The following is a 40,989-nucleotide window of genomic DNA, read 5'->3' as shown; positions in this document are numbered from 1 at the left end:
GACCGTTCGTCACTCCCACGCATCGCGCCCCCCTAGTTAAATCCTGATCCTAGAGAATCACGACACGAAACGCTTCGCTACCGACTTCTTCAACAGCCTGCTAGAGCGTTTTCAAGCGAAGTGGATACCGGTTCGCGTAAAGAAAACGCGTTAAAACAAAAGTCTAGAGCCCCGTCCCGATTCCATCGGGACGGAAATGGCTCTGGTACACGCCCTAGCAGCGGGCGCCGCCGCCGACCGTAGCGCGGGCGAGCGAAGCCGCACATTGATCCTGCTTTGCTGCGGCGGGCACATTGCTCTCTTTCCCAGATTCTTGTTGCGGCCGGCGCGCTCTGGCGATGAACTGGATGGCCATGCCGTGGCCCAACCACTGAGAAGAGCAAGAACCATGTTCCTGATCGGCCAATACGACTCCCCCTTCGTCCGCCGCGTCGCGATTGCGCTCCGACTCTACGGTCTCGCCTTCGAGCACAGGCCGTGGTCGACCTTCGGCGATGCCGACAAGATCGCCCCCTACAATCCGCTGCGCCGCGTGCCGACGCTGGTGCTCGACGATGGCGAGGCGCTGATCGAGAGCACGATCATTCTGGACTATCTCGACGAGCTCGCAGGATCAGAGAGGGCGATGTTGCCGCGCGGCGGCGCCGAGCGGCGGCGCCACCTGCGCGTCTGCGCGCTCGCCACCGGCCTTGGCGACAAGGCGGTCAGCCTGCTCTATGAGCGAGTGCTGCGCAAGGAACAGCTTGCGCTGTGGGTCGAGCGCTGCCAGGCGCAGATTGCGGACGTGCTCGGCGTGCTCGAGGCCGAGCGTGGCAGGGTGACGACGCCGTACTGGCTGGGTGACCGCATCGGCCACGCCGACGTCGCGGTTGCCTGCGTCGTCCGCTTCACCCGCGAGGCGCATCCGCAATTGTTCGAACCTTCGCGCTACCCGGTGCTGTCAGCGCATGCCGAGCGCTGCGAGGCGCTGGCACCGTTCAAGGAGATCGTGCAGCCGCTGGCGCCGCCGAAGGGGTGAGGCCCCGCCTCAGTCATTCCGGGGCGCGCGTAGCGCGAGCCCGGAATCCATCGTGCAGCGGGTGATGTGGACAAATGGATTCCGGGCTCACGCCAAGGAGCGCGCCCCGGAATGACGGGATCGGCGAGGCGGTGAGTGCCAGACGGGCGCGGTGGGCGATCATGGATTGATACAGGTGTTTTGCCCGACGCAGCAAGTCGTTTCGGTAGGACCGAAATTCATCAAGACTTTCAACCCCATCTCTACTGTGCATGGGGTTGTTTTTCACTTTTTGGTTTTGGAGCGGAGGCGGGCTATCCCGCCCCCCGCGCGCTTCTTCTGCCAGACCAGGTGCACCGCGCAGGTACAGCCCGGCGGATGCGAGGCGAGGTCCTTCGACGTCTCGTCGTTCGCGGGCGTTGCCGCAAAAGCCTTGTCGGTCCCCTCTCGCGACGGGATGTAGTTCAGGATCGGCGCGAGCCAGCGCTCGGTCTCGGCGACACTCATGCCCTTGCGCTCGGCATAGTCCTCGACCTGGTCGCGCTCGATCTTGCCGACGCCGAAATAATAGCTCTCGGGGCTGGCGAAATAGAGCCCGGACACGCTGGAGCCCGGCCACATCGCAAAGCTCTCGGTCAGCTTCACGCCGGCGGTCGCTTCCGCGTCGAGCAGTTCGAACAGCGTCGCCTTCTCGGTGTGATCGGGCTGCGCGGGATAGCCGGGCGCGGGACGAATGCCCCGATATTTTTCGAGGATCAGGTCCTCGTTCGAGAGCCCTTCATCCGGTGCATAGGCCCAGAACTCGCGGCGCACGCGGGCATGCATGCGCTCGGCAAAAGCCTCGGCGAGGCGGTCGGCCAGCGCCTTGCACAGGATCGAGGAGTAGTCGTCATTGGCCATCTTGAAGCGGTCGGCGACCGCATCCTCGCCGATACCCGCCGTGACGACGAAGCCGCCGACATAGTCGGGCACGCCGGTGCTAACGGGGGCGACGAAGTCGGAGAGCGCCGCGTTGAAACGGCCCTCGCGCTTCTCGAGCTGCTGGCGCAACGTGTGCAGGGTCGTGATGCTCTTCGTCCGACTCTCATCGGCATAGAGCACGATGTCGTCGCCTTCAGCATTCGCCGGCCAGAAGCCGATCGTCGCACGCGCCCGGAACCATTTTTCCTTGACGATGGTGTCGAGCATCTTTCGCGCGTCGTCATAGAGCGAGCGCGCCACCTCGCCGACGGTCTTGTCATCGAGGATGGCAGGGAAGCGGCCGGCGAGCTCCCAGGTCTGGAAGAACGGCGTCCAGTCGATGTAGTCGACGAGCTCCGCGAGGTCGTAGTCGTCGAACGTCTTGATGCCGAGGAAGGTCGGCTTCACAGGCTTGCTCACGGCAAAGTCGACCGGCACGCGGTTGGCGCGGGCAGCGGCCAGCTTCAGGCGCTTCTTGTCGGCCTGTGCGCGCAAATGGGCTGCGGAGATCTTGGCATATTCGGCGCGCACCTCGGCGGCGTAAGCGTTTCGCCTCTCCGGCGACAGCAGCGCGGAGGCGACGCCGACCGCGCGGCTGGCGTCGTTCACATGCACCACAGGGCCCGCCTGATAGCTCGGGTCGATCTTGACGGCCGTGTGCACGCGGCTCGTCGTCGCGCCGCCGATCAGCAGCGGCAGCTTCAGGCCTTCGCGCTGCAGTTCGCCGGCGAAGAACGCCATCTCGTCGAGCGAGGGCGTGATCAGGCCGGAGAGGCCGACGATATCAGCCTGTTCGGTTTTCACGGTCTCGACAATCTTGGCCGCCGGCACCATCACGCCGAGGTCGATGACCTCGAAATTGTTGCACTGGAGCACGATGCCGACGATGTTCTTGCCGATGTCGTGGACGTCGCCCTTCACGGTCGCGAGCACGATCTTGCCGGCGGAAGAGGAGCCTTCCGTGCCAATCCCGTTGACGAGGTTGCGGGCCTTCTCCTCTTCCATGAACGGCATCAGCCAGGCGACCGCCTGCTTCATGACGCGCGCGGATTTCACCACCTGCGGCAGGAACATCTTGCCGTCGCCGAAGAGGTCGCCGACCACGTTCATGCCGGCCATCAGCGGCCCCTCGATCACGTCGAGCGGGCGCGTCGCGGACTTGCGGGCTTCCTCGGTGTCCACGTCGATGAACTCGGTGATGCCGTGGACGAGCGCGTGCGACAGCCGCTTCTCCACCGGCCATTCACGCCAGGCCAGATCAGCTTCCTTGGCTTCGGTCTTCTTGCCGCGGAATTTCTCGGCAAGCGCCAGCAGGCGTTCGGAGGCGCTCGCGTCGCGGTTGAGGACGACGTCCTCGCACACCTCGCGCAGCTCGGGATCGATGTCGTCATAGACGACCATCTGCCCGGCATTGACGATGCCCATATCCATGCCTGCCTTGATGGCGTGATACAGGAACACCGAGTGCATGGCCTCGCGCACCGGCTCGTTGCCGCGGAACGAGAACGACAGGTTCGAGACGCCGCCGGAGATGTGCGCGCCGGGCAGGTTCTGGCGGATCCAGCGCGTTGCCTCGATGAAGTCGACGCCGTAATTGTTGTGCTCCTCGATGCCGGTCGCGATCGCGAAGATATTCGGATCGAAGATGATGTCTTCCGGCGGGAAGCCGACGCGGTTCACCAGGATGTCGTAGGCGCGCTTGCAGATCTCGGTCTTGCGCGCGAACGTATCGGCCTGGCCGGCTTCGTCGAACGCCATCACCACGACAGCCGCGCCGTGACGGCGGGCGATCTGCGCCTCGTGGATGAACTTCTCCTCGCCTTCCTTCATCGAGATCGAGTTGACGATCGGCTTGCCCTGCACGCATTCCAGGCCGGCCTCGATCACCGAGAATTTCGAGGAGTCGACCATGACAGGGACGCGTGCGATGTCGGGCTCGGCGGCGACGAGGTTGAGGAAGGTCACCATCGCGGCTTCGGAATCGAGCAGGCCCTCGTCCATGTTGACGTCGATAACTACCGCCCCGTTCTCGACCTGGTCGCGCGCGACCTGCAGCGCGGCGGTGTAGTCGCCGGCGGTGATCAGCTTGCGGAAGCGGGCCGAGCCGGTGACGTTGGTACGCTCGCCGACATTCACGAAGGGAATCGCATCCGTCAGCACGAACGGCTCGAGGCCGGAGAGCCGCAACCGCGGCTCGATCTCCGGCACGATGCGCGGCTTGTGCGGGGCCACCGCGGCGGCAATCGCGGCGATATGGTCCGGTGTGGTGCCGCAGCAGCCGCCGACGATGTTGACGAGGCCGTCGCGGGCGAATTCGCCGACCAGGCGCGCCATGTACTCGGGCGTCTCGTCATACTGGCCGAACTCGTTGGGCAGTCCGGCATTGGGATAGGCGCAGACCAGCGTGTCGGCGACGCGGCCGATATCGGCGATATGTGCACGCAGATCTTCGGCGCCGAGCGCGCAGTTGAAGCCGATAGTGATCGGCTTGGCATGCCGCACCGAATTCCAGAACGCTTCCGGCATCTGCCCGGAGAGCAAGCGGCCGGATTTGTCGGTGATGGTGCCTGATACCATCACGGGCACGTCGATGCCGCGCTGCTCCGTGATTTCGGCGATCGCATAGAGCGCGGCCTTGGCGTTCAGCGTATCAAAAATGGTCTCGACCAGCAGCAGGTCGACGCCGCCGTCGAGCATGCCGTTGACCTGTTCGCCATAAGCTTTGCGCAGATCATCGAAGGTGACGGCGCGGTAGCCGGGATTGGCCACATCAGGCGAGATCGAGGCGGTGCGGTTGGTGGGGCCGATGGCACCGGCGACGAAACGCGGCTTGCCGTCCTCGGCTTCGACGCGTCTTGCAGCGTTGCCGGCGAGGCGGGCGCCTTCGCACGCCATTTCGTAGACGATGTCGGTGAGGTCGTAATCGGCCTGCGCGATTGACGTCGTGGAGAAGGTGTTGGTCGCGACGATGTCGGCGCCGGCACGCAAATAGGCGGCGTGGATGTCCTCGATCGCCTTCGGTTGGGTCAGGATCAGGAGATCGTTGTTGCCGCGCAGGTCGCGATGGAAATTCTTGAAGCGCTCGCCGCGGAAGGCGGCCTCGTCGAACTGGAGCGCCTGGATCATGGTGCCCATGGCGCCGTCGAGCACCAGGATGCGCTCACGCGCGGCGTTCAGAAGGGCAGTTCGCTTGGGAGAGGGAGATACGGTCATTTTTGTCTTAGGCCGCCTTCTGCGCGCTCTTGGCGCGAATGCCGAGCAAATGGCTGATCGCGAACACGAGATCGGCGCGGTTCATGGTGTAGAAATGGAAGGTGTCGACGCCGTGCTTTGCCAGCTTCTGCACCTGGCCGGCCGCGACAGCCGCGGCCACCAGCTTGCGGGTCTCGGCGTCGTCATCGAGGCCCTCGAATTTCGCCGCGAACCAGTCGGGCACCGTGGTGCCGGCGCGGGTGACGAAATTGCGGGCCTGCTTGAAATTGTGCATGGGCATGATGCCCGGCACGATCGGGATGTTGATGCCGCGGGCGCGGACGCGGTCGAGGTAGCGGAAGTAGAGGTCGTTATCGAAGAAGACCTGGGTGATCGCGCGCGTTGCGCCCGCATCGACCTTGGCCTGCAGCGTATCGATGTCGGCGTCGAAGTCGCGCGCTTCAGGGTGTTTCTCTGGGTACGCCGAGACCGAGACCTCGATGTCGGCATGCCGCTTCTTGATCCCCGCGACGAGCTCGGCGGAGCTCTGGTAGCCGTCGGGATGGCTGGAATAGGGCGTGCCGATGCCGCCGGGCGGATCACCGCGCAGGCCGACGATGTGGCGGACGCCGACCTCGTGATAGCGATCAACGATCTCGTCGATCTCGCCGCGCGAAGCGCCGACACAGGTCAGATGCGCGGCCGGCAGCAGCGCGGTCTCCTTCAGGATGCGGGCGATGGTCGAATGGGTACGCTCACGGGTCGAGCCGCCGGCGCCGTAGGTCACCGAGACGAATTTCGGTTCGAGCGGAGCCAGCCGGTTGATGGTCTCCCAGAGATTGCGCTCCATCTCCTCGGTCTTGGGCGGGAAGAACTCAAAGGAGATCGCAGGCCGCTTCACGGCATGGTGCCCGTCTTGCCCGTCGGCTTGGGCAGGCGTCGTCAAATCGGTCATGGCACCACTCACTCCAGGGTCTTCGTGGCCGGCGGTCAGGTCTAGATTGGCAGAGGCTAAGATAAGCCAAAGCCGCCGCGCTCGACAGCCCATCGATGATGGGAAATGGCCCACTTTCGCAAAAATGGAACAAATATTTGGTTATATGGAGCGGATGGGTGGGAAGTCTGTTCCGTTGATAATAATTACGATAAATCAATGTGATGGCGGAATTTTAGCGGCAAGATGACGCAATCTGTCTCTGTGGGCAGTATGAAATTCCTGCAGCCAGGAGGATGTGTGTCCCACAAAGGCCCCGGCACGTGGCCTCTCGGCTTGCGCGCCAGACCTGCGCGGTCTGCCCATTGCCGCCGGGCTGGCCTCCACTACGTTAGCGCGCCATGATTCCGCTCTCAGTCCTCGACCTCTCCGTCGTCACCACGGGCACAAAACCCGCCGTCGCGCTGCGCAACAGCATCGACCTGGCGCGGCATGTCGACGGGCTCGGCTATGTCCGCTACTGGCTCGCCGAGCACCACAACCTCGCCTCGGTCGCGAGCCCCGCCCCCGACGTGATGATCGGGCAGATCGCGGCGGTGACGAAGCACATCCGTGTTGGCTCCGGCGGCGTCATGCTGCCGAACCACGCCCCGCTGGTCGTAGCCGAGCGCTTCAAGATGCTGGAGGCGCTGTTTCCCGGCCGCATTGACCTCGGCCTCGGGCGCGCGCCCGGCACGGATGGCGCCACGGCCTATGCGCTCCGCAGCCGGCTTGACCGGCGCGAGGGCGACGACTTCCTGGAGCGGCTGCACGAATTGATCCTGTGGGAGACGCGCGAATTTCCCTCAGGCCACCCCTACAACAACGTCGTCGCGATGCCTGACGACACGCCACTGCCGCCGGTCTGGCTGCTCGGTTCCAGTGATTATTCGTCGGAATTGGCCGCTCAGGTCGGCATGGGCTTCGCCTTCGCCCATCATTTCGCATCCCACGATGCGATCGACGCGATGGTGCATTACCGCAACCGTTTCCAGCCTTCGGCCTGGCGCGCGAGCCCGCACGCGATCCTCGCGGTCGCGGTCATAGCGGCCGACACGGATGAAGAGGCCGAAAAACTCGCCACCTCCTTCGATCTCAATCGTCTCCGCCGCGACCGCGGTCAATATCTTCCGCTGCCGAGCGTCGAGGAGGCGGTGGCCTATCCCTATACGGATGCCGAGCGCATCTCGATCGCCCGCAACCGCTCGCGCCTGTTCGTCGGCAGCCCCGCGACGGTGCAGAAGAAGCTTCAGCCGCTGATCGATGCGAGCAGGCCGGACGAATTGATGGTGATCACGGCCGTGTATGATCACGAGGCGCGCAAGAAGTCGTATTCCCTGCTCGCGCAGGCGTTCGGGCTGGTGAAAAGCGCGGCCGCGTAAACGCTATCGTGCCCCGGACGCAGCGCAGAATGAAATGATGCGCTGCTGAGCTGGGGCCCATCGTGCCCCCCGGGTATCGCGGCCCCTGGGTCCCGGCTCGCGCTTCGCGCGTCCGGGACACGAGACTAATCCTGCGTCTCGCTGAACGTTGCCCGGAACGGGTGCCCCGGATACACGCCGACAATGCGGAATTCGCGCGAGAAGAATTTCAGCTCCTCGATCGCGAAGGCGAGGCCCTTGTCCTCGGGGTGGCCGTCGACGTCAGCATAGAACTGCGTGGCGAAGAAATTGCCGTCGACCATGTAGCTCTCGAGCTTGGTCATGTTGACGCCGTTGGTGGCAAAGCCGCCCAGCGCCTTGTAGAGCGCGGCCGGCAGGTTGCGCACCCGGAATACAAAAGTCGTGACCAGCGGGCCGGAGCCTTGCGCCGCCCATTTCGGCTCGCGCGCCAGCACCACGAAGCGCGTCGTGTTGTGCGACTCGTCCTCGATGTCCTCGGCGAGGACGTCGAGGCCGTAGATCTGCGCGGCAAGCCGCGAGGCGATCGCGGCGACAGTCTTGTCCTTGCGCTCGGAGATGTCGCGGGCACTGCCGGCGGTGTCGGCGTGCACGATCGGCTTGATGCCGAGCTTGCGGATGATGCGCCGGCACTGGCCGAGCGCATGCACGTGGCTCTCGACGCTCTTGATATCGGCGAGCTTGGTCCCCTTCACAGCCATCAGTTGATGCCGGATCGGCAGAAACCATTCGCCGACGATGAAGAGGCCGGAGGCCGGCAGGAGGTGATGGATGTCGGCGACGCGGCCCGCGACCGAATTCTCGATCGGGATCATGCCGAGATCGGCCTCGCCCGAGGAGATCGCCGACAGCGCATCCTCGAATGTCGAGCAGGGCATCGGCTCGGCGTCAGGATAGGCCTCAACGATGGCGATGTGGGAATTGGCCCCAGGCTCGCCCTGGAATGCGATTTTCAGCTTGCTCATGATCAGTAATAGCTCCTGGTCGGCCTTGTAACAGCGGCTCAGGATTTGGAAAGTATGCTGCGAGCGGTCTCCAGATCCGCCGGCGTGTCGACCCCGCGGGGCACGGTGTCGACGATGGTGAAGTCGATGCGCATTCCGGCCTCCAGCGCCCGGAGCTGCTCGAGCTTCTCCTGCAATTCCAGCGGCGAGGGCGGCAGCGAGACGTAGCGCTCCAGCGCGGCGCGGCGGTAGGCGTAGAGGCCGATATGGTGGTATCGGGGTCCGTCGCCGGTCGGCGCCGTGGCGCGGGTGAAATAAAGTGCGCGCATGCGCCTGCCCCCGAGCGAGGTTCCGACCGCCTTCACAACGCTCGGCGCCAGGTCCTCCTCTTCGGTATGGATTTGCGAGGCCAGCGTGGCGATGTCCACGGCCGGGTCTTCCAGCGGCGGCAGCACCTCGCGGATATTGTCGATCGTGATCGTCGGGAAATCGCCCTGGAGATTGACCACGATCTCGGCCTTGCCGTCCGGATCGAGCTTCTGCATGGCCTCGTGGATACGGTCGGAGCCGGAGGGGTGCTCGGGGCGGGTCATTACGGCCTCGCCGCCATGGGTGGTCACGACGGCCGCGATCTCCGGCGTGTCGGTTGCCACCGCGACCCGCCCGATTCCGGCGGCCTCGGCGCGGCGCAACACATGCACGATCATCGGCAGGCCTGCGATATCGGCGAGCGGCTTGCCGGGCAGGCGGGTGGCGGCCATGCGGGCCGGGATCAGCACCAGGATGCGGGGATCGATCATCGGTTCAAGGGCCTGGAAACGGGACGTTTTCCGCGTCGAGAAATGGAATGGGGATGGCCCGAAAGCCGGGTCGCTTATACGGGTTGCCAGACCCCGGGCAAACCGATATCTCAATGGCAAAACTCGGGGGAAAGACAAGGAACGTGTGATTCTCCCGAGGCTCGTCCTGGCGGCCGCCCGGCCGCTTATTCCTTCTTGCGGTGTGGGGCCTAGCCGGAAATGGACTCTTTCGAACTCAATAAGATTCTCGGTGCCGTGCTCGGTACCTGTCTCGTTCTGCTGGTCACGAGCTTCACCGCCCAGGCGCTGTTCTCGCCCAAGATGCCGGAAAAGCCGGGCTTCGAGATCGCCGTGAAGGAAGAGGCTGGCGACAAGGGCGGTGCGGGCGCTGCCCCCGCGGCCTCCGAGCCGATCGAAAAGCTGCTCCAGACCGCCTCCGTCGAGAAGGGCGCTGCCGCCGCCAAGAAGTGCGGCGCCTGCCACACCTTCGAGAAGGGCGGCCCGAACCGTGTCGGTCCGAACCTCTACGGCGTCGTCGGCGAGGCAAGGGGCGAGGGCCGTAACGGCTTCAACTTCTCGGCCGCCATGAAGGCCAAGGGCGGCACCTGGACGTTCGACGATCTCAACAAGTTCATTGCCAATCCGAAGGGCTTCATCCCGGGTACCGCGATGGGCTTCGCCGGTATTCCGAAGGATTCCGAGCGCGCCGACGTCATTGCCTATCTGAATTCGCTGTCCGAGCATCCCCAGCCGCTGCCGACGGCGTCGAAGTAAGGCCTCAAGAACCCATCTTGGAATACGCGGCCAGGCTGAAAAGCCTGGCCGTTTCCTTATGTGGCCCCCGCGGGACCGTTATCGGGGCGTTTGGCCGCAGCGAACCGCCGTCCCGGGCTTCCAAGATGAGCAAAAAGCAACATATTCGGATCGAAACCTCGCCTATATTGAGCACTTAAAGGGGTAACCTCCTTCAAGACAGGGATATTGATTTGGCCATTACCCGACGCGATCTTTTGCTCACCGGTGCTGCAGCCGCCGCGCTTCCTGCCGTCGGTTCCGCGGCGGGCGTTCCCGTCATCGGCGCAGCCGCGGCGCAATCGGCGGGTGAGCTGTCTTCAAGTGAGCTGCCCTGGCGCCACGCATTGTCGCTGTTCGGCGACATCAAGTACCCCGCCGACTTCAAGCGCTTCGACTACGTCAATCCGGGCGCGCCGAAGGGCGGCGTTGCCCGCCTGATCTCGCTCGGGACCTTCGACAATTTCAACCTCGCAGTCGCCGGCATCAAGGGCTCGCTCGCCCCGGCCGCGGCGATGATCTACGAAACGCTGATGACCCGCGCGCTGGACGAGGTCGCCACCGAATATGGCGAGCTCGCCGAGTCCGCGCAGCATCCAGACGATTTTTCCTGGGTGACTTATCGCCTGCGCAAGGAAGCGCGCTGGCACGACGGCAAGCCGGTGACGCCGGAGGACGTGATCTTCTCGCTGGAGTCTCTGAAGAAGCTGAGCCCGATGTACGCCTCTTACTACCGTCATGTGGCGAAGGTGGAGAAGAGCGGCGAGCGCGACGTGAAATTCACTTTCGACGCGCCCGGCAATCGCGAATTGCCGACCATCGTGGGGGGAGCTCATCGTGCTGCCGAAGCACTGGTGGGAGGGCACTGATGCGCAGGGACGCAAGCGCGACATCAGTGCGACCACGCTGGAGCCGCCGCTCGGCTCCGGCCCCTATAAGATCAAGGAATTCGTCCCCGGGCGCTCGATCAAGCTCGAGCGTGTGAAGGATTATTGGGGCGCCAACGTTCCGAGCCAGATCGGGACCAACAATTTCGACGAGCTGCGCTACGAGTTCTTCCGCGACAACCTGGTCGCGCTGGAGGCGTTTAAGGCCGACCAGGCCGACTGGATCGCGGAAAACTCCGCCAAGCAGTGGGCCACGGCCTACGACTTCCCCGCGGTCGCAGACAAGCGTGTGGTCAAGGAAGAATTCCCGATCAACGATTCCGGCCGCATGCAGGCCTTCGCCTTCAACGTCCGGCGCGATCAATTCAAGGACGTGCGCCTGCGCCGGGCCTTCAACTATGCCTTCGACTTCGAGGAGATGAACAAGCAGCTCTTCTTCGGCCAGTACAAGCGCATCAACAGCTATTTCGAGGGGACCGAACTTGCCTCCTCCGGGCTGCCCGAGGGGCAGGAGCTGCAGATCCTTGAGACCGTAAAGGACAAGGTGCCGCCGGAGGTTTTCACCACGGCCTACCAGAATCCCGTCGGCGGTAATCCGGAGGCGGTGCGCGCCAATCTGCGTGAGGCGGCGAAGCTCCTGAAGGAGGCCGGCTTCGAGGTGCGCGACCACAAGCTCGTCGACGCCTCCGGCAAGCCGCTCTCGGTCGAGATCCTGGTGCAGGATCCGTCATCCGAGCGCATTGCGCTGTTCTTCAAGCCGTCGCTGGAGCGGATCGGCATCAGCACCTCGATCCGGGTCGTCGACGACGCGCAATACCAGAACCGGCTGCGCAGCTTCGACTTTGACATGATCATCGATCAATGGGGCCAGTCGCTCTCGCCCGGTAACGAGCAGCGCGAGTTCTGGGGCTCGCAGGCAGCCGACATGCCGGGGGCGCGCAATACCATCGGCATCAAGAATCCCGCGGTCGACGCACTGATCGAGAAGGTGATCTACGCCAAGAACCGCGGCGAGCTGGTCGCCGCTACTCACGCGCTCGATCGCGTGCTGCTGTGGAATTTCTATCTCGTGCCGCAATTCACTTACGGCTTCTCGCGCTACGCCCGCTGGGATCGCTTTAGTCATGGCGAGCCGCTGCCGAAATACGGCCGGTCCGGCCTGCCGACGCTGTGGTGGTATGATGCCGAAAAGGCGGCGCGCATCGGAAAACGCTCTTGAGGAAGCAATTGCGCATGGCGCAGCTTTCACGCCGGCATGTGTTGGCCCTGGGTGTCGGCGGCGTGTTCAGCGCCGCCGCGCTGCGTGGCGCGGCGGCGTCCGAGATGCCGGCCGAAGCCCACGGCATCTCCGCCTTCGGCGATCTCAAATATGCCGCCGATTTCCGCCAGTTCGACTATGTCAATGTCGACGCGCCGAAGGGAGGCACGTTCTCCCTCATTCCGTCGGTGCGCGCCTACAATCAGTCCTATTTCACGTTCAACTCGCTCAACGCCTACATCCTGAAGGGTGACGGCGCGCAAGGTATGGACATGACTTTCGTGCCGCTGATGGTGCGCGCGAACGACGAGCCTGATGCGATGTACGGGCTTGCCGCCAAGTCCGTGCAGATATCACCGGACAAGCTGGTCTATCGCTTCACCATGCGGCCCGAAGCGAAATTCCACGACGGCACCAGGCTCACCGCCCACGACGCGGCGTTTTCGCTGACGGCGCTGAAGACCAAGGGACATCCGCTGATCATCGTGCAGATGCGTGACATGGTCAGCGCGGAGGCGATCGACGATACGACGCTCGTCGTCACCTTTGCCAAGGGGCGGGCGCGCGATGTGCCGCTCTATGTCGCGAGCCTGCCGATCTTTTCGAAGGCATTCTATGCGTCTCGCCCGTTCGACGAAACGTCTCTGGAGACCCCGTTGGGCTCGGGGCCGTACAAGGTCGGCAAGTTCGAGGTCAACCGCTACATCGAGTTCGAGCGGGTGAAGGACTGGTGGGCTGCCGATCTGCCGGTTTGCCGCGGCAGCTACAATTTCGACGTCGTGCGCTATGAGTTCTATCGCGACCGCGATGTCGCCTTCGAAGGTTTTACCGGCAAGAATTATCTCTACCGCGAAGAGTTCACCTCACGTATCTGGGCGACACGCTATGACTTTCCTGCCGCGAAGGATGGTCGCGTCAAGCTTGAAATCGTACCCGACGACACGCCGTCCGGTGCGCAGGGCTGGTTCATCAACACGCGGCGCGAGAAATTCAGAGATCCGCGCGTGCGCGAGGCTCTGATCAACGCCTTCGACTTCGAGTGGACGAACAAGACCATCATGTACGGCGCTTATGCTCGTACGGTGTCGCCGTTCCAGAACTCCGATCTCATGGCAAGCGATGGGCCTCCTTCGCCGGAGGAACTGAAGCTGCTTGAGCCGTTTCGCGGCCAGGTTCCCGACGAAGTGTTCGCCGCACCGTTCACGCCTCCGGTCTCGGACCGCTCCGGTCAAGACCGCAGCCTGTTGCGCAAGGCGCAGCAATTGCTGAACGAGGCCGGCGTGCCCATCAAGGACGGCAAACGGGTGCTGCCGAACGGCGAGGTGTTCAGGATCGAGTTCCTGTTGGACGAGCCCTCGTTCCAGCCGCACCATGCGCCCTACATCAAGAATCTGGCGACGCTCGGCATCGAAGCGAGTGTGCGCCTCGTCGATGCCGTGCAACACAAGGCGCGCCAGGAAGATTTCGACTTCGACATGACGATCCAGCGTTTCAGCATGTCGGCCACGCCGGGCGATGCCATGCGCGCGTTCTTCTCGTCTCAGGTCGCGGCGACCAAGGGCTCCTACAATCTCGCGGGCGTCTCCAGCCCGGCCATTGACGCCATGATCGAGAAAATCATCGCGGCCGACAACCGGGAGGAATTGACCGTCGCCTGCCGCGCCTTCGATCGCCTGTTTCGCGCCGGCCGCTATTGGGTGCCGCAGTGGTATAACAAGACGCACCGGCTTGCTTATTGGGATCAGTTCGCTCATCCGCAGAAGCTGCCGCGTTACGCCAACGGCGTCGGCGCCCCCGACATCTGGTGGCATGATGGCGCCAAGGCGGCCAAGCTCGAGCAGGCGAAATAATCATGAGCGCCTATATCGCCCGCCGCATCCTCCTGATGATCCCGACCCTGCTTGGGATCCTCTTCGTCTCCTTCGTCGTCGTGCAGTTCGCGCCGGGCGGTCCGGTCGAGCGCGTGATCGCGCAACTGTCCGGGGCCGACACCGGTGGCAGCTCCCGCATTTCAGGTGGGGGTGACTTCGCGCAACGTGCGCCGGGGCAAGTCGGTGCCGGAGGCGATGCCATCAACTCGAAATACCGCGGCGCGCAGGGACTTGACCCCGACTTCATCAAGAAGCTGGAGGCGCAGTTCGGTTTCGACAAGCCGGCGCCGGAACGCTTCGCGCTGATGGTGTGGAATTTCGCCCGATTCGATTTCGGCAAGAGCTATTTCCGCGACGTCAGCGTGATCCAACTGATCAAGGAGAAGCTGCCGGTCTCCATCTCGCTCGGCATCTGGCTGACGCTGATCACCTATCTGATCTCGATCCCGCTCGGCATCCGCAAAGCGGTCAAGGACGGCACGCGCTTCGACACCTGGACCTCGGCCGTGATCATCATCGGCTTTGCGATCCCTGGCTTCCTGTTCGCGATCCTGCTGATCATCCTGTTCGCTGGCGGCTCCTTCTTCAACCTGTTCCCGCTGCGCGGGCTGACCTCGGACGGCTGGTGGCAGTTTCCCTGGTACTGGAAGATCATCGACTATTTCTGGCATCTGACCCTACCGCTGCTCTCGATGGGCCTGAGTGCATTCGCGACCATGACGCTGCTCACCAAGAATTCGTTCCTGGACGAGATCCGCAAGCAGTATGTCATGACCGCGCGGGCCAAGGGCTGTAGCGAAGGGCAGGTGCTCTACGGCCACATCTTCCGCAACGCGATGCTGATCGTGATCGCGGGCTTCCCGGGCGCCTTCATCCACGCCTTCTTCTCGGGCTCTCTTTTGATCGAGACCATCTTCTCGCTCGACGGGCTCGGGCTGCTCAGTTTCGAGAGCGTGCTCAACCGCGACTATCCCGTGGTGTTCGGCACGCTCTACATCTTTTCGCTCGTCGGCCTCGTGGTCAATCTGATCTCCGATCTGACCTATATGTGGATCGACCCGCGGATCGACTTCGAGGCGAGGGAGGTCTGATGACACTGACCGCCCCCACCCCGATCGAGACCACGACGACGTCGCCGCTCGGCGAAGCTGTGCCGGCCACGCGCAAGCCGTTCGCGCCGTCGCCGCTCAACAAGCGGCGCTGGGAGAATTTCAAGGCGAACCGGCGCGGCTACTGGTCGTTCTGGATCTTCATGGTCCTGTTCGTGGTGTCGCTGTTCGCCGAGCTGATCGCCAACGACCGGCCGTTCCTGATCAAGTATGACGGCCACCTCTACTGGCCGGCCTTCGTCACTTATTCGGAAACGACCTTCGGCGGCGATTTCGAAACCGCGGCCGACTACCGCGATCCCTATTTGCAGAAGCTGATCAAGGAGAAAGGCGGCAGCATCGTCTGGCCGCTGATCCGCTACTCCTACGACACCCACAATCTCGATCTGCCGACGCCGGCGCCGTCGCCGCCGACCTGGATGCTGACGGAAGCGCAATGCAAGCCGGTCGTCGAGAAGAAGGGCCTGAAGAGCTGCCGCGACCTCGAATACAACTGGCTCGGCACCGACGACCAGGGCCGCGACGTCGTGGCGCGGCTGATCTACGGCTTCCGCATCTCGGTGCTGTTCGGCCTTTGCCTGACCATCGTCTCCTCGATCGTCGGCGTCGCCGCCGGTGGGATCCAGGGCTATTTCGGCGGCTGGATCGATCTCACCTTTCAGCGCTTCATCGAGATATGGACCGCGATCCCCTCGCTCTATCTGCTGCTGATCCTGTCGTCGGTGCTGGTGCCCGGCTTCTTCGTGCTGCTCGGCATCCTGCTGCTGTTCTCATGGGTGTCGCTGGTCGGCCTCGTGCGCGCCGAATTCCTGCGCGGCCGCAACTTCGAATACATCCAGGCAGCACGTGCGCTCGGCGTGTCGAATGCCGTGATCATGTTCCGGCACCTGTTGCCGAACGCGATGGTGGCGACCATGACGTTCCTGCCGTTCATCGTCTCCAGTTCGGTTATGACGCTGACGGCGCTCGACTTCCTTGGCTTCGGCCTGCCGCCCGGCTCGCCCTCGCTCGGTGAGCTCCTGTCGCAGGGCAAGTCGAATGTGCAGGCGCCGTGGCTCGGCTTCACCGGCTTCTTCTCGGTGGCGATCATGCTGTCGCTGCTGATCTTCATCGGCGAAGCCGTGCGCGACGCCTTCGATCCGCGCAAGACGTTCAAGTGAGGACGTGATGGACGCGATCAACCAGCCCCTGCTTGCCGTACGCGACCTCTCGGTGGCCTTCCGCCAGGGCGGCGCCACCACGCTCGCGGTCGACAAGGTCTCGTTCCAGATCAAGCGCGGCGAATGCGTGGCGCTGGTCGGCGAATCCGGCTCCGGCAAGTCGGTCAGCGCGCTCTCGATCCTGAAGCTGCTGCCCTATCCGAACGCCTCGCATCCCTCGGGGAGCATCCGCTTCAAGGGGCGCGAGCTGATCGAGCAGTCCGAGCCGGAGATGCGGGAGATCCGCGGCAGCGACATCTCCATCATCTTCCAGGAGCCGATGACCTCGCTCAATCCGCTGCACACGATCGAGGCGCAGATCGGCGAGATCATCCAGCTGCACAATCCGACCAGTAACGCCGAGGCGCGCAAGCGCACGCTGGAGCTGCTGACGCAGGTCGGCATTCCCGAGCCGGAAACACGGCTGAAGAGCTATCCGCACCAGCTCTCCGGTGGCCAGCGCCAGCGTGTGATGATCGCAATGGCGCTCGCCAACGAGCCGGACCTCTTGATCGCGGACGAGCCGACCACCGCACTCGATGTCACCGTGCAGGCGCAGATCCTGGCGTTGCTCGCCGAGATCCGTTCTCGGCTCGGCATGAGCCTGCTCTTCATCACCCACGATCTCGGCATCGTGCGCCGCATCGCCGACACCGTCTGCGTCATGAAGGGCGGCAAGATTGTCGAGCAGGGGCCGGTCGAGCAGGTCTTCAAGACCCCGAAGCATCCCTATACGCGCGACCTGCTCGCGGCGGAGCCGAAGCCCGATCCGGCGCCGCCGCAGCCTGGTGCGCCGGTGGTGATGTCGGCTGATGACCTGAAGGTGTGGTTTCCGATCAAGCGCGGCTTCATGCGCAAGACGGTCGGCCACATCAAGGCGGTCGACGGCGTCAGCGTTGCCGTGCGCAAGGGCGAGACGCTCGGTGTCGTCGGTGAATCCGGCTCGGGCAAGACCACGCTGGGCCTCGCCCTGCTGCGGCTGATTTCCTCGAACGGACGGATAGTGTTCCTGGGGAGAGACATCCAGGGCCTGCGTTTCAAGGACATGCGGCCCTACCGGCGCGACATGCAGATCGTGTTCCAGGATCCGTTCGGCTCGCTCAGCCCACGTATGTCGGTCGCCGACATCATCGCCGAAGGCCTCTCGGTGCATCAGCCGAAGCTGTCGCGCGAGGAACGCGAGGCGCGGGTCGTCAAGGCGCTGGAGGATGTCGGGCTGAAGGCGGACACCCGCTATCGCTACCCGCACGAGTTCTCCGGCGGCCAGCGCCAGCGCATCAGCATCGCACGCGCCGTGGTGCTGGAGCCGGATTTCGTCGTGCTGGACGAGCCGACCAGCGCGCTCGACATGCTGCTCCAGGCGCAGATGGTGGATCTGTTGCGCGAGCTGCAGCGCAAGCGCGAGCTCACCTACATGTTCATCTCGCACGACTTACGCGTCGTCGCCTCGCTCGCCAGCCATCTCATCGTGATGCGCGGCGGCAAGGTGGTCGAGGAAGGGCAGGCGGCGGAGCTGTTCAAGAATCCGAAGACGGATTACACGCGCGCGCTGTTCGCGGCCGCATTCCGGCTGGAAACGGCCGGGAACGGATCGGTGGCGACATAACCTGCATTCCCGGGCGCGCGCTGGCGCGCCTTCGGGATATCAATCACATCAGGCCGAGATTGCGGACCAGCATATAGATCGCTACCGCGAATATGAGCGCCGCGAACACGGTGTTCAATGCGCCCTTGCGCGCGGCGAGCGAGCCGGCGGAACGGGCGCCGAGCAGCCCGCCGAGAACTCCGCCGAAGATAAACAACGCGGCAAGATACCAATCCACCAGGCCGGACAGTGCGTAGTTGGCCGCCGTCGTCAGCCCAAAGGCGGTCACCGCCACAAGAGAGGAGCCGACCGCATAGAGGATCGGCATGCCGGTGGCAGCGATCAGCGCCGGCACGATCAGAAAGCCGCCGCCGATCCCGAAGAAGCCGGACAAAGCTCCCGTGCCGAGTCCCAAGGCGAGGAGCTTCGGCAGATTCTCCCGGTTGAGCCGGACCGATGGCTGGCCCGCGTCGGAGCGGCCCTTCAGCATCAACGCGCCGACCACCATCATGATAATCGCGAACAACGCCAGCAACTTCTGGCCCTCGACGAGCTTGCCGAGCGTGGAGCCGAGGAAGGCGCCGACGACGCCTGCGAGTGCGAATACGGAAGCGCAGCGCCACTTCACGTTGCCGGCGCGGGCGTGGTTGACGAGGTTCGCAGCAGCGTTCGCCGCGACGGCGATGGCGCTGGTCCCGATCGCCACGTGAGGATCCGACACCCCGACCAGATAGACGAGGAGCGGCACGGCCAAAATCGAGCCGCCGCCTCCAACCAGCCCGAGCGAAAAGCCGACGAGCGAGCCAGAAGCGAGGCCGAGCGCGCCTTGGGTCAGCGTGAACATGATGGGCGGCTCCTCATTTCAAGCCACTGTCAGGCGGTTCGTGTGCGCGCGCCGTAGACGCTGCGGTTCCAGGGTGCGCGCATGAGAATTCGGGCCATGCCGCAAAAGCCGGTGACGCCGGCCGTGATCAACCCTGCGCCGACGAAGGCCGGCACAGCGAAAAACCACGACGACACGAAGAGACCGAGCAGAGTGCCGACGAAGGCAAGACTTCCGGCTCCAATCTGCACCTGGCGCTGAAGTTCAAGCGGTTGGCGCCGATCGCTCACAACCGGCAGGCCCGCCTTGCGCCAGGCGTCGAGGCCGCCTTCGACGATATAAGCCTCGCAGGTCTCGCCGAGCTTCGCAGCGAACCGTGGCGCGTTCGCCAGGGTACGCATGCCGCTCTTGCAATGAAAGATGACCGGCTTGCCCCGATGCACGGCGAGGTCTGCCTCGTCCAGCTTGGACAAGGGCAGGTGATGCGCGCCGGGGATTTTTTCTCGGGCGTGCTCGTCGGCTTCGCGGATATCAATGAGGAGGGCGCCGTTGTCGAGAAGACGGCGCGCCTCGGATGGCTTGATTGTGGGTAGTGACATGACTAGCTCCTCTACTTTCCTGAATTAGTTCTTCGCCTTGGCGGGCTTGCAAAACAGCCTGTGCAGCGTGGCAAAGAGTTGCTCGATGCGCGGATCGGCGATGCGGTACCAGAGCGTCTGGCTTTCGCGCCGAAAGGCGACAATGCCCTCCTCGCGCATCTTTGCGAGATGCTGCGACAGGGCAGATTGCGACAGACCCACGGCTTCCGCGAGGGAACTCACGTTGCTCTCGCCGCATTCGACGAGTTGACACAGGATCATCAGCCGACGCTCGTTGGCGAGCGCGCGCAGAGTTCCGGCGACCTCAACCGCCTGCTTCTCGAAATTCTCTAGATCCAAGGTTCGGGAGGCCATTGGCCACTCCTTTATTTTAGCTATTGCTTATTTAGTGTATTCTAATATATATGTCAAGACCAACCGAACCCGTGGCATCAGGAGGTTCAAGCCATGTCAGGACAACCCGTCATCAGAGCGTTCTTCGACGAGCCCACCAACACGGTGAGCTATCTGGTCGCCGATCCAGCGACGAAGAAGGCCGCCATCATCGACCCGGTGTTTGACTACGACCACAATTCGGGCGAGGTGGACACGCGCTCGGTTGAGGCCATGCTGAACGCCGCCGAAAAGGCGGGCTACACGATCGAATGGGTGCTCGAGACGCATGCCCATGCCGACCACCTCTCGGGCGCCCCCTTCATCAAGGCAAAGACCGGCGCGCAGATCGGCATCGGTGAACACATCAAGGACGTGCAGCGCATCTTCCGGCCGATATTCAACGCCACCGACCTGAAGACGGACGGCGGCGACTTCGATTGTCTCTTTCGGGACGGCGAGCGCTTCAAGATCGGCGAACTCGACGTGGAGGTGATCTACACGCCCGGGCACACGCCCGCCGACGTTTCCTACAAGATCGAGGAAACCGTGTTCGTCGGCGACACCCTGTTCATGCCGGACTACGGCACTGCGCGGGCCGACTTCCCTGGCGGCGACGCGCACAAGCTCTACCGGTCGATCAAGCGCCTCCTGGCGCTGCCGCCCGAGACGCGGCTATTCATGTGTCACGACTATAAGGCTCCCGGTCGCGACACCTACGCCTGGGAGACCACGGTGCGCGAACAGCGCGAGAAGAACATCCAGGTCAAGGAGGGCGTCACGGAGGATGAGTTCGTGGCCATGCGCCAGGCGCGCGATGCCAAGCTCTCGGCGCCCAGGCTGCTGCTGCCTTCTATCCAGGTCAACATCCGCGCCGGCAAATTCCCGCCGGCCGAAGCCAACGGGGTACGCTATCTCACCATTCCCGTGACGCTGAAGGGCGGAGCGCAGACCTGCGTTTAAGCGCAGGCCAGCCGCTATCGTCTGCGACTTTGCGGCCGCGTTCCGGCTGGAAACGGCCGTGAACGGATCGGTGGCGACGTAGCCTCGGTCAGAGCCGCTTGATCGCAGCGACTTCGCTGCCGGCCCGCCTGATCCGCGCGATGGCCTGCTCGGTGTTCTCGATCGCCGTCGCCATGTGATACGCATTGGCGTGAACCATGGTGCTGCCGTCGCGCACGATCGCGACATGGCCTTTCCAGAAGATCAGGTCACCGCGTTGCAGTTTCCCGTGCTCATGCCGCTCCAGCGCGCGGCCGAGACCCGCCTGCTGCATGTCGCTGTCGCGCGGGCAGCCGATGCCTGCTGATGTCAGCGAGACCTGCACGAGACCCGAGCAGTCGATCCCGAGGCTGCTCTTGCCGCCCCAGAGGTAGGGCGTGCCGACGAAGCGCTCGGCCACCGCGACAAAATCCGGCTCGCGATGGTCGAGCGATACAAGATGTGTCTTCGGCACATACGTCCCGTCGCGCGTCACCGCGAAGCTGCCGTCCTCGCGCGCTATCGCGAGTTTCGATCCCAGCACGAGCGTGTCGCCCGGCGGAAGCTTGATCGAGGGACCGGGAAAAGCGAAGGTTCGGAGCGCACTCACTTTGTGCGTCGGCGCGGCTGCGGGTCGCATCAACTCCGCGTCGGGCAGCCAGCCGACATAGCCGTCGCCCGCGAGCTGGCCCCAGGCCCAGCCTTCGCCGTTGCGATCGTAGATCGTCACCCGTTCGCCGCGCAGCGCCTCCGTCATCAGCATCGCGTCCGATGACGGGCGTTCGCGCATCGGTGCGATCGCCGCGATCACCTCGAATTCATCGCCAGTGGAGAAGCGATCCGCCTGCACCTTGCCTTCGAGATATTTGGCGGCGAGGTCGACCCGCGCCGGTGTCAGCCGCGGATCATGCATAGCGCTCGCTCAGCAATGTATAGATGGCGCGTGCAGCCTGGCATTCGCCGCCCTCGGGACGAGCCGGCTTCGCCGACGGTGTCCAGCCATAGATGTCGACATGCAGCCAGCTCCTGGCCTGCTCGACGAAGCGTTGCAGAAACAGCGCGCAGGTGATCGAGCCGGCAAAGCCACCCGACGGCGCGTTGGTGATGGTAGCCGTCTTGGAGTCCAGCCACGCATCGTAAGGCGGCCACAGCGGCATGCGCCACAACGGATCGTTCTCCTTCACCGCGCAACGCGCGACGTCGGCAGCAAGCGTCTCATCATTGGTGTAAAAGGGCGGTAAATCCGGCCCCAGCGCGACGCGCGCGGCGCCGGTCAGGGTGCCCAGGTCGATCAGCAGGTCCGGATTTTCCTCGTCGGCGAGCGCCAGCGCATCGGCGAGCACCAGGCGGCCCTCCGCATCCGTATTGCCGATCTCGACCGTGATGCCCTTGCGCGAGGTGAAGATGTCGAGCGGGCGGAAGGCGTTGCCGGAGACCGCGTTTTCAACGGCCGGAATCAGCACGCGCAGCCGCACCTTCAGCTTCGCATCCATCACCATGCGCGCGAGCGCCAGCACGTTGGCGGCGCCGCCCATGTCCTTCTTCATGATCAGCATGCCGCTCGATGGCTTCAGGTCGAGCCCGCCGGTGTCGAAGCAGACACCCTTGCCGACCAGCGTCACCTTCGGATGGGCGGGATCGCCCCAGCCGATATCGATCAGCCGCGGCGCCCGGTCCGAAGCCATGCCGACCGCATGGATCAGTGGAAAATTCGTCTTCAGGTCCTCGCCGATAGTGCAGGCAAAGCTTGCGCCGAACTCAGCGGCGAGCTCTTGCGCGGCTGCGGCGAGCTCCTCCGGGCCCATGTCGTTGGCCGGCGTGTTGATGAGGTCGCGTGCCAGCGACGCGGCGCCCGCCACGCGATCGATCTCGGTCGCGTCGACGCCATCCGGCGGCACCAGCCGGACGTCGGGGCGGTCCGCCTTGCGGTAGCGGGCGAAGCGGTAGCTGCCGAGCGCAAAGGCAAGCGCCGCCAGCCGTGCATCGTGGGGCGCATTGGCGAAGCGATACGTGCCTGGCGGCAACAGGCCGGGCAGGGCGCCCGGCCGGAACAGGTCGCGCGATCTTGCGCTCTCGTCTTCGATGCCGAACAGCACGTGTGCGATCGCGCCGTCGGGCGCGGGCAACGAAAGATAGCCGCCCGGTTTGGCGGTAAAGGCGCTCGCGGTGGCGAACTGGCGTTGCGCCGGTGGCAGTGTCTCGCGCACCGCATCCCAGCTCGACTTGGTGACGAAGGTGATCGGGATGGCGGTGGACGACGTCTCGAAGACAGAAGGCATTGGCGGGTCCGGATCGTCAGATCAAGCAGGTCAAACGAATGGAAAAGACTTCGCAGAGTTTCGCCGCTGCTGCAATCGGCTTCTGTCACCGTTCGGAGAGCCGCTACTCGCAGCAAGGGGGCCATGCTAGGTTCCGGACAAAGGCCGTCAGGCGCAGAGATCGCCGGCGGCTGAAGACAAAGCCTGCCGGGAGGAAATGCAATGGACGTCCTGTGGAGCATGGTCACATTCATCGGCCAGGCCGTCGAGGCGGTTTTCAACTATGTCGAGCATCATCATTGGATCTTCGCGTTCCTTGCCGGCGGCTACGTCTTCTATCTCCACGATCGCTCCATACACGCGCGTTTTGATGCGCTCGACAAGCGCCTCGACGAAATCCGCAAGCGGCTCGCAATCGAATATTGAGCGGGCGAGCGAAACCATCGTTGGGCAGATCTCGTATCCATGCTGAAAATTGCCGTTCACGCCAACGCGGCCACAAGGCTTTACTAGCGCTGCGGGTCTCGGCGGGGAGGTGCCGCCGCAGACGCCGCCGTGAGGGGCAGCAAGGCTGACGTTAACCGGCCATTAGGGTTAACAGTCTATTGCTGGCGCATTCGGCTCGAGAGTCAAAGCGCCATGCGTCAACGGTTCAGTCTTGCCCGGCTTTTTGCGACCACCTCGCTGGTCGCGGCGGTGGCCATGGGGCTCGGTGGCTGCACGGCGATGTCGAAACTCTCCGACGTGACCGGCTCGGTCGGGTCCCGCGCGGAAGCCCCTCCCACCGATCCAGCGCGCGCCGTCGATGTCTATGGCGAGCGCTACCGTGCCAATCCCAAGGACGCCGATGCGGCGCTCGCCTATGGCCAGGCCTTGCGCGCCAACGGCCAGCGCGCCCAGGCCGCCGCCGTGCTCGAGCAGGCGACCATCGCCAATCCCGGCAACAAGGCGCTGCTCGCCCAGTACGGCCGCGCGCTTGCCGACAACGGCAATTTCCAGCAGGCCTTCGATGTGCTGTCGAAAGCCCATTCGCCCGACAATCCGGACTGGCGCCTGCTCTCGGTGCAGGGCACGGCGCTCGACCAGATGGGCCGTCACGAGGAGGCGCGCTCCTATTACGCGAGCGCGCTGAAGATCGCGCCGGGCGATCCCGGCGTGCTTTCCAATCTCGGCCTGTCCTACATGCTCTCGAAGGACCTGCCGAAGGCCGAAGAGGCACTGCGGCAGGCCTATGCCTCGCCGCGCGCGAGCGCGCGGGTGCGGCAGAATCTCGGCCTGGTCGTCGGTCTCCAGGGCCGCTTCGCCGAAGCCGAGACCATCGTGAAGGCGGACCTGCCGCCGGACCAGGCCGCGGCCAATGTCGCCTATCTCAAGGAAATGCTGAACCGCAGTAGCGCCCCCAAGCGGACGCCGGTCGCCTCGCTCAGCCAGCCCGACTGATCAGACCTGATCGTCTGAGCTTGACGTCGCCGCGCGAACCGCGCGCGGCTCGCGTCCGCGTCAGTGCAGCTCGGAGATCTTGATCCCGGTCGGTCCGAGAATGACGACGAACAGCACCGGCAGGAAGAACAGGATCATCGGCACCGTGAGCTTCGGCGGCAGCGCGGCGGCCTTCTTCTCGGCTTCGTTCATGCGCATATCGCGGTTTTCCTGCGCCATGACGCGCAAGGATTGCCCGAGCGGCGTGCCGTAACGCTCCGCCTGCTGAAGCGCGAGGCATACCGACTTGACGCCCTCGAGCCCGGTGCGCCGCGACAGGTTCTCATAAGCGACCTTGCGGTCCTGCAGATAGGACAGCTCGGCCGTGGTCAGCGTGAACTCCTCCGACAGTGCGATCGACTGGCCCACGATCTCGGTGGCCACTTTCCGGAACGCCATCTCGACCGACATGCCGGATTCGATGCAGATCAGCAGCAGGTCGAGCGCGTCGGGAAAAGCGCGCTTGATCGAGAGCTGGCGCTTGGAGATCGCATTCTTGAGGAACAGCATCGGCGCCTGGAGGCCGAGATAGGCCGCGCCGATGCAGATGCCGATCTTGACCGGCATCGGCTTCTCCATATGCGCGATCAGGAACACGTAGAGGATCGCGCCGACAAACAGCACGAGCGGCGCCACCATGCGGGCGAACAGAAAGGTGATGTAGGGCGCCTGACCGCGATAGCCGGCCATGATCAGCTTGTCGCGGGCGGCTTCCTGCGCGAGCCACTTGGTGAGGTTGAAGTCCTCGACGACTTTGGAGACGAGCTGCTTCGGCGTCTGGCGCAGCGAGACCTTCTCGCCCCTGTTGAGGCGGTCGCGCTCACGCTGCCGGATGCGTTCGCGCTCGCTCGCCACCGCCTTCATGCGCTTGGAGAGGCCTTCGCCGGCGAACATCGGCATCACCAGCGTATAGACGGTGGCGCTGGCGGCGATGGCCGCCAGCAGCATGGTCATGAAGCGGACGTCATGCAGTTTCGAAACGAGAAATTCGACCATGCGGCACCGTCAGAAATCGAAGTTGATCATCTTCTTCATCACCATGATGCCGATCGACATCCAGACGACGCAGCCGACCAGCATGAGCTGGCCGGTGGGATGGGTCCACAAAAGCGAGATGTAGTGCGGCGTGGTGAGATAGACGAGGAACATCACGATCGGCGGCAGCGAACCGATGATGCCGGCCGAAGCCTTGGCCTCCATCGACATCGCCTGGATCTTTTCCTTCATCTTCTTGCGATCGCGCAGCACCTTGGAGAGGTTGCCGAGCGCTTCGGAGAGGTTGCCGCCCGATTTCTGCTGGATCGAGATGACGATGCCGAAGAAGTTGGCCTCTGGAAGCGGCATGCGCTCATAGAGACGCGAGCAGGCCTCGCCGAGCGGCATGCCGATCGCTTGCGTCTCGATGATGTTCAGGAATTCGCCGCGCAATGGCTCGGGCGCGTCGGCCGCGACGACCTTGATCGATTCGAACAGCGGCAAGCCTGCCTTGATACCGCGGACGATCACGTCGACCGCGTCCGGCAGCGCAGCCAGGAATTTGGCTTCGCGACGCTTCTTCAGGAAGCCGAGTGCCCAACGCGGCAGGCCGAAGCCTCCGGCAAAGGCGAGGCCGGTGGCACCGAGCAGGCCGCCCCCGGCGAACAGGGCGGCTGCGGCCAGCACGCCCGCCACGACGGCCGAAACGATCCAGAATTTCTGCGGTGTCCAATCGAGCCCGGCCTGCGACAGGCGGACGCTGAGCGGAACTCTCTTCTCCTGCTGGCTCCGCGCTTCGAGATCCTTGAGGGAGGTCTCGACCTGCTCGCGGCGCGATCGCTGGTTCTTCTCAGTTTGCTTGGCTGCAGGCGCTTCGGCACGCGCGATCGAGGCGCGTCGGCTTTCAGCCTTTCGCTCGCCAGACAGTAGCGGATAAAGGAAGACCCAGGCGATGCCGCCGACGGCGGCGGTGGCGAGGAAGGCGAGGGCAAGGACCTGCATGTTCATGGCGGCGCTGACCTGCTCACGTGTTCGGCGCCACTTCTGCCGCGTCGAGCGCCGCGGCAAGGCGCTTCTCTTCGCCGTAATAGCGGGCGCGTTCCCAGAACTTCGGGCGGCCGATGCCAGTCGAGCGGTGGCGGCCGATGATCTTGCCGTTGGCGTCCTCGCCGACCAAGTCGTAGAGGAATATGTCCTGGGTGATGATGGTGTCGCCTTCCATCCCCATCACCTCGGTGATGTGGGTGATGCGGCGCGAGCCATCGCGCAGACGCGCGGCCTGGATGATGACGTCGATCGAGGCGCAGATCATCTCGCGAATGGTGCGCGAAGGCAGCGAGAAGCCGCCCATGGTGATCATGGATTCGCAGCGCGACAGTGCTTCGCGGGGATTGTTGGCGTGCAGCGTCCCCATCGAGCCATCGTGGCCGGTGTTCATGGCTTGCAGCAGGTCGAAAGCCTCGGGGCCGCGGACTTCGCCGACGATGATGCGTTCGGGACGCATACGCAGGCAGTTCCGCACCAGCTCGCGCATGGTGACCTGGCCTTCGCCTTCGATGTTGGGAGGGCGGGTTTCGAGCCGCACCACATGAGGCTGCTGCAACTGCAGTTCGGCCGCGTCCTCGCAGGTAATGACGCGTTCGTCGTGCTCGATGTAATTGGTCAGGCAGTTGAGCAGCGTGGTCTTGCCCGAACCGGTACCGCCGGAGATCAGGACGTTGCAGCGGACGCGGCCGATAATCTGCAGGATCTCCGCGCCCTCCGGCGAGATTGCGCCGAACTTGACGAGCTGATCGAGTGTCAGCTTGTCCTTCTTGAATTTACGGATGGTGAGTGCAGGACCGTCGATCGCGAGGGGCGGCACGATCGCATTGACGCGGGAGCCGTCGGCGAGGCGCGCGTCACAGATCGGCGAGGATTCGTCGACGCGCCGGCCGACCTGGCTGACGATGCGCTGGCAGATGTTGAGGAGCTGCTGGTTGTCGCGGAAGCGGATGCCGGTGCGCTGAATCTTGCCGCCGACTTCGATGAAGACGGTGCCGGCCCCGTTCACCATGATGTCGGCGATGTCGTCCCGTGCGAGCAGTGGCTCGAGCGGACCATATCCGAGCACGTCGTTGCAGATGTCGTCGAGCAGCTCTTCCTGCTCGGCGATCGACATCACGATGTTCTTGATCGCGATGATTTCGTTGACGATGTCGCGGATTTCCTCGCGTGCAGACTCGGAATCCAGCTTGGCGAGCTGGGCGAGGTCGATGGCCTCGATCAGTGCGCCGAAGATCGTCGCCTTGACCTCGTAGTAATTGTCCGAGCGGCGGTTCTCCATGGCCGGCGCAAGCTTCGCCGGGGCAAGCGGCGGCGAGGCGACGGCCGGTGGGGGGAGGCGCGCGCGTCACGGCGGGCGCCGGAGCCGGGGCAGGCTCTGGCGACACGGCGCCGGGCCTCGGGGCCCGAAAGTCGGTGTCTGTTCCGCTACGCTTACCGAACACTTAACAACTCCATGCGGCGGCTATTTTCCCCGCAACTTCTCAATCAGGGGTGAAAGCAAGGACGACTTTTGCTTCTTCGTCTCGCTGCGGCCGGTCAGGCGCTGGGCGATCTGAAGGAACATCTCGATCGACTTGTGGTTGGCGGAGATCTCCGCGATCATCTGGCCGTTGTTTGCCGCCGAACCGAAGATCTGCGGCTCGAACGGGATCGAGACGACTGGCTGGCTCTCGATCGCCTTGGCGAACTCCGCGGCGGCGATTTCGGGCCGTTTCGGGACGCCGACCTGGTTCAGGCAGTAGAGCGGCGGCCGGTCGTTGGGGCGCGAGGCCTTCAGCAGATCGACCAGGTTCTTGGTATTGCGCAGGTTGGCGAGGTCAGGCGCCGCCACGATCAGGATGTCGTCTGCTCCGATCAACGCGCGCTTGGTCCAGCCCGACCATTGGTGCGGGATGTCGAGCACGATGCAGGGCATGGTGGAGCGCAGCGTGTCGAATACGGAATCGAAGGCGTCGGTGCCGAAATCATAGACCCGGTCGAGCGTCGCCGGCGCCGCCAGCAGGCTGAGGTGGTCGGTGCATTTCGACAGCAGGCGGTCGATGAAAGCCGTGTCGACACGGTCGGGCGAGAACACGGCGTCGGCAATGCCCTGCGGCGGGTCCTGGTTGTAGTCGAGCCCGGCGGTGCCGAAGGCGAGGTCGAGATCGGCGACGACCGCGTCCATCGCCAGGTCGCGCGCGATCGCCCAGGCGACGTTGTGCGAGATGGTGGAGGCGCCGACGCCGCCCTTCGCGCCGACCACGGCGATGATGCGGCCGACCGCCTTGGCCTCCGGCGCCGAGAACAGGTTGCAGATCGAGCGCACGACGTCGATCGCGCCGACTGGCGCGAGCACGTAGTCGCTGACACCGCGACGCACCAGCTCGCGATAGAGCGTGACGTCGTTGATGCGGCCGATCACGACGACGCGGGTGCCGGCATCGCAGACGGTGGCGAGCTGGTCGAGCCCGCCCAGAAGGTCGTTGCGGCCGTCGCTCTCGAGCACGATCACGTTCGGCGTGGGGGCGGAGCGGTAGGCTTCGATCGCAGCGGCCATGCCACCCATCTGGATCTTCAGATGAGCCTTGCCGAGACGGCGATCCTCGCCGGCCGACTGCACCGAGGCAGCGGTCTCCACGGTCTCGCAGAAGGCCTGGACCGAAACGCGCGGTGCAGGCGCAATGTGCTCCTCGACCGGCGGGAGAGACGCTTCCGGCTGTTCTTCTTGAGTCTGGCGAGCGTAGCTGATCATCTGCCGGTGTCGCTGAGTTTGGCCTTCTCGGCCTCAGGATAAGAAACCGCCGTCGGAGTTCCCTTACGATACTTCTCGAAGGCTGCGGTGCGCCGCGGCGTGTAGGACGGCGATTCAGGCCGCGGCTGCTCGAGGTCCGAGGGGTTGTCGACCATTGCCGCGAGGTTGCGCTGATAGGCGCAGCCGTAATTGTAATAGTCCTTGTTCTCGAACCAGCTCTTGTTCTTGATCGAGGGACCAATGTCCTCCGGCCACAGGCCGCAGGGACCCGCGACCGCGGCTATCCTGGAATAGGTGAGCCGGATCGGCGGCAGGAAGCGCTTGTCTTCCGGATGGTAGGGGCGAACGGTGATGCCGCGCGGCGGAACGCCACCCGCCACCAGCATCGCCTGGATCTCACGCATCGAGTCCGCGACCGGACGTGCGTTGGGTGTGCCGGACGGCACATCGATGTGAATGGCGCCGGTGCCCTCGCGCACCCAGGTCGACGCCAGGCCCATCACGTCGGCGCGCTGGGCGGCAGTCAACCCGCCGCGGGCGTGGCCGACGAAGACGACGATCGAGCGGTTCTGTTCCTCGATCGCGATCGGGTGGCGCTGCTTGTAGTCGTCCGGAATGGAGGCGGTGACCGCTTCGTCGTGCTGGCAGCCGCCGAGCGCGAGCGCGATGCCGACGAGCGCGCCACCAAAGCCGATGGCGCGTTTGCGAATCTGGGGTGGTCTTGTGATCATCGTGAAGTCCCCGTTCCGCCTCAGTCGGTGATGAAGCCGTAGGTGCCGCGATAGTTCTTTGCCGGTTCGGTCCGGCCCGGCACGCCGTAGATGCGGTTGATGTTGCCAAGCAGCTCGGCCTGCGGATCGGCGGGCGCGGAGAAGCCGTCATCCGGGCGCGACAGGTCCTTTTGCGCCACTGCGCGGACGATATAGGGCGTCACGATCACGACCAGCTCGGTCGCGTTGTTGACGAAGTCGCGGCTGCGGAACAGCGTACCGAGGACCGGGAGCTGCATCAGGCCCGGCAGTCCGCTGACTGCCTGCTTGGTCTGCTGCTGGATCAGGCCGGCCATCGCCATCGCGCCGCCGGAGGGAATTTCCAGCGAGGTCTCCGCGCGGCGGGTCTTGATCGAGGGAACGGTCAGCGAGTTCACCGAGTTCGAGGTCACGGCCTGGGACAGTGTGACGGAGTTTTCGTTTGACAGCTCCGAGACCTCGGTCATCACCCGCATGCTGATCTTGCCCTCGCTCAGAACGACGGGGGTGAAGTTGAGCGAGATACCGAACTTCTTGAAACTGATCTGGGTGGTACAGACATGCGTGGTGGGGTCGCAAGCATAGCCCGCCGGCACCGGGAATTCGCCGCCGGCGATGAACGTTGCTGATTCACCGGAGATCGCGGTCAGGTTCGGTTCGGCCAGCGTGCGGATCACGCCGGCGGTTTCCATCGCACGCAGGGTGGCCTGCACTGACGGGGTCGCGCCGAACTTCGTCGTCAGGTTGTTGCCGTCGACGAGGTTGCGGCCGAGAGCCGTGAACGGGTTGGAGTTGGTGAAGCTCACCACCGACGTGCCGTAGTTGAGGTTCGCGGACAGGTCGATGCCGAGCTGCTTGATGATGCTGCGCTGGACTTCGGCCACCGTCACCTTCAGCATGACCTGGTCGCGGCCGCGGACCACGATCGAGTTCACCACCTTGTCGGCGCCGCCGGCGAGGCGCGCGGCGAGGTCGTTGGCCTGTTGGGCTTCGATCGGGTTCGCCGCCGTGCCTGTCAGGACGATGCCGTCGCCGAGTCCGTCGATCTGGATGTCGGAATTGGGCAGGATCTGCTTCAGCGCGGCCCGCACGCCGTTGAGGTCGCGCTTGACCGCGATGTCATAGGCCGCAATCTGCTGGCCGGCGGCATCGAAGAACACGATGTTGGTCTGGCCGACCGTAGCGCCGATGATGTAGGCGCGCTGCGCCGAGCGGACCACCGCATTGGCGATCTTTGGGTCGGCGACCAGCACGTCCTTGATGTCGCGCGGCAGGTCGATGACGATGGACTTGCCGACGCCGAGCGAGAGGAAACGCGCGTTCATCTGACCGTCGGCCGCGACCGGCGCCACGGGGCGGTAGTCGGCGGCGACCACGGGGGTGAGGACCGGGTTGAGCGCCAGCGCGAGGGCGGCCGAAAACGACAGGGCGCGAACCGCTGAGGTTCGCATCATTGCCCAATCCGCCCTGCATTTCATGTCGACTGTCCTCATCGTGCTTTCGCCGTCTGGCTCGGAATGCCGTAGCGAATGATCGAAACGCCCTCGCGCTTCTGCGAGGATTCATCGAGCGTGATCTCGCTCATCTTGACGTCGGCGATGCTGCGCAGCGCGAGCGACAGCGTGCCGCTCTGGCGCGCGGCGGAGAGCGTCGCAGTCTGCGCGGGATTGAGCTCGAGGGTGACGGTCTTGCCGACCACCGCGTTCTGGCCGTCCTTCTCCTTCGGCGCCTGGTCGATCGCCAGCACGCGGACATTGGCCAGGATGATCTCGGACGTGACGACGTCCGGGGCGCCGCTGCTCTGGTCGGGACTCTTGAGGCGGCGGGTCAGAAGGACGTCGACGCGATCGTTGGGCAGGATGAACCCGCCTGCGCCGGTTTCCGGCGAGATCTCGGTCGAGACCGCGCGCATCCCGGTGGGCAGGATTGCCGCCATGAAGCCGGAGCCCTCGGCCTTGACCAGCTTCTGGTCGCGCATCGGCTCACCCTGGATGAAAGGGGCGCGTGCGATCGAACCAGTGACCTGGGTCACGCCGTCGGGACGTTCGTTGCGGCGGATGAAGGTGGAGCTTGCGGTCGCGGTCGGCCAGGTCTGCCATTGCACGTCTTCCGGCTTGACGGTCTGGCCGAGGCCGATGTCGTTCTTGGCCACCAGCACATCAACGGTGGGAAGTTGCGCGACCGGAGCCGGGAGCGGCGCAGAACGGTCCGAGCCGCTCGCCAGGTACGCGGCGACGCCGCCGGCGCAGATGGCGACCGTCAGGACGACAAGGCGTGCCCTATTCATACGCTTCACTTTCCAACAAAACGCCGCGACGCTGCCGCCGCCGTAATCGGCAGTTGACCAGCTATTCGTCAAAGCATGGTTAATGAGGCGTATCTAAATCGGCTTAACGCCGGGTTTACCCGGTGTGTTCAGCGCAGTGCGAGGTGAGCGAGGTCGATCGCCTTCGCCCATTCGGTCTCCGGGTAGACCATCAGCGCGCTCAGTGCGAGCGCTATGCCGTACGGGACGCCGCTCTCCTTGGCGTGCAGCCGTGCGAGCCAGGCCTGGCCCGCAAGCCCGTAGGGCAGCGGCCATTGCCTGAATTGGAGCAGAAGCAGCGTCAGCGCCCCGCCGAACAGCGAGGCGTAGAGCAGAAAGTTCATCAGTTGCGCAAAACCGAACCAGAGCGCGACAGAGGCTGCGACCTTGGCGTCGCCGCCGCCGACCCAGCCCATCGCAAAGCAGGCGAAGGCAACGACCAGGAGAAGCGCGCCGGCGCCGACATGACTCAGCATCTCGTAGGGCGCCATGCCACCGGCGAGCGCGAGCGCGAAGAAGCCTGCGACCAGCGCCATCGACACGCGGTTCGAGATGGTCATCGTGAAGAGATCGCTCGCGGCGGCGAACGCCATCAGGGCCGGGAAGAGCAGAAGGCGCGCAAGGTCGAGGATCATGGGCTGCGTCTTGAGGCCTGGTTTATCTCGGGATCTGGCGTCGCCGCATGCTAGCCGGCAGTGCTAAACAAACCGACAACGGCGGCAGTGGCCTTGGTGGAAACTGCCGCGGACACGCTCACCACAGGCTGGCAATGCGCGCGGCGAGCGCGACCGTTGCAAGCAGCAGTGCAAGGCAGACCCAGTAGGCCGGCGAATAGGTCTGCGCCGCTTCCGCCTCGTTCGCCGCAATCGCGGCATCGGTTCTGTACTTGCGCAACGCCACTGGAACTCGCCGTACTCAAAAAAACAAAGGCCCCGGAGATCCGGGGCTTTTGCCGTCGTTGTCGGTCGCTTACTTCAGCGACGAGCTGATCAAGCCGAACTTGGTGTTCAGCGTGCTGCCGAGGTTGTTGACGACGGTGATGATGGCCAGCGCGATGCCGGCAGCAATCAGGCCGTATTCGATGGCGGTGGCGCCGGATTCATCCTTCGCGAAACGCGCAATCAGGTTCTTCATGAACTAAACTCCATCTGGGGTGTGATCGCCTCGTTCGGCGCCGTACTTGACGCGATGACCATGTGAGCCGAGCTCTTTCGGTGGGGTTAATTCGATCGCGCAAACCCGCTTCCAGCCCGATGCCTTTTGCCCAGAGTGAATTTCCCGTTAAGGCGGCAGCATAATTCGCTCCCGATCCGGATGTGCCGCAAGCGCGTCATCGGCTTCACCGTCCCTTAAATTTCGCGGAGTAGGCGTAGGCGACCAGCAATCCGGAAGAGAGGCGACATGTCGAGCCTGCCCATGCAAGTCGCCCTGATGCTCGGAGACACTATCGCCAAGGTGGTTCCGGTCACCTTCGTGCTCGCGCTGGTCTTCACGGTGCTCGAGTATTTCTGGGCCTGTAATCCCGGCGCGCCGTGGTGGCGCAAGCGGGAGATCATCACCGACATCTGCTATTGGTTCTTCGTTCCGGTGTTCGCCCGCACCATGCGGATCGGGCTTCTGATCGTCGGCGCCAGCCTTCTCTTCAACATCCACGATGCCGACGATCTCATCGCCTTCTATGACAACGGCCACGGCCCGCTGGCGCAGTTGCCGCTCTGGGCGCAGGCGGTGCTGTTCCTGGTCCTGAGCGACTTCATGCTGTACTGGCTGCACCGGCTGTTCCATGGCGGCGAGTTCTGGAAGTACCACGCGATCCATCATTCCTCGGAGGAGCTGAGCTGGATTTCGGCGGCCCGCTTCCATCCCGTCAATCTCGTGCTCGGCACGATCGGGGTCGACGTCGTTTTGCTGATGGCCGGCATCTCCCCGAACGTCATGATCTGGGTCTCCCCGTTCACAACATTCCATTCGGCCTTCGTGCACGCCAACCTGAACTGGACCTTCGGGCCGTTCAAATATTTGCTGGCGACGCCGGTATTTCACCGCTGGCACCACACCCCGCTCGAAGAGGGCGGCGACACCAATTTTGCCGGGACGTTCCCCGTCTGGGACGTGCTGTTCGGCACCTTCCGCATGCCGGAGGGGAAGCTGCCGCAGGGCTACGGCAAGGACGAAGCGACCATGCCGAAGGAGATCGCGGGCCAGCTCGCCTATCCATTCCGCCGTTAGGACGGGAGGCTGGACCGCAGAACGCAAGTCCGTTCAAACAATAGTCGACGAATTTGCGGAACGTTCACGAATTGAGGGCAGGTTAGACGGGTCGGGCACCGGCTCCGCCGCATCGAATCGCTTCTGCCGGTTTGTGACGTCCCGGGGGTAAGAGTATGCGTAAAGAACTGCTGCGCCGTCATGCGCGCGTCTGTCTTCTGGTTGCGGCCGCGGTGCTGGCATCGCCGGCTGCCGGCCTTGCCGAGTCCACCGTCGATACCATCGCCGTCAATGTCGACCAGGCCAAGCTGGTACGGCTGCCCGGCAAGGTGGCGACCATCGTGGTCGGCAATCCCCTGATCGCCGACGTCACGCTCCAGCCCGGCGGCATGATCGTCGTGACCGGCAAGGGCTATGGCGCCACCAATTTCATCGCGCTCGACCGGGGTGGTGAGATCCTGGTCGACCGCCAGATCCAGGTCGAAGGCCCGAGCGACAGGCTCGTGACCGTCTATCGCGGGATCGAGCGCGAGTCCTACAGCTGCATGCCGCTTTGCCAACGTCGCGTGACGCTCGGCGACAGCGACAAATACTTCAGCACCACGATGAGCCAGGCCAGTTCGTTGAGCAACAATGCGAGCGGCACCGCCGGCGCGGACGCCAAGACCAACTAGCAAGACCATTTGGCAGGTGTGCCCGGGCGGACCCGCGCGGTCCACCCGGGGCCTACAGCCGGCCGTGATCGTGGCCGGGCTCGTCACGAAAACCGGCACCAAGCGCGATACAAAGACTGGCAAGGTCAAGCCCAAAGCGAAATACACCGAGCTACACGCCCTGCGGCGCTTCTACGCCTCGTGGTGCATCAACCGCCGCGTCGATGGTTACTCCCGCGGGAGAGCTTTGCGGTAAGGATAGCTGCCGGCACAACTCGCCAAGGCCAATCCCGCAGCCAGAACTTCCGGAGCCTCGTATCCATAGTTCGCCGATATCGCGACACCTCCAACCCACGGACCGAACGTGTTTCCAACATTGAAGGCCGAAATGTTGACTGTGCTTGAAACCGTCGGGGCGTCAGCCGCCACACGCATGACCTGGGTCTGGAGCGCCGGATTGATTGCGAAGGCTGCGACACCGAGCGCGAACACGATCGCGATCGCAGTCGATTTCGCGAGCATTGCAATCGGGAACAGTCCGATGACGAGGGTCAGCGCCAGGAGCCCAACAAAAAGATTGAGACTGAGATGGCGATCGGCAAATCGGCCTCCAATATAGCTTCCCGCGAAGGTGCCGACTCCGAAGAGCACCAACAGGGGCGGGACCGCGGCGGGGCTGAACCCTGCGAGTGTCGTCAAGATAGGCGCGATATAGCTGAAAACCGCGAATAGCGCCGCCTGACTGTGTGCTGTCGTCAACAATGCCGACCACATCGCCGGAAGTTTCAATGGTCGTAGCTCCGCCCTCACGTGAATCGAAGGTAGCTGCCGACTCGCCGGAACGAGGGCGATGACCGCGGCAAGACTGACGCAGGCGAGGCCAGCCACGATCCAGAAGCTAGCTCGCCAACCCCAATGCTGGCCGATAAATGCGCCGAGCGGAACGCCAACGATATTTGCAACGGTCAGTCCTCCAAACATGATCGCAATGGCCTTCGCTTGCCTGTCTTCGCCGGCAAGGTTCACGGCGACCACGGCGCCAATTCCGAAGAAGGCTCCCACCGACAGCGCGGTGATCACCCGTGCGGCCATCAATACGCTGTAGGTGGGCGCCAGAGCGCCCAGGATCTGCCCGGCGTTGAACAGGACGAGAAGCGCGATCAGTGCTGTCTTTTGCCTGATGCGCAGGGACGCCAACGTGAGCGGTGGACCACCGACCGCTACCGCCAGTGCGAACCCCGATATGAGCAAAGCGGCCGTCGGGATCGACACGCCGAAATCATGCGCTAACTCCGGTAGAAGACCAGAAATAACGAACTCGGCAAAATATGCTCAACCCGAGCACATAGATGGCGATCGGCATGATTTTCGTCCCTAGGCTCCGGTGATTCCGCCATCGGTCAGGATCGTCCGACCAGTGATCCACCGGCTCTCCTCGGAGGCGAGGAACGTGATCACCGCGGCGATGTCGTCGGGTTCCCCGAGGCGGCGTAACGGGGTCGAGGCCGCCAGAAGCTCACGCTTTTCTGGAGGTATTGCCGCCGTCATGTCGGTGCGGGTCACTGCCGGCGCGACGGCGTTGACGTGATGCCTCTCGGTCCAAGCTCAATCGCAAGCGCTTGCGTAAGGGTCGAGACCGCCGCCTTGGACGCCGCATAAACGCCCGTGCGATCCTTCGGTGAAAACGCCCGCTGCGAAGAGAGATTGACGATCCGGCCGCCGCACTGTCCGGGAACAGGGCGAGCGCAGCCTGAGTGACTTGAAGCGTCCCCCACACGTTCACGTTGAATTGGTCCGCGTAGAAAGTGTAATCCACATCGCCAATGGCACGGACACCGAACGTGCCAGCGTTGTTCACGAGAATATCGATGTGACCGAAGGCGGTGGCGACGTTTCGCATAAGCTCGGCGACCGCAACCGCATCCGTGATGTCCGCCGGAATGGCCTTCACCACTGCTCCAGAGCTTTGCAGATCGCGGACGACGGCATCCGCCTTGTCCGCTTCGGCCCGGTAGGTGAACGCCACTCTCGCGCCGAGATCGGCGAAGCGACGGACGACCGCCTTGCCAATCCCCCCGCGAGCCCCCAGTGACGAGTACTACTTTTCCATCGAACGTACACATTCGCTTCGCGTCTCCATTCAAGATCGATCAATCCAAAATAGGACCTTGCCAAGAGTCGTCAAGCGAATTATTTGTTGATCATTCCAGAAAGGAAGCGCGATGGCAGGCAGGCCAAGAGCATTCGATCGTGAACAGGCGTTGCGCAGCGCGCGAGATGCATTCTGGGAACGCGGTTACGAAGGCACTTCGATGGCCGACCTCATTTCTGCGATGAACATATCGTCGGCGAGCATCTACGCGGCCTTTGGATCGAAAGAGGCGCTCTTTCGAGAGGCTGTCGCCGATTATGATGCCAATGATGGGGGATTCGCCTCCCGCGCCCTTACCGAGGAGCCCACCACGCGCGCTGCTCTCCGCCGGATGCTGGTGGACGCCGTGACCTTGTTCACGCGGCCAGGTAAGCCTCGCGGGTGCATGGTGGTCCTCTCGGCGCCCAGATGCGCAAAGGAGAACGAAGGGGTCTCCGATTGGCTGTCGGTACAACGACGCGCACGGCATGCCGCTATCGTTCGGCGTATTCGCGAAGCCCGAGACTACGGCGAGATCAAACCGGAGGCCGACCCGGAGGTGCTGGCGGACTTCTACACAACCTTCCTGCAGGGCCTCTCCGTCCAGGCGCGGGACGGCTTCTCGAAGAAGCAGATGATGGCGTCGATCGATAGCGCAATGCAGGTCTTTGACGCTGTCGTGCAGCACCCCTCGTAGTTCGAGGTCGCTATTTTCATAGGGTACTTCCGCTCAGCCTTCACTTCGCGTGGGCAAGCGCTGGCCACACGAGGTCATCACCCCTCTCGTGATCGCCGGCTGTTGAGCGCGAGTGCCCGCGAGCGACGACGGAATGTGGGTGTGAGCAAAATGGTGGTTTCTGGATTTTGTTGCAGACTCTCCTATTCTGCGACGGAGCAGCGCACGCCGTCGGGTGAACGTCAGGAGCAGGCATCGCCGGCTAACGAACTGCGGCGGCTAAGTTTCAACGTCGCGCAGTTCGGCGATGCCGAGACCGCCGGGAAGGCTCGCACGCGTGCGTGGAGAAAGTCTGCTCTCCGCGCCGTGAGTCGATCGTGGTTTACGCACCCTTAACGGTGCGGGCCGTCGGGTGCGGATTGCCTGAAACACTTAAACAATCAGTTTCCGCTACTGAACGGGGCAGATGACCGCCGCTGCCAGGGAATTCGACGCGATGCCATCGCCTGCATCCAAAAGGTTCACGTTCCGGACCGCGCTGCGCCGGTTTCGCCGCAACGGCCGCGGCTCCGCTGCCGTCGAGTTCGCGCTGGTCGCGCCGATGTTCTTCGCGCTGCTGTTCGCCATCATCGAGACGGCGCTGATGTTCTTCGCGAGCCAGGTGCTCGAGACCATCACCCAGAATTCGGCGCGCGTGGTCCTGACCGGCCAGGCCCAGTCCGGTTCGGTGGCGGCCTGCGCCGTGTCAGGCGTGGGCACGCCCTGCACGCAGGGGACGTTCAAGGCCTTCGTCTGCACCCAGATCCCCGCCCTGTTCGATTGCAACAGCCTTTACGTCGACGTCCAGAGCTACTCCAATTCCTTCGCGTCGGTGACCCTGTCCAGCCATATCGACGCAAGCAACAACTTCGTCGCCACCGGCATGCAATACAATCCCGGCAGCGCCGGCCAGGTCGTCGTGGTGCGGATGTACTATCAGTGGCCGCTCTTCGTCACCGGCCTCGGCTACAACATCGCCAATCTCAACGGCAACAAGCGTCTGCTTGTCGCGACGGCTGCATTCCAGAACGAGCCCTACTAGCACTGTTGGATCCGAGCAGAACAATGCAGATGATCGTGAGAATCCTACACGCCGGCCGGACCTCCGCACGCGATTTCCTCGCCGACAGCAGGGCGCTCGCTGCAACGGAATTCGCAATGATCGTGCCGTTGATGCTCGTGATGTTCTTCGGCACCGTCGAAGTCTCGACCGCGGTGGCGATCGATCGCAAGGTCACACTGATTGCAAGAACGCTGTCCGACCTGACGTCGCAATCCTCGGGAGTGGCGACCGATACGAGCCTGCAGAACACGTTCACGGCGAGCATCTCGATCGTCACGCCTTACGATGCGAGCAATACGGTAGGCACGATCTCCGAGATCTACATCGATGCCAACAGCATCGCGACGGTCCAGTGGAGCAAGTCGGCCACCGTTGCGAGTTCTTCTGCGACGCAGGCGACCCTCACGACCTCGCTTCGCAAGGCAGGCGACAAGATCACCTCGTCGATCCCCTCAGCGCTGCTGGTGCCGTCGACCTACCTGATCCTGAGCGAGGTTAGCTACACCTATAAGCCCACGCTCTACTACGTCCTGAAGTCGGACCTGGTGTTGAGCGACGTCTCCTATACGCGGCCGCGCCAGGTCACCTGTATTGCCTACAACAACGTGCCGTCGTCGTGCTGAAATCGGAATTGCCGTCGCGGCGCTGAATGGTCCATCGCCGCGCCGATGGCTGCAGTCACCGATCCCAAGACACCTGACAGAAAAAAGGCCGTGCGGAGCGCACGGCCTTTTCTTTTAGCTTGTTCGCTCGAGCCGATCCCGGGCCAAGGCCCGGCCGGCTCAGCAAGGCCCGACAGGCTCAGCCGGCGCTGCGGAGGTTGTCCGCTGCCGACTTGCCGGAACGGCGATCGGCGACGATCTCGTAGGAGATCTTCTGGCCTTCGCGCAGCGTGCCGAGGCCGGCACGTTCAACGGCGCTGATGTGAACGAAGACGTCCTGGCCGCCATCGTCGGGCTGGATGAAGCCAAAGCCCTTGGTCGCGTTAAACCACTTCACGGTTCCCATGCTCACGGGGGTAGTCCTTCTCAGATATACAGTGTCGAAGCCCACTTGCGTGGGCGGTTAGATCGAATTTCTGGAAGGGTCGTCAGCGTGTCTGAACCGGCTGTACCGGTGGATGCTAATATCGTCCGGCCGAAAATCGATTAGTCCATTTTATTGGAAATAGGGCCTCAAAACAATCCTGACGTGCACGATTTTTTGATCCGCCGTGATGTCCACGGCGGACCAGCAAACAGGTCAGAATTTTAACCCAGCGCGCTCGCGCCCTTGATGCAGATCAACGACGGCGGAACTGGCCACCGCGCTGTCCGGGTCGCGGAGGTCCGCCGGCCGTCGCAGGACGTTCGTCCTTGTGGCGGAAAATCAGCCGTCCCTTTTCCAGATCATAGGGCGACATTTCCACCGTCACGCGGTCTCCCGCCAGCGTCTTGATGCGGTTCTTCTTCATCTTGCCGGCGGTGTAGGCGACGATCTCGTGTCCGGCGTCGAGCTGCACGCGATAGCGTGCGTCGGGGAGGATTTCGGTGACCAGTCCTTCGAACTGGATCAGCTCTTCCTTAGCCATGAATTTCTCCAGGTCGTGGACGGCTAGTGCGAAAAGGGTTTGCGGTTCGATAGGCCGTTCGGCCGACTCTCACGGCGCAAAAAGGCCACGCCTTGTATCCCATCAGACGTGCCAGCGCCATGCGCGGAACGCTGTTCCGGGCGGTCGGCTGGCGAAGAATGCATCTTACCACCGGAACGGCGGCGGCGAGAGGCCTTCTGGCCGTTGCCGGGCCTTCCGTCAACATGCCTGGCATCGCCATGCCGTCCTTCACCGGACCGTCCGTCGCCCTGCTTGCCGGAGCTATGGTGGCGTCCGTCGCCATGCCTTTCGTCGGCACGCCGCCCGTCACCGTGCCGCGCGCCTTGCGGACGCTGGCCTGGG

35 protein-coding genes and 5 pseudogenes are annotated in these 40,989 nt (G+C 63.8%); 16 read left to right on the top strand and 24 right to left on the bottom strand.

The window, feature by feature from the left end; all coding sequences use genetic code 11:
- Positions 1-388: 388 nt before the first annotated feature.
- Positions 389-1,018: a glutathione S-transferase family protein gene (locus AC629_RS21660; RefSeq protein WP_084807010.1), complete on the top strand. Its 630-nt coding sequence runs from the start codon at positions 389-391 to the stop codon at positions 1,016-1,018.
- 264 nt (positions 1,019-1,282) lie between these two features.
- On the opposite strand, the gene metH is transcribed toward AC629_RS21660, so the two are convergent.
- Both metH and metF read right to left on the bottom strand, forming a co-directional pair.
- Positions 1,283-5,170: a methionine synthase gene (metH, locus tag AC629_RS21655; RefSeq protein ID WP_084807009.1), complete on the bottom strand. Its 3,888-nt coding sequence runs from the start codon at positions 5,168-5,170 to the stop codon at positions 1,283-1,285.
- Between the two features lie 7 nt (positions 5,171-5,177).
- Positions 5,178-6,104 carry a methylenetetrahydrofolate reductase [NAD(P)H] gene (gene metF, locus AC629_RS21650; protein WP_084807015.1) on the bottom strand — a complete coding sequence of 309 codons (927 nt, stop codon included), beginning with the start codon at positions 6,102-6,104 and terminating at the stop codon, positions 5,178-5,180.
- Positions 6,105-6,484: 380 nt separating this feature from the next.
- Between metF and AC629_RS21645 the strand changes: the two genes are divergently transcribed.
- Positions 6,485-7,504: an LLM class flavin-dependent oxidoreductase gene (locus AC629_RS21645; RefSeq protein WP_084807008.1), complete on the top strand. Its 1,020-nt coding sequence runs from the start codon at positions 6,485-6,487 to the stop codon at positions 7,502-7,504.
- A gap of 125 nt (positions 7,505-7,629) precedes the next feature.
- Here AC629_RS21645 and AC629_RS21640 read toward each other — a convergent pair whose 3' ends face one another.
- Together AC629_RS21640 and AC629_RS21635 are read right to left on the bottom strand one after the other, a co-directional pair.
- The gene (locus tag AC629_RS21640; protein ID WP_084807007.1) at positions 7,630-8,487 is read right to left on the bottom strand and encodes a prephenate dehydratase; all 858 of its coding nucleotides are present in this window, start codon (positions 8,485-8,487) and stop codon (positions 7,630-7,632) included.
- 38 nt (positions 8,488-8,525) lie between these two features.
- On the bottom strand, positions 8,526-9,266 hold the full coding sequence (locus tag AC629_RS21635; protein WP_084807006.1) for a 3-deoxy-manno-octulosonate cytidylyltransferase: 741 nt from the start codon (positions 9,264-9,266) through the stop codon (positions 8,526-8,528).
- 219 nt (positions 9,267-9,485) lie between these two features.
- Between AC629_RS21635 and AC629_RS21630 the strand changes: the two genes are divergently transcribed.
- The 6 genes and pseudogenes from AC629_RS21630 (at position 9,486) to AC629_RS21605 (ending at position 17,988) form a co-directional block, all read left to right on the top strand.
- Positions 9,486-10,040 carry a c-type cytochrome gene (locus AC629_RS21630; protein ID WP_084807005.1) on the top strand — a complete coding sequence of 185 codons (555 nt, stop codon included), beginning with the start codon at positions 9,486-9,488 and terminating at the stop codon, positions 10,038-10,040.
- A 212-nt stretch (positions 10,041-10,252) separates the two neighbouring features.
- Positions 10,253-12,164 (top strand): annotated as a pseudogene (locus AC629_RS21625) (extracellular solute-binding protein).
- A 14-nt stretch (positions 12,165-12,178) separates the two neighbouring features.
- The gene (locus tag AC629_RS21620; RefSeq protein ID WP_084807004.1) at positions 12,179-14,053 is read left to right on the top strand and encodes an extracellular solute-binding protein; all 1,875 of its coding nucleotides are present in this window, start codon (positions 12,179-12,181) and stop codon (positions 14,051-14,053) included.
- Between the two features lie 2 nt (positions 14,054-14,055).
- On the top strand, positions 14,056-15,165 hold the full coding sequence (locus tag AC629_RS21615; protein ID WP_084807003.1) for a microcin C ABC transporter permease YejB: 1,110 nt from the start codon (positions 14,056-14,058) through the stop codon (positions 15,163-15,165).
- Positions 15,165-16,343 (top strand): ABC transporter permease, encoded by a 1,179-nt coding sequence (locus AC629_RS21610; RefSeq protein WP_084807002.1) that lies wholly within the window; start codon positions 15,165-15,167, stop codon positions 16,341-16,343. Before AC629_RS21615 ends, AC629_RS21610 begins: the two co-directional genes overlap by 1 nt.
- A 7-nt stretch (positions 16,344-16,350) precedes the next feature.
- Positions 16,351-17,988, top strand: a complete 1,638-nt coding sequence (locus tag AC629_RS21605; RefSeq protein WP_084807001.1) for an ABC transporter ATP-binding protein — start codon at positions 16,351-16,353, stop codon at positions 17,986-17,988.
- A 43-nt stretch (positions 17,989-18,031) separates the two neighbouring features.
- On the opposite strand, the gene AC629_RS21600 is transcribed toward AC629_RS21605, so the two are convergent.
- The 3 genes from AC629_RS21600 to AC629_RS21590 are packed head-to-tail and all read right to left on the bottom strand — an operon-like array spanning position 18,032 to position 19,743.
- The gene (locus tag AC629_RS21600; protein ID WP_084807000.1) at positions 18,032-18,811 is read right to left on the bottom strand and encodes a sulfite exporter TauE/SafE family protein; all 780 of its coding nucleotides are present in this window, start codon (positions 18,809-18,811) and stop codon (positions 18,032-18,034) included.
- A gap of 29 nt (positions 18,812-18,840) precedes the next feature.
- Positions 18,841-19,389: a rhodanese family protein gene (locus tag AC629_RS21595; RefSeq protein WP_084806999.1), complete on the bottom strand. Its 549-nt coding sequence runs from the start codon at positions 19,387-19,389 to the stop codon at positions 18,841-18,843.
- Positions 19,390-19,413: 24 nt separating this feature from the next.
- Positions 19,414-19,743 (bottom strand): ArsR/SmtB family transcription factor, encoded by a 330-nt coding sequence (locus AC629_RS21590; RefSeq protein ID WP_084806998.1) that lies wholly within the window; start codon positions 19,741-19,743, stop codon positions 19,414-19,416.
- Between the two features lie 93 nt (positions 19,744-19,836).
- Between AC629_RS21590 and AC629_RS21585 the strand changes: the two genes are divergently transcribed.
- A complete protein-coding gene (locus AC629_RS21585; protein WP_084806997.1) occupies positions 19,837-20,724 on the top strand; it encodes an MBL fold metallo-hydrolase in 888 nt (295 codons plus the stop codon).
- 88 nt (positions 20,725-20,812) lie between these two features.
- On the opposite strand, the gene AC629_RS21580 is transcribed toward AC629_RS21585, so the two are convergent.
- Both AC629_RS21580 and AC629_RS21575 read right to left on the bottom strand, forming a co-directional pair.
- Positions 20,813-21,655 carry a C40 family peptidase gene (locus AC629_RS21580; RefSeq protein WP_084806996.1) on the bottom strand — a complete coding sequence of 281 codons (843 nt, stop codon included), beginning with the start codon at positions 21,653-21,655 and terminating at the stop codon, positions 20,813-20,815.
- Positions 21,648-23,021, bottom strand: coding sequence for a leucyl aminopeptidase family protein (locus AC629_RS21575; RefSeq protein WP_084806995.1), 1,374 nt, complete (start codon positions 23,019-23,021; stop codon positions 21,648-21,650). Before AC629_RS21575 ends, AC629_RS21580 begins: the two co-directional genes overlap by 8 nt.
- A gap of 201 nt (positions 23,022-23,222) precedes the next feature.
- Here AC629_RS21575 and AC629_RS21570 point away from each other — a divergent pair, with 201 nt between their 5' ends.
- Together AC629_RS21570 and AC629_RS21565 are read left to right on the top strand one after the other, a co-directional pair.
- Entirely contained in the window at positions 23,223-23,426 is a 204-nt protein-coding gene (locus AC629_RS21570) for a hypothetical protein (protein WP_084806994.1), read from the top strand.
- Between the two features lie 213 nt (positions 23,427-23,639).
- A complete protein-coding gene (locus AC629_RS21565; RefSeq protein WP_084806993.1) occupies positions 23,640-24,440 on the top strand; it encodes a tetratricopeptide repeat protein in 801 nt (266 codons plus the stop codon).
- Positions 24,441-24,500: 60 nt separating this feature from the next.
- Here the strand turns inward: AC629_RS21565 and AC629_RS21560 are convergent, their stop codons facing one another.
- From AC629_RS21560 to AC629_RS21520, 10 genes and pseudogenes are all read right to left on the bottom strand, one after another.
- Positions 24,501-25,475, bottom strand: coding sequence for a type II secretion system F family protein (locus tag AC629_RS21560; protein WP_084806992.1), 975 nt, complete (start codon positions 25,473-25,475; stop codon positions 24,501-24,503).
- 9 nt (positions 25,476-25,484) lie between these two features.
- Positions 25,485-26,462, bottom strand: a complete 978-nt coding sequence (locus AC629_RS21555) for a type II secretion system F family protein (RefSeq protein WP_084807014.1) — start codon at positions 26,460-26,462, stop codon at positions 25,485-25,487.
- Positions 26,463-26,478: 16 nt separating this feature from the next.
- Positions 26,479-27,943: pseudogene (locus AC629_RS21550) on the bottom strand (TadA family conjugal transfer-associated ATPase).
- A gap of 20 nt (positions 27,944-27,963) precedes the next feature.
- Positions 27,964-29,232 (bottom strand): CpaE/TadZ family protein, encoded by a 1,269-nt coding sequence (locus tag AC629_RS21545; RefSeq protein ID WP_084806991.1) that lies wholly within the window; start codon positions 29,230-29,232, stop codon positions 27,964-27,966.
- Entirely contained in the window at positions 29,229-29,963 is a 735-nt protein-coding gene (locus tag AC629_RS21540) for a CpaD family pilus assembly protein (protein WP_084806990.1), read from the bottom strand. The genes AC629_RS21545 and AC629_RS21540 overlap by 4 nt, the downstream gene beginning before the upstream one ends.
- A gap of 20 nt (positions 29,964-29,983) precedes the next feature.
- Positions 29,984-31,459: a type II and III secretion system protein family protein gene (locus tag AC629_RS21535; RefSeq protein ID WP_084807013.1), complete on the bottom strand. Its 1,476-nt coding sequence runs from the start codon at positions 31,457-31,459 to the stop codon at positions 29,984-29,986.
- Between the two features lie 11 nt (positions 31,460-31,470).
- Positions 31,471-32,268 (bottom strand): Flp pilus assembly protein CpaB, encoded by a 798-nt coding sequence (gene cpaB / locus AC629_RS21530; RefSeq protein ID WP_084806989.1) that lies wholly within the window; start codon positions 32,266-32,268, stop codon positions 31,471-31,473.
- A 128-nt stretch (positions 32,269-32,396) separates the two neighbouring features.
- Positions 32,397-32,921: an A24 family peptidase gene (locus tag AC629_RS21525; RefSeq protein ID WP_084806988.1), complete on the bottom strand. Its 525-nt coding sequence runs from the start codon at positions 32,919-32,921 to the stop codon at positions 32,397-32,399.
- A 118-nt stretch (positions 32,922-33,039) separates the two neighbouring features.
- Entirely contained in the window at positions 33,040-33,186 is a 147-nt protein-coding gene (locus tag AC629_RS46980; protein ID WP_167561384.1) for a hypothetical protein, read from the bottom strand.
- 69 nt (positions 33,187-33,255) lie between these two features.
- On the bottom strand, positions 33,256-33,420 hold the full coding sequence (locus AC629_RS21520; protein WP_084806987.1) for a Flp family type IVb pilin: 165 nt from the start codon (positions 33,418-33,420) through the stop codon (positions 33,256-33,258).
- A 267-nt stretch (positions 33,421-33,687) separates the two neighbouring features.
- Between AC629_RS21520 and AC629_RS21515 the strand changes: the two genes are divergently transcribed.
- Both AC629_RS21515 and AC629_RS21510 read left to right on the top strand, forming a co-directional pair.
- Positions 33,688-34,515, top strand: coding sequence for a sterol desaturase family protein (locus AC629_RS21515; protein WP_084806986.1), 828 nt, complete (start codon positions 33,688-33,690; stop codon positions 34,513-34,515).
- A gap of 155 nt (positions 34,516-34,670) precedes the next feature.
- The gene (locus AC629_RS21510; RefSeq protein ID WP_074124031.1) at positions 34,671-35,168 is read left to right on the top strand and encodes a pilus assembly protein N-terminal domain-containing protein; all 498 of its coding nucleotides are present in this window, start codon (positions 34,671-34,673) and stop codon (positions 35,166-35,168) included.
- Between the two features lie 207 nt (positions 35,169-35,375).
- On the opposite strand, the pseudogene AC629_RS21505 reads toward AC629_RS21510, so the two are convergent.
- Together AC629_RS21505 and AC629_RS21500 are read right to left on the bottom strand one after the other, a co-directional pair.
- A pseudogene (locus AC629_RS21505) lies at positions 35,376-36,467 on the bottom strand (MFS transporter); the annotation flags it as partial.
- Positions 36,468-36,521: 54 nt separating this feature from the next.
- Positions 36,522-37,236: pseudogene (locus AC629_RS21500) on the bottom strand (SDR family NAD(P)-dependent oxidoreductase).
- Between the two features lie 133 nt (positions 37,237-37,369).
- On the opposite strand from AC629_RS21500, the gene AC629_RS21495 reads away from it, so the two are divergent.
- The 3 genes from AC629_RS21495 to AC629_RS21485 all read left to right on the top strand — a co-directional run bounded on the left by AC629_RS21495 (position 37,370) and on the right by AC629_RS21485 (position 39,679).
- Positions 37,370-37,975 (top strand): TetR/AcrR family transcriptional regulator, encoded by a 606-nt coding sequence (locus tag AC629_RS21495; protein ID WP_084806985.1) that lies wholly within the window; start codon positions 37,370-37,372, stop codon positions 37,973-37,975.
- A gap of 475 nt (positions 37,976-38,450) precedes the next feature.
- On the top strand, positions 38,451-39,035 hold the full coding sequence (locus AC629_RS21490) for a TadE/TadG family type IV pilus assembly protein (RefSeq protein ID WP_084807011.1): 585 nt from the start codon (positions 38,451-38,453) through the stop codon (positions 39,033-39,035).
- Positions 39,036-39,064: 29 nt separating this feature from the next.
- A complete protein-coding gene (locus AC629_RS21485; RefSeq protein WP_084807012.1) occupies positions 39,065-39,679 on the top strand; it encodes a TadE/TadG family type IV pilus assembly protein in 615 nt (204 codons plus the stop codon).
- A 178-nt stretch (positions 39,680-39,857) separates the two neighbouring features.
- On the opposite strand, the gene AC629_RS21480 is transcribed toward AC629_RS21485, so the two are convergent.
- The 3 genes and pseudogenes from AC629_RS21480 to AC629_RS48880 form a co-directional block, all read right to left on the bottom strand.
- Complete coding sequence (locus AC629_RS21480) at positions 39,858-40,070, bottom strand: cold-shock protein (protein WP_007599788.1); 213 nt, start codon at positions 40,068-40,070, stop codon at positions 39,858-39,860.
- A 268-nt stretch (positions 40,071-40,338) separates the two neighbouring features.
- Positions 40,339-40,626 (bottom strand): translation initiation factor IF-1, encoded by a 288-nt coding sequence (infA, locus tag AC629_RS21475; RefSeq protein ID WP_018646603.1) that lies wholly within the window; start codon positions 40,624-40,626, stop codon positions 40,339-40,341.
- A 23-nt stretch (positions 40,627-40,649) separates the two neighbouring features.
- Positions 40,650-40,989: pseudogene (locus AC629_RS48880) on the bottom strand (DEAD/DEAH box helicase); the annotation flags it as partial.

Origin of the sequence: Bradyrhizobium sp. NAS80.1 (genome assembly GCF_001908205.1) — a bacterium.
Lineage (GTDB): Bacteria > Pseudomonadota > Alphaproteobacteria > Rhizobiales > Xanthobacteraceae > Bradyrhizobium.
This window is presented reverse-complemented; position numbering and strand designations above follow the sequence as displayed.

Coding starts and splice junctions, on each gene's coding strand:
- AC629_RS21510 (WP_074124031.1), top strand. CDS start 34,671: ATGCGTAAAGAACTGCTGCGCCGTCATGCGCGCGTCTGTCTTCTGGTT.
- AC629_RS21565 (WP_084806993.1), top strand. CDS start 23,640: ATGCGTCAACGGTTCAGTCTTGCCCGGCTTTTTGCGACCACCTCGCTG.
- AC629_RS21590 (WP_084806998.1), bottom strand. CDS start 19,743: ATGGCCTCCCGAACCTTGGATCTAGAGAATTTCGAGAAGCAGGCGGTT.
- cpaB (WP_084806989.1), bottom strand. CDS start 32,268: ATGAATAGGGCACGCCTTGTCGTCCTGACGGTCGCCATCTGCGCCGGC.
- AC629_RS21580 (WP_084806996.1), bottom strand. CDS start 21,655: ATGCATGATCCGCGGCTGACACCGGCGCGGGTCGACCTCGCCGCCAAA.
- AC629_RS21555 (WP_084807014.1), bottom strand. CDS start 26,462: ATGAACATGCAGGTCCTTGCCCTCGCCTTCCTCGCCACCGCCGCCGTC.
- AC629_RS21645 (WP_084807008.1), top strand. CDS start 6,485: ATGATTCCGCTCTCAGTCCTCGACCTCTCCGTCGTCACCACGGGCACA.
- AC629_RS21520 (WP_084806987.1), bottom strand. CDS start 33,420: ATGAAGAACCTGATTGCGCGTTTCGCGAAGGATGAATCCGGCGCCACC.
- AC629_RS21560 (WP_084806992.1), bottom strand. CDS start 25,475: ATGGTCGAATTTCTCGTTTCGAAACTGCATGACGTCCGCTTCATGACC.
- AC629_RS21605 (WP_084807001.1), top strand. CDS start 16,351: ATGGACGCGATCAACCAGCCCCTGCTTGCCGTACGCGACCTCTCGGTG.
- AC629_RS21485 (WP_084807012.1), top strand. CDS start 39,065: ATGATCGTGAGAATCCTACACGCCGGCCGGACCTCCGCACGCGATTTC.
- AC629_RS21640 (WP_084807007.1), bottom strand. CDS start 8,487: ATGAGCAAGCTGAAAATCGCATTCCAGGGCGAGCCTGGGGCCAATTCC.
- AC629_RS21535 (WP_084807013.1), bottom strand. CDS start 31,459: ATGAAATGCAGGGCGGATTGGGCAATGATGCGAACCTCAGCGGTTCGC.
- AC629_RS21575 (WP_084806995.1), bottom strand. CDS start 23,021: ATGCCTTCTGTCTTCGAGACGTCGTCCACCGCCATCCCGATCACCTTC.
- AC629_RS21490 (WP_084807011.1), top strand. CDS start 38,451: ATGCCATCGCCTGCATCCAAAAGGTTCACGTTCCGGACCGCGCTGCGC.
- AC629_RS21635 (WP_084807006.1), bottom strand. CDS start 9,266: ATGATCGATCCCCGCATCCTGGTGCTGATCCCGGCCCGCATGGCCGCC.
- metF (WP_084807015.1), bottom strand. CDS start 6,104: ATGACCGATTTGACGACGCCTGCCCAAGCCGACGGGCAAGACGGGCAC.
- AC629_RS21525 (WP_084806988.1), bottom strand. CDS start 32,921: ATGATCCTCGACCTTGCGCGCCTTCTGCTCTTCCCGGCCCTGATGGCG.
- AC629_RS21620 (WP_084807004.1), top strand. CDS start 12,179: ATGGCGCAGCTTTCACGCCGGCATGTGTTGGCCCTGGGTGTCGGCGGC.
- infA (WP_018646603.1), bottom strand. CDS start 40,626: ATGGCTAAGGAAGAGCTGATCCAGTTCGAAGGACTGGTCACCGAAATC.
- AC629_RS21515 (WP_084806986.1), top strand. CDS start 33,688: ATGTCGAGCCTGCCCATGCAAGTCGCCCTGATGCTCGGAGACACTATC.
- AC629_RS21585 (WP_084806997.1), top strand. CDS start 19,837: ATGTCAGGACAACCCGTCATCAGAGCGTTCTTCGACGAGCCCACCAAC.
- AC629_RS21495 (WP_084806985.1), top strand. CDS start 37,370: ATGGCAGGCAGGCCAAGAGCATTCGATCGTGAACAGGCGTTGCGCAGC.
- AC629_RS21545 (WP_084806991.1), bottom strand. CDS start 29,232: ATGATCAGCTACGCTCGCCAGACTCAAGAAGAACAGCCGGAAGCGTCT.
- AC629_RS21660 (WP_084807010.1), top strand. CDS start 389: ATGTTCCTGATCGGCCAATACGACTCCCCCTTCGTCCGCCGCGTCGCG.
- AC629_RS21630 (WP_084807005.1), top strand. CDS start 9,486: ATGGACTCTTTCGAACTCAATAAGATTCTCGGTGCCGTGCTCGGTACC.
- AC629_RS21615 (WP_084807003.1), top strand. CDS start 14,056: ATGAGCGCCTATATCGCCCGCCGCATCCTCCTGATGATCCCGACCCTG.
- AC629_RS21610 (WP_084807002.1), top strand. CDS start 15,165: ATGACACTGACCGCCCCCACCCCGATCGAGACCACGACGACGTCGCCG.
- AC629_RS21600 (WP_084807000.1), bottom strand. CDS start 18,811: ATGTTCACGCTGACCCAAGGCGCGCTCGGCCTCGCTTCTGGCTCGCTC.
- metH (WP_084807009.1), bottom strand. CDS start 5,170: ATGACCGTATCTCCCTCTCCCAAGCGAACTGCCCTTCTGAACGCCGCG.
- AC629_RS21540 (WP_084806990.1), bottom strand. CDS start 29,963: ATGATCACAAGACCACCCCAGATTCGCAAACGCGCCATCGGCTTTGGT.
- AC629_RS21595 (WP_084806999.1), bottom strand. CDS start 19,389: ATGTCACTACCCACAATCAAGCCATCCGAGGCGCGCCGTCTTCTCGAC.
- AC629_RS21570 (WP_084806994.1), top strand. CDS start 23,223: ATGGACGTCCTGTGGAGCATGGTCACATTCATCGGCCAGGCCGTCGAG.